The organism is Streptomyces tsukubensis, assembly GCF_003932715.1.
Lineage (GTDB): Bacteria > Actinomycetota > Actinomycetes > Streptomycetales > Streptomycetaceae > Streptomyces > Streptomyces tsukubensis.
Map to the genome: position 1 here is coordinate 864954 of NZ_CP020700.1, position 57671 is coordinate 922624.

Genomic DNA, 57671 nt, shown 5'->3' on the forward strand with positions numbered 1-57671 from the left:
CGGACGAGGACCCCGCGGTCAAACGGCGGCGCGGCCGGGAAGCGGGCCGCGACATGGCGGACTACCTGGGTGATCTCGCCGCGTCCCGGCGCGACCACCCGTCGGACGATCTGCTGTCAGCGCTGGTCGGCGATCCCGGTCCCGAGGGTGCGTTCAGTCACGAGGAGCTGAAGTCCACCGCCGTACTGCTGCTGATCGCCGGGCACGAGACGACCGTCAACCTCATCACCAACGGGGCGCTGACCCTGATGCGGTATCCCGAGGCGGCGGCCCGGCTGCGGAACGACCCCGGGCTGATGCCGTCGGCGGTGGAGGAACTGCTGCGGTACGAGCCGCCGGTGCAGCTCCTCCCCCAGCGCAGTCCGCTGACCGACATCGAGGTGGCGGGGGTGACCGTGCCCCGGGGAGCGCCGCTGATCCTGGTCCTGGCCGCGGCCAACCGCGATCCGCTGCGGTTTCCCGAGCCCGACCGGTTCGACCCGGTCCGCCGGGACAACCAGCATCTGGGCTTCGGCAGCGGTGTCCACAGCTGCTTCGGGGCGCCACTGGCCCGGGTCGAGGCCCGGATCGCGCTGACCGCGCTGCTGGCCCGGCTCGGGGAGGACGCCCACCCGGTCGAGGACCCCCCGCCGTACCGGCGGAGCCCGGTGCTGCGCGGTCCGAGGCATCTGCTGGTCCGGCGCTGACGGCGCAATGGCGACGGGCGGCGGCCCGCGGCTCAGCGGGCCAGCGCGTCGGCCGGGCCCATCACGATCACCGGCCGGGCGGCGCGGCGCAGGGCGCGCAGGAGTTCCTGCATCCGGTCGCGCGGCAGCCCGATGCAGCCCTCGGTGCCGCCGCCGTGGCCGATGTGGACCCAGATCCCGCCGCCCCTGCGGGTGCCGAGGGGGCGTCCCCAGTCCGAGGGGGTGCGGCCCGGGTAGCGGTTGTAGTCGACGGCGACGACGTAGTCGAAGGCGCCGGCCTTGGGTTCGCCCTCGAAGTTGCGGCCACCGAGGGTGTAGATCGGGTCGCGGTGGTACGGGAGTTCGGTGCCGGGGTCGGGCAGCCGGCCGCCCGCGTCGGTGAGCGTGAAGGTGCCGACGGGGCTGCGCAGATCGCCCTGCAGATGGTGGCCGCTCCAGCCGCGGTGGCCGTTGCGGGCGGGCCAGACGGCGGAGGCGGCGCGCCAGCCGAGGGCCGGGTGGCGTTCGTAGAGGACGGCGCGGCAGACGTTCGAATCGGCGGATTCGCCGGTGACCACGAGGGCCTGACGGGTACGGGCGCCGATGGTCGCCCGCGTGCGGGGGCCGAGGCCGGGTATGTCCGCCGGGCGCCGGGCCGCCGCGGCAGCGGGCGACGGCGGGGAGTCCGGTGCCGCGGCTCCGGGTCCGGGTCCGGGCGGATTCCGGTCGCCGGAGCGGCCCTTCTCCTCCGCCGAGCAGGCGGACAGGAGGGCCGCGGCGCCGAGGGCGAGGGCGGCGCGGCGGGTACGCGGGGAATCGGGTGTCGGGTTCATGGCGGCTCTTGCTGCTTTCCGGGGTGGGGACGGGACGGTCCGGGCGGTCGCATGCCCGGGTGGTCGTCGGATCTCGTACGGAAGGGCTGCTCCCGCAGAGGGGGAACCGGGTGGGGTCCGCTCCGGGTTGCCTCCCCGGAGCGGAGCCCGTACCCCGGAAGGAAGTGATGCGGTGTCAACACTCGTGTTGATCCTTGGAATTGCGGCAGTCGGCGGCCCCCCGCGGCGGGGCGTGGGGCGGCTCGGACGGGTTCCCGGCGGTTCGCGTTGTCATCCGTGCGGTCGAATCCGGTCGACCGCAGGTCGGAGGCGGCGCATGGTGGGAATGGGACCCGCGGGGTACGGGGTTCGGCCCCGGAGATGATGATCAAAAGGGGGTGACCGGCCTACCGTCCGGAGCATGATCTCGAACCGACGCGGTCCGGTGGCCGCACTGCTCGCCCTGGCCGTGACGCTCCCCCTCGTACAGACCGCCGTGGCGGCACCCGCGGCCGAATCCGCCCCGGTGGCCCGGGAGGCGGCCGCCCGGAAGGTGGAGCTGCCGCGGCCGACCGGGCCGCACACCGTCGGCGTTTCGACACTGCGGCTGACGCAGCCCGGGCGGCCCGACCCGTGGGTGCCGGAGGCAGGGGCGCGGCAGACCCTGGCAACCCTGCACTATCCGGCCGCCGCCGGTACGGGCGGCGGCGCCCGGCCGTATGTGACGCTCGACGAGGCCCGGGCGCTGGCCGAGCACCTGGGGCCGGAGGCGATTCCGCCCGGCAGCGAGGGGCCGCTGGCGGCCACCCGGTCCTGGGCGCGGCAGGAGGCCCGGCCGGTGCACGGGAAGTTCCCGCTGGTCGTGCTCTCGCCCGGTTTCGGCGCGCCCCGGTCGTCCCAGACGCATCTCGCGGAGGATCTGGCCTCCCGCGGCTATGTGGTGGCGTCCGTGGACCACGCCTACGAGTCCGCGGCCAGCGCGTTCCCCGGCCGGGGTGTGCTGCCGTGCGTGGCGTGCGTCAAGGCGGAGAACGGGGAGATCTCGTACGCGGATGTCACCAGGGAGCGGGCGAAGGACGTCTCGTACCTCCTCGACCGGCTGACCGGGCCGCGTTCCGTGTGGAAGCACTCCGGGACGATCGACGCCCGGAAGATCGGGATGGCGGGTCACTCCATCGGTGGCGCGTCGGCCGCGCACACGATGGCGACGGACGCCCGGGTGGACGCGGGCATCAATATGGACGGCAGCTTCTTCATCCCGATTCCGGCCGGCGGTCTGGACGGGCGGCCGTTCCTGCTGCTGGGCGCCGGAGACAGCGGGCCGGGCAGCGGTGACGCATCCTGGGACGAGGGCTGGCGGCAGCTGTCCGGCTGGAAGCGCTGGCTGTCCGTACGGGGCAGCGGTCACGGTGACTTCAGTGATCTGCCGGTCCTCACGGACGCGCTGGGGGCGCCGCGCGCGCCGGGCACGCTGCCGGGCGACCGGATGTCCCGGATCAACCGCACCTACGCGGCGGCCTTCTTCGACCGGCATCTCAAGGGGGCGCCCCGCCCGGTGCTGAACGGGCCGACCGCCGCCCACCCGGAGGTCGTGTTCCACGCTCCCTGATCCGTACGGCAGCCGACGGCTGTGTCTCCGGCCCGGCCGGGTGCGGCGCCCTCCGGCGCGGCGCCCGGCCGGGTGCCGTACCGGGGTTACAGTCGGCCGGAAAAGTGGAGCGGCGCTCGTGTCGATCCGGGGCGGCCCCCGTTCGACCTACGGATGAGAGGGTCCGGACCACGGATCCGACGACGCAGGGAGCGGGACCATGAAGTACATGCTGATCATGCGGGCCGACGACGAGGCCTTGGCGACGATGGTGAACGCCGACTTCGACGAGGTCATGGGGACCGTCGGCCGGTACAACGACGAGATGATCCGCGCCGGGGTGCTGGTCGCGGCCGAGGGACTCGACTCCGCCGCCGACGGGGTCGTGGTCGACTACTCCACCGAACCGCCCCTGGTCACCGACGGTCCCTACGGGGAGACGAAGGAGCTGTTCGGCGGGTTCTACATCCTCAACGTGGCCTCGAAGGAGGAGGCCGTCGAGTGGGCCAAGCGCTCGCCGATGACGGGTGCCGGGTTCAAGACCGAGATCCGCCGGATCACCTCCATCGACGAGTTCCCGCAGGACAACGAGTGGATCCGCAAGGAGCGGACGTGGCGCGAGGCCACCGGACAGCTCTGAGCACCCGCCGCTGAACGGAGCGCACCACCATGGCCGACCCCACCGGCCGGGACGCCGTCGCCGCGGTCTGGCGCATCGAGTCGGCGCGCATCACCGGCGCGCTCGCGCGCTGGACCGGTGATTTCGCGCTGGCCGAGGATCTCGCGCAGGAGGCACTGGCCGAAGCGCTGGTGACCTGGCCGCGGGACGGGGTGCCCCGGCATCCGGCGGGGTGGCTGCTGACCGTGGGGCGGCGGCGGGCGATCGACGCCTTCCGCCGCCGGCGGGCGCTCGACGAGCGGTACGCCGCCCTCGCCCACCAGCTCGGCGAGGGCGGCGCGGCGACGGGCGGTGACCCGGCCGGCGGGCACGCGACCGGCGGGGACGTGCTCTGGGATCCGGACCGGGTCGACGACGACGTCCTCGCGCTGATGTTCGTCTCCTGCCATCCCGTGCTGTCGCGGGAGGCGGGGGTCGCGCTCACGCTGCGGGTGGTGGGCGGGCTGACCAGCGACGAGATCGCCCGGGCCTTCCTGGTCCCGACGGCCACCGTGCAGGCGCGGATCACCCGGGCGAAGAAGACGCTGCAGGCGTCCGGTGTGCCGTTCGCGGTGCCGCCGGCCGAGGAGCGCCGGGAGCGGCTGGGGCCGGTGCTGAACGTGCTCTATCTGATCTTCACCGAGGGTTCGTCGGCCAGTGCGGGCGGTGCGGTGCTCCGGCTCGACCTGGCGAGTGAGGCGCAGCGGCTGGCGCGGGTGCTGAGCCGGCTGATCCCCGGCGAGCCGGAGGTGAACGGGCTGCTCGCACTGCTGGAGCTGACCGCGGCGCGCTTCCCGGCCCGGGTGGGGCCGGACGGCGATCCGGTGCTGCTGGAACGGCAGGACCGGCGGCGCTGGGACCGGTCCGCGATCCGCCGCGGCCGCGCGGCGCTCTCCCGGGCCGCCCGGTCGGGCCGGGGCCTGGGCTTCTACGGGCTCCAGGCCGCGATCGCCGAATGCCATGCGGTGGCGCCGTCGGTCGAGGCGACCGACTGGGACCGGATCGTGCTGCTGTACGAGGCCCTGGGCAGTCTGGCGCCCTCCCCGGTGGTCGACCTCAACCGCGCGGTCGCCCTCTCCATGGCACGGGGCCCCACCGAGGCGCTGGCCGTCGTGGACGGGCTGGTGGCGGAAGGTTCCCTGGCGCATTCACGACTGCTGCCCGCGGTCCGGGGCGAGTTGCTGACCCGGCTGGGGCGGCTCGCGGAGGCGCGGGGGGAGCTGGAGCGGGCGGCGGCACTCTGCGGGAACGAGCGCGAACGGGCCGTACTGGAGCGGAAGCTCGCGGACCTGGACGAGGGTGCGGGGTGACGGACGGACCGGGTCTGTGGCGGGCCCCGCGCCGCCGCCGACCAGGCACACCGGGGCCGTCTCCATCAGGTCCGGGCACGGCCGCGGACATCCGGCCGAACCCGCCGACCACGGGGCCGACTCGCCCCCGCCGGGACGGAACGGCCGCAAGCGGTTTGTTCATGGCCCGGTATCGGGCAGGCGGCAGGGGGGCCTCCCGGGCAAAGCCCCTGGCTACCGGAGTGGGTCACGGGGTACGCTCCGCCGTGATGAATACTTCCTCCCTCCGCAGATTGGGGGCCCCGTCCGCGCAAGGTGAGTGCTGATGCTCACCGAGACCGCGTACGAGGAAACCCGGCTCTCCCTCTGGCGGCGCGTACGTGAATTCGCCGTACCGCCCTCCATGATCGAAACTGCTACCGCCCGCCGCGCTGCCGGTGACTGGGCGGGCTCCTGTGCCGCTGCCGGTTTCGACGTCGACTTCCGCATGCCCGATGTGACCCGCGACTACGGCGGGGAACTGACGGCTCGTCTGCGTGCCGATCTCCGTCGGCTCGCGCCCGATCTGCTGCGCTGGCACATGCCGCGGATCGCTCCCGACGGGCTGCTGCGTCCGGGACTCACCATGGCGCTCGCCCGGTACGGCGCCGCGGCCCGCGACGGCACTTCACCGCTGTATCTGGTGGCCCGCACCCCGCCCGCCTGGGCGGACGCCGGGCAGCGGATCGGTCTGGCGCTCTGGGACCCGTCGTCCCGGACCGGTACCGGCCGTGATCCGCATCCCCGGCCCCATCCGCGGTTCCGTTTCGACCTGCACCGTCACCTCTGGGCGGCGGACCGGTCCGGCGAGCTGCGGAGCCGGGGCGGTTCCGGGCCCGGCGGCACACCCCGGGCAGCGCCCCGGGCGGCCGTTCCGCAGGGGCTCGTACCGGCGGAACTCCTCGGCGCCGCCCACCGGTGGGCCGAAGACGCGGCGCTGCTGCTGCACGCCGACGGTCTGCCGCCGGGGCCCGTTGTCGTACGGCTCGGCGCCCGGCGGCGGCTGGTGCTCCGGCCGGAAGCCGGTGCGCTTCCGGGGACACCGGCCGGAAGCCGGATCGCCGTGGCGGGGCGGCGGGCGACCGGGCTGCCGGTCCTGCCCGAAGCGGCCGTCCGGGTGCCTCCCGACGTGGAGTTGCTGCGGGCCGGGCTGGTCGAAGCCGAACAACTGCACCCGCTGGTCGCCGCAGCGCTCGTACCGGGGCACGCATCCACCCGTCGGGCGGTCATGGCCGATGCCGCGGAGCGGGCACGGCTCGTGGAGTGCCGGGGCGAACTGCACCGGATCGGTCTGGTCGACGGCGTACTGAAACCGCTGGACCACGACGCGGCCGAAATCCGCCGGGAGGAGCTGCTGGCCGCCCTGGAGGGCCCGCCACTGCCCTGTCTGCGGGCCGTCGACGAGGCGTATCGCAGCCCCCACTGCCTGGATGACGTCCGTGAACGGCTGAACCACGGCGACGTCGACGGGGCACTGGCCGTGGTACGGGATCTGCTGGGGCCCGAAGCGCTGCCGCGCCACGGTCCGCTGCGGGACACCCTGCTGACGGCCGCGGAACGGCGGATCGACCACGGCCTGTTCCGGGCGGGGCCGGCGGACCACGCGCCCAAGGGCGACCCCTCCCATGTCCACGGCCGCGGCCTCAGCCGCAGCAGATTCCGGCCCCGCGGACACAGCCGCCGCTGACCTCAGCGGCCGGGTCCTCACCCGATTCACCACCGCAGCGGGCTGCTCGAACACACCCGCAGCGCGCCCCTTTTGCACCCTTTTCCCCTTCCTTGCAGGCAGTCTCCCGATGCCCGGCCGATACCCGGTGCCCCCGGACTCCGCCTCCCCACACACTCCAAGGTGATCGAAGATGACCGTTCTCACCCCGCCCCTCCCGGCCGCACCGCCCGCCCGGGGCACCACTCCGGATCACGGTCCCGAGGACACCGGGCTCGCTGTCGCAGGCGAACTCCTTTCGCTGCTGCGCGACTCCACGACCGAGCCCCGTAGGGACGATCAGCTGGAGGCGCTGGCCCTGGCCGTCGCCGCGGATCTGCCCGTACTGCTCTGGGGTGAGCCGGGGATCGGCAAGACCGCCGCTCTCAACGGGCTCGCCGAGCATCTCGGACTGCCGCTGACCACGGTGATCGCCAGCGTCCACGAGCCTTCGGACTTCGCCGGATTGCCGGTCGTCGGGGACGATCCCGCCGTTCAGGGTGTGCCGATGGCCCCGCCGGACTGGGCCGTCAGGCTGGTCCGGGCGGGCCGGGGACTGCTCTTCCTCGACGAGCTCTCCACCGCGCCCCCGGCGGTGCAGGCGGCCCTGCTCCGGCTGGTGCTGGAGCGGCGGATCGGCGCCCTCCAACTGCCGCCGGGGGTGCGGATCGTGGCTGCGGCCAACCCCCGCTCGTCCGCCGCGGGCGGCTGGGAGCTGAGCCCGCCGCTCGCCAACCGGTTCGTCCATCTCCAGTGGGTGCACGACCACGAGGTGGTGATACGCGGAATGGGCGGGGTGTGGCCGCGGATCACGCTGCCCCCGCTGCGACGCGACGGTCTGCCGGAGGCCGTGGACCATGCGCGGCGCGCGGTCTGCGGGCTGCTGACCGCCCGGCCCGAGCTGGTCCACCGGATGCCCGGGGACGGGGTCCGGCAGAGCGGTGCCTGGCCCTCGCCCCGGAGCTGGGAGTCGGCGCTGCGGCTGATCGCCTTCGCCAAGGCGGCCGGATCCTCGCGGGATGTCCTGTCCCTGCTGGTCAGGGGCGCGGTGGGCGACGGGCCCGGACTGGAACTGCTGGCCGGGCTCGACCGGATGGACCTGCCGGACCCCGAGGACCTGCTGGCCGACCCGGCCGGAGCCGTACTGCCGGAGCGGGGCGATCTGCGGCGCGCGGTGCTCGACGGGGTGGTCGCGGCGGTCCGCAACCGGCCGGAACGGGAGCGCTGGAACGCGGCCTGGGCGGTGCTGGCCCGCGCGCTGGAGACCGGGGCCCCGGATCTCGTGGTGGTCCCCGCGACCACTCTGGCCGCCCAGCGCCGGGACGACTGGGACGTACCGGAGACCGTCGAACGGCTGGCGGAGGTGGTGTCGCTCTCCCGGCGGGCCGATCGCGCCGCGGGCACGGCAGCGGCGTCCACGGCCCGCCGATGAGGGCGACGCAGGCGGGACCGGACGCCCCGGCGGTCCTCGACCGGGAGAAGCTGTACGCCGCCCGGCTGCACGCGGCCCGGGTACGGCCCTATCTCGCGACCGCCCTGTTCGCGCTGCATGTGGTGGAGGAACGGCGGGTGTCGACGATGGCCGTCGACCGCTATTGGCGGTGCTATGTCTCCCCGGCGTACGTGGCCCGAAGTTCGCCGCTGGAACTGGCGGCGGTCTGGGTCCACGAGGTCTCCCACCTGCTCCGGGACCACCACGGCCGCGGCGAACGGCTTGCCCGGCAGAAGGGGCTGACCGGCCGGGGCGACCGGCTGCGGATGAACATCGCAGCGGACTTCGAGATCAACGACGACACCTTCGACGACGAACTCCCCTGCCCCGAGGACGCCGTGCAGCCCCGGATGCTGCGGCTGCCGGAAGGGCAGCTGATGGAGGAGTACGTACGGCAGTTCGGGCTCGGGGCGGTGGACGAACGGCTCGTCTGGCTGGACTGCGGCAGCGGCTCCGACGGCCTCGACCGTGAGTGGGAACTGGGGCCCGACGGCGCGGACGGCCTCGCCCCGCACGAGCGGGACGCGGTCCGGTTCCGGGTGGCGGAGGGCATCAATGGCCGGCCCGGCCCGGCCCCGCGCTCCTGGCGGCGCTGGGCCGAGGAGGCGTTCCATCCGCCGCAGCCGTGGCGGGAGCTGCTGGGCTCGGCCGTCCGCTCGGCGGCATCCGGCCCCGGGGTCGGGGAGGACTACACCTACGGCCGGCCCGCGCGCCGCTCGGCGGGCCTCCCCGGGGTGGTGCTGCCGAGCATCCGGCACCGGCCGCCCCGGGTCTCGGTGATCGTCGACACCTCGGGTTCGGTCAGCGACGCCGAACTGGGCAGCGCCCTGCTCGAAGTCTCGGCGATCGTCCGGACCCTGGGCGGCCGCCGAGACCTGGTGACGGTGGTGTCCTGCGACGCGGCGGCCCGGATCGCCCACCCCCTGTGCGAGGCGGAGGGCCTTCCGCTGGTCGGCGGCGGGGGCACGGATCTGCGGACCGGCTTCGCCGCGGCGCTGTCCGCGTATCCGCGACCGGATGTGGTCGTCGCCCTGACGGACGGCCAGACCCCATGGCCGTCGTCACCCCCGGGGTGCCGGACGGTGGTGGGGCTGTTCGCCCGGAGCGGCGGGGCCGAGGACGATCCGTACTACACGCCGGTCCACCCGCCCGACTGGGCACGGGTGGTGAGGATCGGCCCGGTATGAGTCCGTCGCAACGCCGCCCGCACGGCGCGAGGGCCCGGCGAACCGACACCGGCTGTCGGCGCGGACCGTCCCCTTCGAGCGGCTGCGGACGTCGATAGCGTCGGCGCGGTGAACACCGACACGATCACCACCGACTCTGCGGATGCCGAGCGCCTCCGGAACGCCCTGGTCGACCGGATCCGGGCGAACGGACACGCCCGCACCGCAGCCGTCGAGAACGCCCTGCGGGCCGTCCCGCGCCATGTGTTCGTGCCCGAGGCGTCACTCGAAGACGCCTACGCCAACGCGCCGGTGCACATCAAGTACGACACCGAAGGCACCTCCATCTCGTGCGCCTCCCAGCCGGGGGTCGTCGCCCTCATGCTGGACCAGGTCGACCTCCGGCCCGGCGACCGCGTCCTGGAACTCGGCGCCGGAAGCGGCTACAACGCCGCACTTCTCGCGCACCTGGTCGGTGAGGCCGGACACGTCACCACCCTTGATGTCGATGACGACCTCGTGGAGGGCGCCCGCGCCCACCTCGCCGCAGCCGGGATCACCAATGCCGAGGCCGTGACCAGGGACGGGGCCCTCGGATACGCGGAGGGAGCACCGTACGACCGGATCATCGCGTACGAACAGCGCGACGGCCGGTGAGTCTCCCTCGGCAGTGAGATGAACACCTTCATGCCGCTCCGGCGCGGCATCGCCGACGACGACCGCCGTGTCGTCCCGCTCAGCGCCGACTCCACCGTCCGGCTCCAGGCCCCCGCCGGCCAGTACATCGACACCGGCGCGGACGCCCTCGCCCGCGTTCTGGAGCAGCCGCGCACCGAGGAGTGGACCGGGGTGACGGTCCGCGCCATGGAGTCACCGGAATGGATGGAGCTGTTCCTCACCTGCTCTCTGCCCTCCGGACTGATCCGCATGCTCTTCCCCCAGAGCGCCAAGGGCGGCCTGCTGACCGAGGACCCCTACCCCTCGTCCACCGCGGCCGTCGAGAAGGGAGCCGTCACCTACCTGGCCCGGCGGCTGCTGGAGAAGAGGACCCCGGAGGGCGGCAAGCTCTGGGAGTTCGGCGTCATCGGCCACGGCCCCGGCAGCGACGAGCTGGCCGCGACGGTCGCCCGCACGGACTCACCGCCCAGCGCTGGTCGATCCGGCCGACACCGCCGTACGGAAGGCCGACCAGGGTCTGGCGTCGGCCGTCTACAACCAGGCCGCGCTCATCGCCTCCGACCCCGGCCTTCCCGACCTGGCGCACAAGCCGCACGGCGAACTCAGAGCAGCCCTGCGCTCCGGCGGCAAGGTGATCCGGGACAGCCTCGTACTCCAGTGATCGGCGTCGATGGCCCGGCTCCGATCCCGTACCGGATCTGCTGATCCGTTGAGGGAGGTCTCGGAGATCGACTACGCATCCGCTCACACCGGACCCCGCGGCGGGCACGGAAACGCGGTCGGGCCAGGGGGTACGCATTGGATAGGATGCAATCGGCCTGCAGGACCATACCGTCACGCTCCGTGTGCGACCGGTGTGCGGTGACGGGCCTCGCAATCGACTCCATTGCCCGTGCGGCCACCGGGCCCGCGGCGGTAGACACTGGGAGCATCCAACGATGACTCGGCACTTGATCACCAGCGCGCTTCCCTATATCAACGGGATCAAGCACCTGGGGAACATGGTCGGGTCCATGCTCCCGGCGGATGTATACGCCCGTTATCTGCGGCAGCGCGGTCACGAGGCCCTCTACATCTGCGCCACGGACGAGCACGGTACCCCGGCCGAGCTGGCCGCCAAGGATGCCGGGCTGCCGGTGGCCGAGTTCTGTGCGCAGCAGCACGACGCGCAGAAGGCGATCTACGACGGCTTCGGGCTCCGGTTCGACTACTTCGGCCGCAGCTCATCCGAGCAGAACCGAGAGATCACCCAGCACTTCGCCCGCAAGCTCCACGAGAACGGTTTCATCGAGGAGCGTGCGATCCGGCAGGTCTTCTCCATCGCCGACGACCGGTTCCTTCCGGACCGCTATATCGTCGGCACCTGCCCGTACTGCGGTTACGACAAGGCCCGCGGCGACCAGTGCGAGAACTGCACCCGGGTCCTCGACCCGACCGACCTCATCGAGCCGCGCTCCGCGATCAGCGGCAGCAGCGAGCTGGAGGTCCGGGAGACCAAGCACCTCTTCCTCCTCCAGTCGAAGCTGGACGGCGAGGTCGAGGCGTGGATCGACGAGTGCAGCGGCGACTGGCCGCATCTGGCTTCCTCCATCGCCCGCAAGTGGCTGACCGAGGGCCTGCACGACCGGTCGATCACCCGCGATCTGGACTGGGGTGTTCCGGTCCCGGCGGACACCTGGCCCGAGCTGGCCGCCGAGGGCAAGGTCTTCTACGTCTGGTTCGACGCCCCCATCGAGTACATCGGGGCGACGAAGGAGTGGGCGGACCTGGAGCCGGAGACCCGCGACTGGAAGTCGTGGTGGTACGAGGCGTCCGACGTCCAGTACACCCAGTTCATGGCCAAGGACAACGTCCCGTTCCACACGGTCATGTTCCCGGCCAGCCAGATCGGCACCCGCGAGCCGTGGAAGCGGGTCGACCACGTCAAGGCCTTCAACTGGCTGAACTACTACGGCGGCAAGTTCTCCACGTCGCAGCAGCGGGGCGTCTTCACCGACGCCGCGCTGGAGCTGCTGCCCGCCGACTACTGGCGCTACTTCCTGCTGGCGCACGCCCCCGAGTCGGACGACACCTCGTTCACCTGGGAGCTGTTCGCCTCGTCCGTCAACAAGGACCTGGCGGACACCCTCGGCAACTTCGTCAACCGGGTGCTGTCCTTCTCCCGCAAGCGGTTCGGCGACGCCGTTCCCGAGGGGAAGGCGGCGGGCGCGCCCGAGCAGGCGCTGGGCGAGGAGATCGCCCGGCTGCTCGCCGAGTACGAGGGGCAGCTGGAGGCGCGCCAGTTCCGCAAGGCGACGCAGGCGCTGCGGGCGCTGTGGAGCGCGGGCAACTCCTATCTGGAGGAGAAGGCCCCCTGGCTGGAGATCAAGGCCGATCCGGAGGCCGCGGCGCTGACCCTGCGGACCGCGATGAACCTGATCCACCTGTACGCGGTGGTGTCCGAGCCCTTCATCCCGTCGTCCGCGCGGGCCATGCGCGAAGCGTTCGAGCTGGCCGGGGACGATGCGACGTGGGTGAGCGCCGACGAGGCCCGGGCGCTGTCCGCGGTGCCCGCCGGGACCGCGTTCACCGTTCCCCCGGTGCTCTTCGCCAAGATCACCGATGAGGACCTGGAGGCCTGGCGCGAGCGCTTCGGCGCCCAGTAGGCAGACGGAGCGCGGGAGCCGCCGGTCCGGACGGGCCGGCGGCTCCCGTGTTTCCGCGCTCCGGGCCGGGGCCGTAACGGAGGGCGGACGGCGCCGGTCCTCAGCCCATCAGCTCCGCGCAGCCGTACTTCTTCGACCGGCCGTCGCCCGTCTGCACGGTGACCCGGACGGCGTCGGTACGGACCTTTCCGCCGCTGAGGACGGCGCGCGAGCGGGCGATGCTGCACACCAGCTGTCCCAGCAGATTCCGGTCCTCGACCGAGCTCAAGGAGAGGGTGATGTGGGGGACGCTCACGTACACCTGGCCGTTGCTGAGCTTGGCGCCGATGCGGAGGCTGTAGTCGTCGGCCCCCACCAGCGTGGTGAGCCCGGCCTCGGTTTCCGGCTTGTTCGGTCCCACCAGCAGGCCCTTGATGACACCGTTGGGGTCCTCGACGCTCTCGTTCCTGGTCGCGGGGCGGGGGACCGCCTCCAGCCGCCCCTGCTGGGAGACGAAGTAGAGGCGGTGGCCGGTGGTGAGCCCGCCGACGGACTCCCCGCCGTCGAGTACACCGGTGGGGCGGACCCCGCAGCCCGTGAGGAGGGCCGCGGTCAGGACCGTCGCCGTCAGCGCCACGGTCCGGCGCGGCGGTTTCATGGGGTCTCCTCGGGGGCGGGGCGACGGGGCAGCCGCAGGGTGAACACCGCTCCGCCCCCGGGCCGGTTGGCCGCTTCGACGGTGCCGCCGTGCAGCCGGGCGTTCTCCAGGGCGATGGCGGTGCCCAGTCCGCTGCCCTCGGAGCGGGTGCGTGCCGCGTCGGCCTTGTAGAAGCGGTCGAAGACGTGGTCGAGGGCTTCGGGCGGCAGGCCGGGGCCGCGGTCGGTGACCTCGACGGTGACCGTGTCGCCCGCGGGACCGGCGCTCAGGGTGACGGTCACGGGCGGGGCGCCGTGCCGGAGCGCGTTGCCGACGAGATTGGCGACGATCACATCGACGCGCCGCCGGTCGATCCGGGCCGTGATTCCGGGCGGGAGTACGGTCTCCACCCGGTCGGTCCAGTTCCGCAGGGCGAGCGTGGCACGGACGGCCTCCGCGAGATCGGTCCCGGCGAGGTTGAGCCGTGCCGCGCCGGAGTCGAAGCGGGACATCTCCATCAGATCGTCGACGAGCCGGGCGAGCCGGGCGGTCTCGGCGCTGACCGTACGGGCGGCGTGGGCGGTGTCCGGCGGCAGGGAGGACGCGTCCTCGTCGAGGACGGTGGCGACCATCGTCATCGCGGCGAGCGGGGTGCGCAGTTCGTGCGACACATCGGCGACGAACCGTTTCGCCCGTTCGTCCTGGGCGCGGAGTTCGTCGATGGACGCTTCCAGGGCGCTCGCCGCCTTGTTGAAGTCCCTCGCCAGATCGGCCAGCTCGTCCCGGCCGCGCACCCGGACCCGGGAGGTGTAGTCGCCGGCCGCATGCCGCCGGGTGGCCCGCCCCAGTTCGCGTACCGGACGGAGCACGGTTCCGGCGGCCAGCAGGCCGAGGACGGCGGCGAGCAGGACGACGGGCAGGATCCCGTCGCGTACCGCGTCGGCGACGCCCGTCGTGGCGTCCAGCTCCGCCTGCAGGGAGGTGACGGCGAAGACCTCCAGACCGGAAGGCGCCTCCGGGGTGCCGGGGTCGGTGGCATCGAGGGTGACGGGGGTGCCGACGGCGAGATAGGGGCTGCCGCGCCACTCCACGCGCTGGAGGCTCATTCCGTTGTGGTTCTGCACCCGCTGGAGCAGGTCGGGGGTGATCCGGGTCCGGTCGGCGGACCGGTCGGACGCGGCCGTCAGGGTCCGGTACCGGGCCACGACCAGGGTGTCGTCTCCGAGCCCCTCGGCAATGCGGCGCGCGAACCCACTGAGGGAGACCTCGTCGGCGGGGACGTCGAAGTCCGCGACGGCCTGCTCGACACGGTTCCTGAACTCCGTCTGGACCGCGTCCTGTTTCCGTTCCAGCACGGCGTTGCGGGATTCGCGGTACGCGAGCGCGGTGGCGGTGACCCCGCTGACCAGGGCGATCAGGACGAAGGCGACGACGAGCCGGGTACGGAGTCCGCCGAGGCGGCGCAGGGCCCGCAGGGTGGGACGGAGCACGGTCACACCGGCCCGAAACGGTAGCCGAAGCCCCGTACCGTCTGGATGTAGCGCGGCCGGGCGGGCAGGTCCTCGATTTTGGCGCGGAGTCTGCCGACCGCGGCGTCCACCAGCCGTGAGTCGCCGAGGAAGTCGTGGTCCCAGACGGATTCCAGCAGCTGTTCGCGGCTGAAGACCCGGCCCGGGGACGCGGAGAGTTCGAGGAGCAGCCGCAGCTCGGTGGGCGGCAGGGCGATGGCGGTCCCGCGTTTGACGACGGTCAGCCCGGCCCGGTCGATGCCGAGTCCGGCGTGGTCCTCGCCCTGGGCCGACCGGGACGGTTCGGCCCGGCGCAGCGCGGCACGGATCCTGGCCTCCAGGACGGCGGCGGTCACCGGTTTGACCACGTAGTCGTCGGCGCCCGCCTCCAGACCGTGCACGATGTCGCTGTCGTCGCCGCGCGCCGTCAGCATGATCACCGGCAGGGTGGAACCGCCTGCCCGTAGCCGACGGCATACCTCGAAGCCGTCCATTCCGGGCAGCATCAGGTCCAGTACGGCGAGTTCGGCGGCCGGGCCCGCCGGGTCGGCCAGCAGGGCGAGGGCGGCCTCCCCGGTGGCGGCCGTGGAGACGTCGTAGCCGTGGCGGCGGAGCACCAGCTCCATGCCGTCGCGCACGGAAACGTCGTCCTCGATCAGCAGTACATGGGGCATGGAGCCGATTATGCGCGACGGTTTTCCCTGTTCAGACCCGGCGGAGAAGGTCCGGCAGGGGTTCGCGCGCATTGTTACGTGTTCATCATGCGGCGATGGACCGGTCACCATACGGGCGGCCGACGGTGGTCCGAATGACGATCCGTACCACCTCCCGCGGCACCGCCCGGCGCCGGTTCGCCGCGCTCGCCGCCGCTCCCCTGCTCTCCCTCGCGGCCGCCTGCGGCGGCGGCGAAGGAGTCCGCGACCACGGTTCCGACGAGGTCGCCTCCGTACCCGAAGCGACCGCTCCGGACGCGGCGCCCGCCGGGAAGCCGAGCACCGCACCGACCGCAGCCGAGGGCAAGAGCGCCTTCTACGACGCGCAGATGGTGTACGTCCGCTGCATGCGGACCAAGGGCGGTTCCCAGGACTTCCCCGATCCGAAGCTGAGCGGCTATCTCGACTGGTCCAAGATCAACAAGGTGAGGGATCCGAAGGGGGACGGCTCCGACACCAAGGGCGGCCGCAACGGCGTCTGCGGGCCCGAGCTGCTGGCCGCCATGAATCTGGAGCCGAAGCGCGACAAGCAGAAGGACTACGAGTCGATGCTGGCGCACGCCGTCTGTATGCGCGACAACGGCGTCAGCAAGTTCACCAATCCGGTCATGTCCGGCGGCGGGGTGATGCCCGGCGGTGACCCGAACCCGGTGAACCCGCAGCTCGACGTCGAGTCGCCGGCCTACGAGCGGGCCCGTGAGGCGTGCAAGGGCAAGCTGCTCGAAGGCCTGGACGGGATGCAGTAGATGAGGCGTCGTACCGCAGTCCTCACCGCCGGTGCCGTGGCGGCCGCGGCGCTGGGAGCGGGTTTCCTGGCGTACGGCGGCGACTCCGGCGCCGACGGCGGCCGGGGGAAGCAGCCGCCCGCCACGACCACGATCACCCGGGCCGACCTCGTCCTGTCCACCACCGTCGACGGAAAGATCGACTTCGCCCAGCGCCGTCCGGTGAAGTCCGCGGTGCCGGGGACGGTGACGGTCGCGGCCCGGGAGGGCTCCCGGGTCACCCGCGGCGAAGCCCTGTACGAGCTGGACGACAAGCCGGTCAGCCTGCTGTACGGCCCGGTCCCGGCGTTTCGCGAGATGAAGCCGGGCGACCGGGGCAGCGACGTCCTCCAGCTGGAGCGGAATCTCGTCGCGCTCGGCCGGGGCGCCGGGATCTATGTCGACCCCCGGTACGACGAGGCGACGGCGGCCGCGGTCAAGGAGTGGCAGAAGTCGCTCAACCGGACACCGACCGGCCGGGTCGGCAAGGGGGACGTCGTGTTCCAGCCCGGCGAGGTGACCGTCGTCCGGGCCGATGCGGCCCTCGCCGACCAGGTGGGACCGGACACGCCCGTCCTCACGGTGGCTTCCACCAGGCCCGTGGTCCGGGCGCAGCTCGAACCGGCCGATGTGTCGCTGACCGCGCCCGGCACCAGGGTGGAGGTCACCCTGCCCGGCGGTGCCGTCCGGAAGGGCAAGGTGGCCGGGACGGTCCGTCCGGAGGAGACCGGTGAGGGCACGCCGGAGAACGGCATCACCGTGGAGATCACCCTGAACGGCGGCGCCTCCGGCGTCTCCCGCGAGGACACGACACGGAGCGCGAGTGTGAAGTTCGTCAGCGAGAGCCGGGAGAACGTCCTGACGGTCCCCGTGGAGGCGATCGTCGCCCTGCGCGGTACGGACGGCGGCTACGGCCTCCAGCTGGTGGAAGGCGGAACGACCCGGATGGTGCGGGTGGAGACCGGGATGACGGCGGACGGCCGGATCGAGGTCAGCGGGCCGCTCGTCAAGGAAGGACTGAAGGTCGGGGTGGCCGCGGAATGAGCGCCGTCTCGTCGGGTCCGGCGCCCGTGGTGGAACTGCGCGGCGTCGTCAAGGAGTACGCGGGCGGGGTGCAGGCCCTGCGCGGCGTGGACCTCACCGTGCATCAGGGCGAACTCGTCGCGATCGTCGGCCCTTCGGGCTCCGGCAAATCGACGGTGCTGAACGTCATCGGCACCCTCGACGCGCCCACCGCGGGCACGGTCAGGGTCGCCGGATACGACGTGGGCGCCCTGTCCGACGCCCAGTTGTCCGCCCTGCGCGCCCGCCGTATCGGCTTCGTGTTCCAGCACTTCCATCTGGCGGCGGGCCGTGATGCCGTCGACAACGTCGCGGACGGCCTGCTGTACGCGGGCGTCCCGCGGGCCCGGCGGCGCGACCGGGCCCGGGAAACCCTGGAACAGGTCGGCCTCGGCCACCGACTGGGGCACCGGCCCGCGGAGCTGTCCGGCGGTGAGAAACAGCGCGTCGCCATCGCCCGGGCGCTGGTCGGCGGCCCGGAGCTGCTGCTCGCGGACGAGCCGACCGGCGCCCTGGACTCCGCCTCCGGGCAGGTCGTGATGGAGCTGCTGCACGAGCTGAACGCGGCGGGCACCACGATCTGCGTGATCACGCACGACCAGGAGATCGCGGACTCGCTGCCGCGCCGGGTCCGGTTCCGGGACGGTGCCGTCGTGTCCGACGTCCGTACCGGGGAGAACGCCCGTAGCGGGGAAGACATCCGCACCGGGGAGGACGTCCGTAGCGGAGAGGTGGTCCCCCGATGAGCGCTCCGGACCGCGGGCGGCCCCGGCTCCGGCCCTCCCGGCTGCCGCTCCGCGACATCCTCGGCCTGGGCGCCGTCGGGCTGCGGGCCCGCCGCGCCCGGGTGGTCCTGTCGGCCCTCGGGATCGCGATCGGGATCGCCACCATGGTCGCGGTGGTCGGCCTCTCCCACTCCAGCAAGGCGGATCTGATGGCCCGGCTGGACCGGCTGGGCACCAATCTGCTGACCGTGGAGGCGGGCGAGAACGTGCAGGGCAAACCCGCGCAGCTCCCTAAGTCGGCAGTGGCGATGGTCGAACGGATCGGCCCCGTCCAGCACGCCACGGCGACGGGCGATCTCGACGTCAGGGTCCGGCGCAGCGACGTCGTACCGGAGGAGCGGACGCCCGGGGTCACCGCCCAGGCGGCCCGGACGGATCTGCTGACCGCCCTCAACGCCCGGATCGGCGAGGGCGTCTGGCTGAACCGGGCCAACGAGCGGCTGCCCGTGACCGTGCTCGGTTCGGTCGCCGCCCGCCGGCTGGGGGTGACCGCGCCCGGCGAGCGGATCGTGATGGACGACGTGGACGTCGTCGTGGTCGGCATCCTGCGGCCGGTGGAGCTGGTGCCGACCCTGGACCGGGTGGCACTGGTGGGTTTCCCGGCCGCCGAGAAGTACCTCCGCTTCGACGGGCGGCCGACCACGGTCTTCGAACGCTCCCCCGACGAGACGGTCGACGAGGTGCGGGCAGTGCTGGCCCGTACGGTCAGCCCCGGCGAACCGGGGGCCGTCAAGGTCTCCCGTCCCTCGGACGCCCTGGCGGCGAAGGCGGCCACCGACCGGGGTCTGACCACGCTGATGCTCGGTCTGGGGGCGGTGGCGCTGCTGGTCGGCGGGGTCGGCGTGGCCAACACCATGGTCGTCTCGGTCCTGGAGCGGCGCCGGGAGATCGGGCTGCGCCGGGCGCTCGGCGCCACCAGGAACGCGATCCGGCTGCAGTTCCTCACCGAGTCCCTGCTGCTGTCGGCGCTCGGCGGTGCGGCGGGCGCGGCCCTCGGCACGGCGGCCACGTTCGGTTTCGCCTTCGTCCAGGGCTGGACCGCCGTGGTGCCGGTGTGGTCCGTGGCGGGCGGGTTCGCGGCGACGCTGTTCATCGGTGTGCTGGCGGGTCTCTATCCGGCGGTACGGGCGTCGAGGCTGCACCCCACGGTCGCCCTCAACGCCTCCTGAGAACACGTCCCGGGACGGACGTCCCCGGGGCCGCGGCGGCAGGTCAGCGCGCGGCGGCCCCGGGGGCGGCGTACCGGCGTCGGCTGCGGAGCATGCCCTCGTCGGAGAGGGTGAACACATCGACGAAGTCGACCTGCTGGGGGCTGACCCGGCCGATCGCGACCACGCAGTCGCCGGAGGCCACGATGCGGTCGATGTCGTGGCGGCAGCCCAGCGCCGGTGCCTCGGGGCGGGCGTCCTCGTCGAGCAGGGAGAGATAGCCGTCCACGTCACCGCTGTCGAGATAGTGGTAGGCCAGCCGCACATGGTCGACCCCGGAGTCGGTGATCAGGCGGCTCGGCAGCAGCTTCCTCGGGTGGCGACTGTTCATGGCACGTCCTTTCCTACGACCGCCCCGCGGACGGGCGGAAGCTGCTACCACCGTGCCCCGGCGGCGTAACCCCCGCCTATCGCGCCCCTATCGCCACCATGGAATCTGCACACCGTTTACAACAGTGGAGATGATCGGGAAAACTGTCCGCACACGTCTTGCGCGTCGGTTCGGCACGGATCTGTTGGTCGGACGTGTTCCTTGCTGGGAGAGACTGTGGACTTATCGCCCGGCGAGGCTCGTCGGACCCCTGACAGCGTGGTCTTCCGCATCCTCGGACCGCTCCATGTGCAGGGTCCGGACGGTCAGGTGCGGATTCCGCCCGGGCGTCAGGAGGTGATCCTCGCCGCGCTGCTGCTGGAGGCGAACCGTGTCGTCAGCACCGACTATCTGGTGGATCTGATCTGGGAGGACGAACCCCCGGACACCGCCAGGACCCAGGTGCAGATCTGTGTGTCACGGCTGCGGAAGCTGTTCGCCGGGCGGTCGGTCGCCGCGGCCATCACGACCCGGCCGCCCGGCTACGTCCTCACGACGGAGGACGGCTCGGTCGATGCGGCGCTGTTCGCCCGGTGGATCGGTGATGCCCGGCTGGTCGGAAAGCGGACCGGGGGCGCGGCCGACGCGGTGGAGCTGCTGCGGTCGGCGGGCGGGCTGTGGCAGGGGAACTGTCTCAGCGGCCTGGCCAGCGAGAAGCTGCGCAGCAAGGCCCGCCAGTTGGACGAGGAGCGGCTGACGGCGGCCGAGCACCGGATCGACCTGGAGCTGGAGCTGGGCCGGCACCACCAGCTGGTGGGAGAGATCCAGCTGCTGGTGCACGAGCATCCGCTGCGGGAGCAGCTGCGCGGGAAGCTGATGCTGGCGCTGTACCGGTCGGGGCGGCAGGCCGAGGCCCTGGACGTCTACCGGCTCGGCCGGGAACTGCTGGTGGAGGAGCTGGGTCTGGAGCCCGGCGGTGAGCTGCGGAGCCTGAATTCGGCGATCCTCGCCGGGGAGGTGCCGCCGCCGCGGCTGGCCGGACCGCAGCCGGACGGACGGGCCCGGCAGCCCGGGACCGCGGGTCCGGGGGCGGCGGAAGCGGGCGACGGCGCGGAATCGCCGCAGGTGTTACCGGGTTCGGCGGACCTTCCGGCCGTCCGGGAGCCGGCCGAGGCGGAGGCGGCCGGCGGACCGCGGACGGCGGAAGCCGGGCCCCGCCCTGCCGCGGCCGATCCCGCCGGGGCCCCCGGGCCCGCGGCCGAGGTACCGCGCCAGCTTCCCTCCGACACCGCGGACTTCACCGGTCACGGCGCCCGGATCGCGGATATCGAGCGGACCCTGCTGGGCCCGCGCGAGCGGCGGGCCGTGGGCCTCGTCGTGATCGTCGGCAAACCGGGTACGGGAAAGTCGACACTGGCCACCCATATCGCGCACCGGGTGGGCGAAACGCACTTCGCCGACGGTCAGCTCTACTGCGATCTGCGCGGTACGAGCGGCGCCCCGGCGACCGCCGGGGAGGTCCTGGGCCGGTTTCTGCGCGCCCTCGGCATCCCCGGGCCCGTCATTCCCGAATCCCCCGACGAGCGCGCCGAGATGTACCGGACCCTGCTCGGGTCCCGGCGGGTCCTGGTGGTGCTGGACGACGCCGCGTCCGAAAGCCAGGTCCGGGCGCTGCTGCCGGGCGCCGGGAGCTGTGCGGTGCTGGTGACCAGCCGGGTGCGGATGACGGGGCTGCCGGGGGCGCACCGGGTGGAGCTGGATGTGCTGGAGACCGAGGAGGCGCTGGAGCTGCTGGTCCGGGTGATCGGCGAGGAGCGGGTGGCGGGTGAGGAGGTCGCGGCGCAGGCGCTGATCCGGACCGTCGGCGGGCTGCCGCTGGCACTGCGGATCGTGGCCGCCCGGCTGGCGGCCCGCCCGCACTGGACGCTGGCGTCGATGGTGCACCGGCTGGCGAACGAGCGGCACAAGCTGGACGAACTCACGCACGGCGAGATGACGATGCGGGCGAGCCTGTCGCTGACGCACGACGGGCTGGGGCCCGGGGACCGGCAACTGCTGCGGCTGCTGAGCCTGGCGCAGGGGCCGAGCCTGCCCGGCTGGCTCGCCGGGGCGCTGCTCGACGACCGCCGTCCCTTCCCTTCCGATCTGCTGGAACCGCTGGTCGACGTGCAGATGCTGGATGTGGTCGGGATGGAGTCGACGGGCGGCTTCCGCTACCGCTTCCACGAGATCATCCGGGTGTTCGCCCGGGAGCAGCTGGCCGCGCACGACGATCAGGCGACCCGGTCGGCGGCGCTGGACCGGATGCTCGGCTGCTGGATGGCGCTGGCCGAGGAGGCCCACCGCCGGGTCTACGGCGGTGACTTCACCGTGCTGCACGGATCGGCGCCCCGCTGGCTGCCGCCCGCCGCCCATGTGGACGAGCTGCTCGCCGATCCGATGGAGTGGCTGGACAGCGAGCACGCCAATCTGGTGCAGGCGGTGGAGCACGCGGCGGCCGAGCAGCTCGACGAGGTGTGCTGGGATCTGACGACGACGCTGGTCACGCTCTTCGAGACCCGCGGCTATCTGGACCACTGGGAGCGTACGCACCAGCTGGCGCTGCGGACGGCGCGGTCGGCGGGCAACCAGCGGGGCAGTGCGGCCGTACTGGCGTCGCTCGGTTCGCTCTATCTCAGCCGCAGCCAGTACGAGGAGTCGCGGACCGCGCTGACGACGGCACTCGGGTTGTTCACCGAGATGGAGGACCGGCAGGGGCTCGGTCTCTGCCATCGCGATCTGGCCCTGGTGGAACGGTTCCTCGGGCATGAGTACGAGGCCCTGGAGCTGTACGACCGGGCGCTGCGCGATTTCGACGCGTCGGGCGATGTGGTGGGGCGGGCCATCGTGCTGACACAGAGCGCGCAGATCTGGATGCTGCGGGGGCAGAGCGCGACCGCGCAGAGCAGGCTGGACGAGGCGCTGGGCATCTACCGGCTGGTCGGCTACACCGGGGGCCAGGCACGGGCGCTGCGGCGGGCCGGTCAGCTACGGCAGCAGCAGGGTGAACTGGGGGCTGCGGTGGCGACGTTCACCGAGGTCCTGGAGCTGTGCCGGGACAGTGGGGACGTGATCGGGGAGGGCCATCTGCTGCGGGATCTGGGGCTGGCGCACGCCAGGATGGGTCAGCACGCGGCGGCGCGGGACTGTCTGGACCTGGCGCTGGGCATCCGGGAGCGGATCATGGATCACGGCGGGGCGGCGCTCGTACGGCTGGACCTGGCGAAGCTGCTCGCTTCGGACGGCGGGCCAGGTGACCGGGACCGCTCGCGGGATTTGCTGCGGAGCGCGGTGCGGGCCTTCAGGGACCGCCGGATGGAGCCGGAACTCGCGGAGGCGCAGAAGCTGCTGGCGGGTGGCTGAGCGGAGCCGGTTCGGGATTCAGTCCCAGGGGTCGTTCACGGCGATCCTTCCCGAGGTCGTGGGCGTGCGGGGCGGTGGTGTCCGCGGCGGGCGTTCAGTCCCAGGGATCGTTCACGGCGATCAGTCCCAGGGGTTGTTGATGTGGGAGGGCGTGGGGGTCGGCGTGGGCGCCGGGACCGGTCCGGCCTCCTGCACCGAGGCGGAGACGGCGCCCGCCGGGGCCCCTTCACCGGCCAGGGCCGCCTGGGTGCCGAGGAAGGCGGCGCCGGCGAGGGCGGCGGTGACGGCCGCGGTGCGCAGGGCGTGGGCGAGAGCCATGACCTGTTCCCTTCTGTCGGGGTGTTCCCGCTGGTGGCGGGGCGTTTCCTGCTGATGGACACCACGTTAGGAAGAGGGGGAATCGCCGGACCGGCCGTGCTCCTATCGCCCGGCTATCACGGGCGAGGGGGGCTATCACCGCCCGGGTCCCGGGCGGGAATCGCCTCGGTCCCGTGGGCACCGGCCGGCCCGTGCGCCCCACCGTCACCAGGAGTACGGGCCGTTGGCCGGGCCGGGGTACGGCTCGGGCCGGGTGGCCCCGCCGGGGTGATAGCGGGCCGGGGCCCCTGCGGCCGCGGTCCCTGGCGGGCTGGGCGGCGACGGGATGGTGGCGCGATAGCGGGGTGCCGACGATGGGACGTGTCCCTCCCCACCCCGTACAGGGAGCGCCCATGAACCCCGCACCGTTCGCAGAGACCGTCACGGATTCACAGGTCGGAGCCCTGATCCGGGCCCATCGGCTGCGTATCGGACTGACCCAGCGCGAGCTGGCCGACCTGTCCACGATCAGCGTGCGGGCGATCCGCGATCTGGAGCACGGCCGGGCCACCCGCCCCCGTACCGACACGGTGCGGCTGATGGCGGACGCCCTGCGGCTGGGGCCCCGGGCCAGAGCCGCGCTGGAGGAGGCCGCGCGGCCGGGCCGCGCGGGCAGAGCCCCGGCGGGGCCCCCGGCCCCGCCGGACGCCCCGAAGCCGCTGGTGGGAAGGGAAACGGAGACCGACACCCTGGTACGGGAGCTGGCCCCGGACGGCGGGGAGCGCCTGGTGCATGTGGTGGGCCTGCCCGGGGTCGGCAAGACCCGGGTGGCGCTGGCCGCGGCGGCGGCACTGCACGGCTCCGGGATGCCGGTGCTGTGGCATGCCTTCGAGGGCGCGGCCCACGACTACGTACCGACGGCCGGGGGGCCGTGGCGGGAGCTGACGGAGCGTCTGGTGTCGGGGCTGTACGCGTCCGGGTTACCGCACCGGGAGCCCGCGGGCGGGGAGTCGGCGAGCGCACTGCTGGGCGAGGGTCCGGTGCTGCTGGTGCTCGACGGCGCCCCGGCGCGGGCCCCGGGCGCGGACCGGCTGACCCGGCTGCTGCACGAGGTGCCGGGGCTGCGGCTGCTGGTGACCTCCGACGAACCGTGGCAGGCCCCCGGTGAACGGCTCTTCCTGCTCTGCCCGCTGCCCGTGCCGTCCGGTGGGGGTGCGCGGGGTGCGGCGGACGGACCGCAGCAGGCGGGCGACGAACGCGAGCCCGCGGTGCGGATGTTCCTCGACCAGGTGCGGCGGGTGCTGGCGGCTCCGGCGGTCACGGCCGCGGACCGGGAGCGGGCGGTACGGATCTGCCGGCTTCTCGACGGCCATCCGGGGGCGCTGTCGGCCGCCGCGTCCTGGCTGGTGGTCTCCGATCTGGCGGCGCTCTGCGACACGCTGGCGGTGGATCCGGCGGCGTTCCTCGACCATCTCGGCGGCCGGGACGACCGGCTCCGGGACTCCCTGTACGGGCGGATCGGCCGACTGCCCGCGGGGCCGCGCGCCGTACTCGACGCACTGTGCGCCGCGCCCGGGCCGGACTCCGCCGCCGAGGGCTTCGGTCTGCCCGCGCTCACCGAGCTGACCGGCGGCAGTCTGCCCGCATGCGGGCGGCTGCTGCGGGAGCTGCTGCTGTCGGGGCTGGTCCGGGCGGCCCATGAGGAGGGCCCGGCCCGCTTCCGGGTGCCCGCGCTGGTACGGGCCCTGGTGAGCGGGGCTCCGGTGGGCGCGCCGCAGGCAACTGCCGCCGTCTGAACTGCTCCCGGAGTGCCGGGAGAACTGCCGCCCGGGGCCGGACGGCGCGGATTGGATGGGCCCAGCGGGTTCCCGGCGGCAGGGGCAGGAGCTACCGATCAGGACCTCGCAGTCGCACCGTATCCGCACGCCGAACCGCCGGACCGCTCCGCCCTACGCGGAGCCGGTCCGCATCCGCCGAGCCGAGCCCGTCGCGCCGTATCCGTCGCGCCGGCCCGTCCCCGAGGAGCGACCGTATGTCCCCCAAGGCATCCGTCAGGCTGCCGCTGTCGGCGGCACAGCGCGAGATCTGGCTGGCCCACACGCTGGATCCGTCCGGCCGCAGCTACAACTTCGGCGAGTACCGGGAGCTGCGCGGCCGGGTCGATCCGGAGCTGGTCCGGGCCGCGTTCCGGCAGCTCGCCGTGGAGACCGACGCGATGCGGATCCGGGGTGTCGGCGCGGACGGCGACGGCCCCTGGCAGACCCTGCACGCCGACCCGGGCGACCAGGAGCCGGCACTGGTGGACCTCAGCGGCGCCGAGGACCCGGCCGCCGCGGCCCGCGACTGGATGGCAGCCGAGCTCGCCCGCCCGTTCGATCTGGCGGCGGACTGGCTGACCCGGCACGCCCTGGTGAAGGCCGGTGAGGAGCTGTGGTTCTCCTTCCTCGGTGTCCACCATCTGGTCAACGACGGCGCCGGGCAGTCCCTGCTGGGCGCCCGGCTGGTGGAGCTGTACGAGGACGCGGCGGCCGGGGAGCCGTGGCGTCCGTCGCCGTTCGGTTCGCTGGCGGAGCTGCTCGCCGAGGAGACCGGGTACCTGGAGTCGCCGCAGGCGGCGGAGGACCGGGCGTACTGGGTCGCGAAGACGGCGGACCCGCCGCCGGCCGCGCGGATCGCCGGGGGGCGCTCGGCGCCCGTACCGCCCGGTTCGCTGCCGTTCGTACGGCGTACGGTGACCCTCCCCGCGACGTACACCCGGCAGTTGCGGGAGGTGGCCCGCGCGCACGGGGCACCGTGGACGAGGGCGGTGATCGCCCTGGTCGCCGCCTATGTCCACCAGGCCTCCGGAACGGACGCCGAGGAGCTGACGCTGGCGCTGCCGGTACGGGCGCGGATCGGGGAGAGGGCCCGCAGCACCCCGGCGATGATGTCGAACATCATTCCGCTGCGGCTGCCGGTGCCCGCGGGCGGCACCCTGGCGGGGCTGCTGGGGGCGGTGGTGACGGAGGTCCGGCAGGGGTTGCGGCGGCAGCGGACCCGGTTCGAGGAGTTCGGCCCGGAGGGCGCGCCCGGGCGGCCGCCGGTCTCGCTGCAGCTGAACATCATGGCGTTCGCACCGGGCATGAGGTTCTTCGGTGTGCCGGCCACCCAGCACAACCTCAGTAACGGGCCGGTGGACGGGCTGGCGGTCGCGGTCTACGACCTGGGGCCGGAGGACGGGCTGCGGATCGACTTCGACGCGGCGCCGGAGTCCTGCGATACGGCCGCCGTCGCCGCGCACCAGGACCGTTTCGTACGGTTCGTGGGCACCGCCCTCGCCGCGCCCGAGGAGCCGCTGTCCGCGCTGGAGCTGATGGACGAGGGCGAGCGGCGGCTCGTGCTGCACGAGTGGACGGGGGTGACGGCTCCGGTCGACGAGCGGCCGCTGACGGAGCGGTTCGAGGAGCAGGCCCGGATCCGCCCCGACGCGATCGCCGTGGTCTTCGGCGAGGACCATCTCACCTACGGCCGTCTGGACACCGAGGCGAACCGGCTGGCCCACCATCTGCGGGACACCACCGGACTGGGCCGCGGCGACCTCGCGGGCATCCTCGTCGACCGCTCACTGCCCCTGGCCACCGCCATCCTCGCCGTACTCAAAACCGGCGCCGCCTACACCCTCCTCGACCCCGACTACCCCGATCTGCGACTCACCGGGATCGCAGCCGACGCCGGGATCGCCGCGCTGGTGACGACGGAGGGGTACGCCCACCGGGTGCCGGGGCCCTGGCCGGTGGTACGGGTCGACTCCGAGGCCCCGGCAATCGCGGAGCGGCCGGGCACTCGCCCGGAATCGGTGCTGACGGGGGACGACTCCGCCTGTGTGATGTTCACTTCGGGGTCGACGGGACGCCCCAAGGGGATCCTCTCCTCCCACCGGAACCTCACCTCCACCGTCACCGGGCAGACCTACTGCACCTTCGGCCCCGGCGAGACCTTCCTCCAATGCTCACCCGTCTCCTGGGACGCCTTCAGCCTCGAATTCTGGGGCGCCCTCCTCCACGGCGGCACCACCGTCCTCCAACCAGGACAACGACCCGAACCCGCCCTCATCGCCCACCTCACCCCCCACCACCACATCACCATGCTCCAACTCTCCTCCAGCCTCTTCAACTACCTCACCGACGAACACCCCACCACCTTCACCACCACCCACACCGTCTACACCGGCGGCGAACCCGCCTCCCCCACCCACATCCACACCCTCCAACAACACCACCCCCACCTCACCATCACCAACGGCTACGGACCCGCCGAATCCCTCGGCTTCACCACCACCCACACCATCCCCCAACCCACCACCAACAACCCCACCACCCAACCCACACCCATCGGCACCCCCCTCACCAACAAACACGCCTACATCCTCGACCACCACCTCCAACCCGTCCCCCCAGGCACCACCGGCGAGCTCTACCTCACCGGCCACGGCATCGCCCACGGCTACCTCACCCAACCCACCACCACCGCCACCCGCTTCACCCCCAACCCCTACGGACCCCCCGGCACCCGCCTCTACCGCACCGGCGACCAAGCCCACTGGGACACCCACGGCAACCTCCACTACACCGGCCGCACCGACACCCAAATCAAAATCCGCGGCTTCCGCATCGAACCCACCGAAATCGAAAACACCCTCACCACCCACCCCCACATCACCCAAGCCACCACCACCCACACCAACAACCAACTCACCGCCCACATCACCACCACCCCCAACACCACCACCACACCCCACGACATCCGCACCTACCTCCGCCAACACCTCCCCGACCACCTCATCCCCACCCACATCACCACCCACCACCAACTCCCCCTCACCCCCAACGGCAAAATCGACAAACGCGCACTGTCCCGGTTCGCCGCTCCCCCGGCCGAGGAGGGCGGACGGACGGCCGGCACTCCGCTGGAGGAGATCGTCTGCGCCCTCTTCGCGGAGGTGCTGGACCTCGCGGAACCGCCGTCCGCGGAAGCCGACTTCTTCACCCTCGGCGGCCACTCCCTGCTCGCCGCCAAGCTCGCCAACCGGCTCTCGTCGGCGCTGGACGCCCCGCTGGGCCTGCCCGACGTCTTCCGCCGGCCCACCCCGGCCCGGCTCGCCGAACAGCTTGCGGAGCTGACCGGACGGGGCGCCGCACCGGCGCCGCCCGCGGTCGCAGGACCGCGGCCCGAGCGGCTTCCGCTGTCCTTCGCCCAGCAACGGCTATGGCTGGTGAACGGGCTCGAAGCCGGGGGGACGGCCTACAACGTCCCCCTGTCGGTCCGGCTGGAAGGGCCGCTGGACCCGGCCGCGCTACGGGCCGCCGTCCGCGATGTGATGGAGCGTCATGAACCGTTGCGGACCCGGATCACCGTCCTGGACGGCGAACCCTGCCAGCTGGTGGACCCGGTGGGAGCGGCACCCTTCGAGGTCCGCGATATCGCCCCGGATGCGGTGGAGCCGGAGCTGACGGCCGCCGCCGGACATGTCTTCGACCTCGCGGCGGAGGCCCCGCTGCGGGTGACGCTGCTGCGCACCGGCCCGGAGTCGGCCGTGCTGCTGGTGCTGCTGCACCACATCGCCACGGACGGGCAGTCGCTGGGCCCGCTGTTCGCGGACCTCTCAGCGGCGTACGCGGCCCGGCTCGCCGGACGGAGCCCCGACCCGGCGCCGATTCCCCTCGCCTACGCCGATCATGCGCTGTGGCAGCGGTCCGCACTGACCGGTCCGGTGCTGGACGGGCAGCTCGCGTACTGGCGGCGGGCCCTCGCGGAGCTGCCGCAGGAACTGGGCCTGGTGCACGACCGGCCCCGGCCGCCGGCCGCCGGGGGGCGCGGCGGTGCCGTGGCGGTGGACTTCGGCGCGGACCTCGGCCGCCGGATCTCCGGGCTGGCCCGCGCCGAACGGTGCACGCCCTTCATGGTGGTGCAGGCGGCGCTGGCCGCCACCCTGACCCGGCTGGGCGCGGGCACCGATATTCCGCTGGGCTCCCCCGTGGCGGGCCGTGCGCACACCGGCCTTGCGGGGCTGGTGGGGTTCTTCGTCAATACGCTGGTGCTGCGGACGGACACCTCCGGCGATCCGGAGTTCCGGGCGCTGCTGCGCCGGGTCCGCGATACGGACCTGGACGCCTTCGCGCATCAGGACGCCCCGTTCGACCTCGTCCTGGAGGCCGTCAATCCGCAGCGGTCACTGGCCCGGCATCCGCTGTTCCAGGTCTGTCTGGCGGTGGAGAACGGTCCGGCGCCGACGCCCGACTTCCCCGGGGTACGGAGCGGACCGGTCGTGCCGGTGGCGACCGGGGCGGTCAAGTTCGACCTGGAGTTCCTGCTGCACACCGGCGGTGCCGACGGCGGGCCGGACGGTCTTGCGGGCACCGTGCTGTACAGCCACGACGTCTTCGAGCGGGCATCCGTCGAGCGGATCACCGGAATGCTGCGGCGGACGCTGGAGCAGGCCGTCGAAGCGCCGGAGCTGCGGCTGTCCCGGCTGGACCCGATGTCCGCGCGGGACCGGCACCGGGTGCTGCACGAGTGGACGGGGGTGACGGCTCCGGTCGACGAGCGGCCGCTGACCGAACGGTTCGAGGAGCAGGCCCGGATCCGCCCCGACGCGATCGCCGTGGTCTTCGGCGAGGACCATCTCACCTACGGCCGTCTGGACACCGAGGCGAACCGGCTGGCCCACCATCTGCGGGACACCACCGGACTGGGCCGCGGCGACCTCGCGGGCATCCTCGTCGACCGCTCACTCCCCCTCGCCACCGCCATCCTCGCCGTACTCAAAACCGGCGCCGCCTACACCCTCCTCGACCCCGACTACCCCGATCTACGACTCACCCGGACCGGGACCGACGCAGGCATCACGGCCCTTCTGACCGCCGGGGAACAGTGCGGCAGACTCACCGGGCCGTGGCCCGAGGTCCCCTTCGACCGCCTCCAGCTGCCGGAACTGCCCGACAACGCGCCGGGCATCGCCATCGGCCCCGAGGATCCCGCCTGTGTGATGTTCACTTCGGGGTCGACGGGACGCCCCAAGGGGATCCTCTCCTCCCACCGGAACCTCACCTCCACCGTCACCGGGCAGACCTACTGCACCTTCGGCCCCGGCGAGACCTTCCTCCAATGCTCACCCGTCTCCTGGGACGCCTTCAGCCTCGAATTCTGGGGCGCCCTCCTCCACGGCGGCACCACCGTCCTCCAACCAGGACAACGACCCGAACCCGCCCTCATCGCCCACCTCACCCCCCACCACCACATCACCATGCTCCAACTCTCCTCCAGCCTCTTCAACTACCTCACCGACGAACACCCCACCACCTTCACCACCACCCACACCGTCTACACCGGCGGCGAACCCGCCTCCCCCACCCACATCCACACCCTCCAACAACACCACCCCCACCTCACCATCACCAACGGCTACGGACCCGCCGAATCCCTCGGCTTCACCACCACCCACACCATCCCCCAACCCACCACCAACAACCCCACCACCCAACCCACACCCATCGGCACCCCCCTCACCAACAAACACGCCTACATCCTCGACCACCACCTCCAACCCGTCCCCCCAGGCACCACCGGCGAGCTCTACCTCACCGGCCACGGCATCGCCCACGGCTACCTCACCCAACCCACCACCACCGCCACCCGCTTCACCCCCAACCCCTACGGACCCCCCGGCACCCGCCTCTACCGCACCGGCGACCAAGCCCACTGGGACACCCACGGCAACCTCCACTACACCGGCCGCACCGACACCCAAATCAAAATCCGCGGCTTCCGCATCGAACCCACCGAAATCGAAAACACCCTCACCACCCACCCCCACATCACCCAAGCCACCACCACCCACACCAACAACCAACTCACCGCCCACATCACCACCACCCCCAACACCACCACCACACCCCACGACATCCGCACCTACCTCCGCCAACACCTCCCCGACCACCTCATCCCCACCCACATCACCACCCACCACCAACTCCCCCTCACCCCCAACGGCAAAATCGACAAACGCGCACTGTCCCGGTTCGCCGCTCCCCCGGCCGAGGAGGGCGGACGGACGGCCGGCACTCCGCTGGAGGAGATCGTCTGCGCCCTCTTCGCGGAGGTGCTGGACCTCGCGGAACCGCCGTCCGCGGAAGCCGACTTCTTCACCCTCGGCGGCCACTCCCTGCTCGCCGCCAAGCTCGCCAACCGCCTCGGCCGCGCCCTGGAGCTGAAACTCACCCTCCGGGACGTGTTCCGGCACCCCACGCCCGCCCGGCTGGCCACGCATATCGAAACCCGCCCGGCCGACACCACGACCGCCCCCGAACCGCGCCGCGCCAGGCCCGTCCTGCGCCGCCGCACCGACCAGGAACGGATCACCTCATGACCGACGGGACCTTCCCCCTCCCCAACGCCGACGACATCGTCTGGGACCTCCCCGGCGACGGACCGCAGCGCACCGCACTGCTGGTCCTGCCGCACGCGGGCGGCAACGCCCACGCCTACTCCGCATGGCGGGACCGGCTCCCGGCGGACGTACGGCTGCTGATCGGCCAGTACCCGGGCCGGGGTGCCCGCTACGCCGAGGAACTCCCCACGACCATCGCGGATCTGGCCGGGCCGGTGGCGGCGGCGCTCCCCGATGATCTCCCGGACGATCTGGTGGTCCTCGGCCACAGCATGGGCTCGCTGGTCGCCTTCGAGGTGGTACGGCGGCTCGCCGCGGCCGGGCGGCCGGCCCGGGCCCTGGTGGCCTCGGCCTGCCGGGCCCCGTTCCTGCCGAACCCCAGCGCGGTGTATCCGGAGCGCCTCGACGACGACCAGCTCGTCGCCGCCATCAAGGAGCGGGGCGGTACCGACGACGGGATCCTCGACGAACCCGAGCTGCGCGAGATCGTCATCCCGTCGATCCGCGCCGACTTCGCCATCGACGACGTGTACCGGTGCACCGCCGACGAGGCCTCGGTCGACTGCCCGGTCACCGTCATCGGCGGCGATCAGGACCCCGTGGTGCCGGTCACGGCACTGGGCCGCTGGGCCGAGATCACCGCGGCCGGGTTCGCGGAGCACGTGCTGCCCGGCGGCCACTTCTACTTCCAGCAGCAGCTGCCCGCCTTCTTCGCCCTGCTGGACACCGTGCTCGCGCCCGCGCCCGGCGCGCTCGCCGCCTCCGCCGCCTGACCACCCCCGGCGCCGTACCCCTCAACCCCGCCCCACCTACCGATGCAGAGGACTGTTCCGATGACGACCTTCGCCGACGCCCCCGTCCTGGGCGGACTGAACGTGATCCGCGAGCCGGGCAGGCCCGCCGTCGTGATCACCCCCGGCCACGGCTCCGCCGAGGCCGCCGCCGCCTGGCTGACCGAGCACCGGGCCGCCGTCCAGGCCGAGCTGCACCGCTCCGGCGCGGTGCTGCTGCGCGGGCTGCCCATCCATGACGCGGCCTCCTTCGCCACCGCCCGCGACGCACTCGTCGAACAGCGCGCCGGATACAAGGAGAAGGCGACCCCGCGCACCGACTTCGGCGAGGGGGTGTTCTCCTCCACCGATCTCCCGGCCGCCCAGCCGATCAGACTGCACAACGAGAACAGCTACACCCTGGACTTCCCGGGGGTGCTGCTCTTCGGCTGCATCACCGCCCCCGAGGAGGGCGGGGCCACCACCGTCGGAGATATGCGGGAGGCGCTGAGACTGCTCCCGGACGGGCTGCGGGCCAGGTTCGAGGAGGCCGGCTGGCTGCTCGTGCGGAACTACTCCGAACTGGCCGGCCTGCCCTGGTACACGACCTTCGCGACGGAGGACCGGGCGGTCGCGGAGGCCTACTGCGACGAGAACACCATCGGGTACGAGTGGCTCGACGACGACTCCCTGATCACCCGGCAGCGCCGCTCGGCGGTGATCACGCACCCGGTGACCGGGGAGCGGGTCTGGTTCAACCACTTCGCGTTCTGGAACAGCCGCACCCTCGACCCGGACGTCCGCGAGGTGCTGGAGGAGACGTACGGCCCGGACGGACTCCCCTTCAACACCTATCTGGGCGACGGAACCCGGCTCACGGACGCCGAGGTCGACGCCGTCAACGAGGTCTACGACCGGGTCACGGTCCGCGAGAGCTGGCAGCGGGGCGATCTGATGCTGGTGGACAACATCCTCTGCGCCCACGGGCGGGAGGCCTTCACCGGCGACCGGAAGATCCTCGTCGCCATGGGCGAACCGGTCGCGCTCGCCGACTGCTCCCCCGCCACCCAGCCGTCCACCACCGTCCACGGGGAGTGAGCACCGCCATGACCGCAGTCCTGCCCGAGCGCACCCGCCCCCTCGCCGCCCCTGCACCGCACGATCTGCTGGAGCGGCTCGCCGCCGCCCCCGGCGGCCGTACCGCCGTGATCGCCGCCGACCACGAGCTGACCTTCGACGAACTCCGCACCGGCGCCATGCGGATCGCGGCCGGGCTCGCCGCCCACGGCGTGGGCCCCGAATCCGTCGTCGCGCTCTGCCTGCCGCGCGGCGCGGCGCTGGTCACCGCACTGATCGGCACCCTCACCGCGGGCGCCGCCTATCTCCCCGTGGACCCGAAGCTGCCCGCCGAACGGCGCCGCTATCTGGTGACGGACTCCGGCGCCGACGCCGTGATCACCCTCGACGGCGGACCGGACGGCGCGCTCCCGGCCGGGGTGCCCCGGCTCGGCCTCGCGGAACTGCTCTCCGGAGACGCCCCCGGCCCCGGCTACCGGCCGGTCCCGGTGACCGCGGACACCCTCGCGTACGTCATCTACACCTCGGGCTCGACGGGCCGCCCCAAGGGCGTCGAAATCGCCCGGGGCGCGGCGGCCCGGCTGCTCACCGAGCTGGAGGACACGGGGATCGCGACGGGCGACGGCGCCCGGGTGGGCTGGAACGCCTCCCCGTCCTTCGACGCCTCCGTACAGCAGTGGGTCCGGGTCTGCCGCGGCGACACCCTCGTCATGGTCGACGACGAGACCCGCGCCGACCCCGCACTGCTCGCCGCGTTCACCGACGAGCAGTCCCTCACCGATCTCGACCTCACTCCCTCGCACGCCGAACCGCTGCTGGACCTGCTCTCCGCCGACGGCGGGCCGCGTCCGCTGACCCTGCTGATCGGCGGCGAGGCGATCGGCCCCGCCCTCTGGTCCCGGATCGCGGAGCTGACCGCGGCGGGCACGGTCCGTGCCGTCAATCTGTACGGCCCCACCGAGTGCACCGTGGACGCCACCGCCGGGTGGATCGAACCCGCCGGGCGGACCCCGCACATCGGCGGTGTGCTGCCCGGGCTGCGGATGCGGGTGCTGGACGAGAAGCTGGCGCCCGTCGGCACCGAAGGGACCGGCGAACTGTATCTGGCCGGGCCCCGGGTGGGCCGCGGCTACCGCAACCGGCCCGGTCTCACCGCCGAACGGTTCACCGCCGACACCGGTCCCGACGCCGAACCCGGCGGGCGGATGTACCGCACCGGAGATCTGGTACGACTCCTCCCCGACGGCCGGCTCGACTGTCTCGGCCGGGCCGACGGCCAGGTGAAGCTGCGGGGCTTCCGGATCGAACTCCCCGAGATCGAAGCCGCCATGACCGCCCACGGCTCCGTCACCGAGGCCGTCGCCGTCCTCCGGGACGACGTCCACGGCGCTCCCGGCATCGTCGGCTACTACCGGGCCGCGGCACCGGTCACCGAGACGGCACTCACGGAGCTGCTGGCGGCTTCGCTGCCCGCGTACATGGTGCCCTCCGTGCTGGTCGCCGTGGACCGCTTCCCGACCACCGTCAACGGCAAGCTGGACCGGGCCGCGCTGCCCGCACCACCGTCAGGCGCCCCGGCCCCGGCCGTCGCGGACAGCGGTCTCTCGGCCTCGGAGCGGCTGATCGGGGACGTGTGGACGACCGTCCTGCGGGCGTCGTCCGTCGGCCCCGACGACAACTTCTTCAAGCTGGGCGGCCATTCGCTGCTGGCCATCAAGCTGGTGTCGCGGGTCCGGTCCGAGCTGGGCGTGGCCCTGCCGGTGAAGGCCGTCTACGCCCATCCGCGGCTGCGGGACCTCGCCGCGCACATCGACGGGCTCGTCGCAGCCCAGGACGGATGAGGACACTTCCGTGAACCCATTGTCGTTCGCCCAGCGCCGTCTCTGGTTCCTGGGGCGGCTGGCGGGCCCCTCGGCCGCCTACAACGCCCCGGTAGTGCTCCGGCTGGACGGGGTGCCCGACCCGGCGGTGCTCGGCGCGGCCCTCGTCGACGTCGTCGAACGGCACGAGGTGCTGCGCACCGTACTGCCCGCGGGGCCGGACGCCGAGCCCGGGACGGAGGTACGGGACGCCTCGGCGCTGCCGCCGCCGGAGGTGGTCCACTGCCCGGCGTCCGAGGTGGAGGACCGGGTGGCCGCGTTCGTACGGGAGCCGCTCGACGTCACCGCCGGGCTCCCGCTGCGGGTCGCGCTGTTCGTCCCGCAGGACGCGGCGGCCGGGCCCGGAAGCGGAACCGACGGGGGCGATGCTGCTGACGGGCCCCGGTCCGTGCTGGTGCTGCTCGTGCATCACATCGCCACCGACGGCTGGTCCGTCCGCCCGCTGCTGCGCGATCTGGACACCGCCTGCACGGCCCGGCTCGCGGGCCGGGCGCCCGCCTGGGAGCCGCTGCCGGTCCAGTACGCCGACTACGCGCTCTGGCAGCGGGACCTGCTCGGTGACCCGGGCGATCCGGGGAGCCTCGCGGCGGAGCAGCTCGCGCACTGGCGGCGGGTACTCGACGGGGCGCCCGGGGTGACGCCCCTGCCCATGGACCGGCCGCGGCCCGCCGAACCGTCCGGGCGCGGGGCGACCCTGACCGCGCACATCCCGGCCGCCGACCACGGCGCTCTGCTGGCCGTGGCCCGGGAGCACGGGGCCAGTGCGCCGATGGTGGTACGGGCCGCCCTGGCGGCCGCGCTCTCCGCGGCCGGCTGCGGCTCCGACCTGGTGATCGGCACCCCGGTCGCGGGCCGCCCCGAGGAGGAGCTGAACGACCTCGTCGGGTTCTTCGTCAACACCCTGGCCCTGCGGACGGACGTATCGGGCGAGCCGACCCCGGCGGCGCTCGTCGAACGGGTCCGCGACGCCGATCTCATCGCGTACGAACACCAGGACCTGCCCTTCGAACTGCTGGTGGAGGAGCTGGCGCCCGAACGGTCCCTCGGCCACCATCCGCTGTTCCAGGTGATGCTGACCGTCGACGGTGCCGAGGGCCCGGAGGGCGCCAGGTCCGCCGGGCCGGTACCGCTGGGGCCGGGGCTGACCGGTGTCCAGGGCACCGCGGATCTCGCGGCCGCCAAATTCGACCTCACCTTCTTCTGCGCCCGGCTGGCGGCCCCCGACGGCTCCCCCGCCGGACTCGACCTGGCACTGGGCTACGCCGTCGACCTGTTCGACGAGGCCACGGCGGAACTGCTCCTGGACCTCTTCGTCCGGGCCCTGAAGGCCTTCGCCCACGCCCCCGGGCTGCCGCTCGGCCCGACGTCCCTGACCACTGCGGAGGAGCGGGTCGCACTGACGGCCCGTCATACGGCGGCGGTGCGGACCACCGTGACACCGCCCACCGTCCGGGCCGGTCGGCGCGATCTCGGCGCCCCCCGGGAGGAGATCCTCCGCGGGCTCTTCGCCGAAGTCCTGGGCCGCCCCCGGATCGGGCCGGACGACAGCTTCTTCCGCACCGGCGGGCATTCGCTCCTCGCGGGCAGGCTGGTCAACCGGATCCGGGCCGTCCTGGGCCTGGAGGCAGGCATCCGGGATCTGTTCCTGGCCCCCACCCCGGCGGCCCTGCACCGCAGGCTCACCGAGGCCGCCCGGACGGGAGCGGGCGCCGTGCCCCGACCCGTACCGCGGCGGATACCGGAGTCCGCACGGCCGGAGCGGCTGCCGCTGTCGGCGTCGCAGCGGGCGCTCTGGCTGCTCGCCCGGATCGACGGACCGTCCGCCGCGTACAACGCGCCGGTCGTGCTCCGGCTCGACGGTACGCCCGACCCGGCCGCACTCGGCGCGGCCCTCGCCGACGTCGTCGTACGGCACGAGGTGCTGCGCACCGCCTATCCGCAGCTCGGCGGGGAACCGTACCAGCTGATCACGGCCGATTTCGCTCCCGTCCTCGCCACCGTCCCGTGCACCGGCCCGGATGAACTCGAACGGCGGGTGGTCGAGTTCGGCCGGACACCGCTCGACCCCACCGACGGGGTCCCGCTGCGGGCGGCGCTGTTCACCACCGGCGGCGGGGGCTGCGCCCTGGTCCTGCTGGTCCACCACATCGCCGTCGACGGCTGGTCCCTCGCGCCGCTGCTGCACGATCTGGACACCGCCTACACGGCCCGGCTCGCGGGCCGGGCGCCCGCCTGGGAGCCGCTGCCGCTCGGCTATGCCGACTACGCGCTCTGGCAGCAGGAGCTGCTCGCCGAGCCGGACACCCTCCTGGACCACTGGCGGAAGGCGCTGGACGGACTGCCGGAGCGGACGGACCTGCCGTACGACCGGCCCCGGCCGGCCGAACCCACCGGCCGCGGCGGCACCGTCACCGCCCGGCTCGGCCCCGAGGCGCACAGCGGGCTGGCCGCGCTCGCCCGGGAGCGGAACGCCAGCCTGTTCATGGTGGTACGGGCGGCCCTCGCCGCCGGGCTGTCGGCGGCCGGGGCGGGCACCGACCTCGCCGTCGGCACCCCGGTGTCGGGGCGCTCCGACGCGGCGCTCCACGATCTCGTCGGCTGCTTCGTCAACTCCCTGGTGCTGCGGGCCGACACCTCCGGCGATCCCACGGCCGCGGAGCTGGTGGACCGGGTCCGGGAGGTGGACCTCGCCGCCTTCGACCATCAGGACCTGCCCTTCGAACTGCTGGTGGAGGAGTTGGGCGAGGCGTCCGGACGGGTCCTCGGCGAGCACCCCTTCTTCCGGGTGATGCTGACCGTACGGACCGCGGGTGCGGCGGTCGGCTCCGGCCCGGTCCGGCTCGGCCCGCTGACCGCCGACGCCGGGTCCGTCGATCTCGGGGCGGCGAAGTTCGATCTGAGCTTCCACTGCGAGGAGGAGGCCGACGGCGGACTGCGGCTGCTCCTCGGCTATGCGCGGGACGTGTTCGACGAGCCGACGGCCGCACTGCTGCTCGATGTGTACGGCAGGGCGCTCGCGGCGTTCGCCGCGGACGCGGGACGGCCGCTGTCCGCGCTCGGGCTGGTCACCGCGGCGGAGTCGGCGGGGCTTGCGGCCCGCAGGGAGCGGCTCGCCACGGCGGAGACGGAGGCAGCGGCGGAGGAGGCGTTCTCGCGGGCGGAGACCGGGCATCCCCGGGTGGAGCTGCTCTGCGGTCTGTTCGCGGAGGTACTCGACCGGCCGCGGGTCGGCCCCGGTGACAACTTCTTCCGCATCGGCGGGCATTCGCGGCTCGCGAGCCGGCTGGTCAACCGGATCCGGGCGGTCCTGGGCGTGGAGACGGGGATCCGTGATCTCTTCCTCGCGCCGACGCCCCTGGCGCTGCACGGGCGGCTCCCTGCGGGCCCGCTCGCCGGGGCGCGGCCGCCGCTGCGCCGTGCGGAGCGGCCCGAGCGGATCCCGCTCTCCCCTGCCCAGCGGCGGCTGTGGTTCACCGACCAGCTGGACGGGCCGTCGGCGGCGTACAACATCGCGCTGGTACGGCGGCTCGACCGGCCGCTGGACCCGGCCGTGCTCGCCGCCGCGCTCGCCGATGTCGCCGAACGGCACGAGGTGCTGCGGACCGTCTACCGGGTCGAGGGCGGGGAACCGTACCAGCTCGTCCTGGACGGGGCCCGGCCGCAGCTGGAGCTGGGCTTCCCCGTCGATCCGGCGGCCGCCGTGGACGAGGCGGCGGGCCAGGTCTTCGACCTGTCGCGCGATCTGCCGTTCCGGGCGCGGCTGTTCCTGCCCTCCGACGGCGGCGGGCAGCAGACCCTGGTACTGCTGCTGCACCACATCGCGGCCGACGGCTGGTCCGTCGACTGCCTGCTCACCGATCTGGCCGCCGCCTACACCGCCCGGGCCGCGGGCTCGGCGCCCTGCTGGGCGCCCCTGCCCGTGCAGTACGCGGACTACGCGCTCTGGCAGCGGGAGCTCCTCGGCAGCGGGCAGGAGGACCGGCTCGGTTTCTGGGAACGGACCCTCGACGGGCTGCCGCCGCTGACGGATCTGCCCGCCGCCCGGCACCGGCCACCGGTGCCCTCCGGGCGGGGCGCGGTCACCGGATTCACCGTGCCGGGGCCGGTGCGGGCCGGTCTCGAACGGATCGCCCGGTCCACCGGCAGCACCCTGTTCATGGTGGTCCACGCGGCCCTCGCGGCCGTTCTCGCGCGCTGCGGCGCCGGGCCCGACCTCGCGGTCGGCACGGTGGTCGCGGGCCGGGACGACCAGGCACTCGGCGGTCTCGTCGGCTTCTTCGTCAATACGCTGGTGCTGCGCACCGACACCTCGGGCGACCCGTCCTTCGACGGGCTGGTGCGGCGGGTGCGGGAGGCCGATCTGGCGGCCTACGCCCACCAGGACGTGCCGTTCGACCTGGTCGTCGAAGAGGTCAACCCGCACCGTTCGTCGGCCCATCATCCGCTGGTGCAGGTGATGCTGCGGGTGGACCCGGAGCCGGACGGCGGCACGGGCGGCGGGACGGACGGGCCGCTGGCGGGTGAGGCACTGCCCTTCGGATCGTCGACCGCGAAGGCGGACCTGACGTTCGCGCTGGCGGGAGGCGCCGGGCACAGCGGTCTGGACGGTGTCCTGGAGTATGCGACGGATCTGTACGAGGAAGCCGGGGCGGAGCGGCTGGCCGCCCTGCTCGTCGGCGCGCTGGCCCGGTTCGCGGCGGATCCCGGGACCCGGATCGGGGCGCTCCCGGACGGACCGGGGCGGCCGGGCCCGGGGCCTTGGGCGACCGTCGCGGGCTATCCGGTCGACCTCGGGCACGTCCGGGACGTCCTCGCCGCACGGCCCGGGGTCACCGGCGCGGAGGTCGCGGTCGACGACGGGCGGCTCACGGCCCGGCTGACGGGCGAGGTCACGGAGGCGGAGGCCCAGTCGTGGGCGGCGGAACGGCTGCCGGAGTACGCGGTGCCGGGGCTGGTCACGGTGACGCGGCCCGGTGGCGGCCGCCCTGCGGGCCCCGGGGAGCCGCCACCCGGCGACGATCGGCTGCCGCTGGTGCTGGCGCTGTTCCGGGAGGTGCTCGACGGCAAGGAGGTGACGGAGGACGCGAACTTCTTCCGCTCGGGCGGGCATTCGCTGCTGGCGGTGCGCCTGCTGAATCGCGTCCGCGCGGAGCTGGGGCGTGAGCTGACGCTGCGGGACGTGTTCCGGCATCCGACACCGGTGGCGCTGGCGGGGCTGCTGGACGCGGCGCCGGTACCGCCCGCGGTGCCCGCGTTGAGGAGGAGGGTGAGGCGGGCGCGTTGAGCCGCGGGCTCCGGTGCGGGGACTACTCAAGTGCCATGAGCTGTTGACCGTCGGCCGCGGCCCGAGTGTGGCTGTTCGCGCAGTTCCTCGCGCCCCCAAGATGCCTCCCTCCAGGCCCTCGCAGAGTCCGCCGTACCGGGGACTCGGGATTCCCAGGGCGTCAGGGGGAAGTGCCCAGGGGCGCTGGGGGTCCCCCCACGCCGCCAGGCGTAGGGGGCGGAACTGCGCGAGCAACCCATGACGGTGGTCAGTCGACCGACAACAGCTCATGGCACATGCATGGTCGCCCACCAACAGCCACCGGCAGCTTGCCCCGGCAGAGCGCGGCGCCGGAGCTGCCCCGGCAACTGCCCGGCCCGGCCCCCGCCGGCTCGTACGTTTGCTGCGCGGGCCCTTCGATCCGGCCCGTCCACCCCGCTCCCCTTCTTCCGGAGGCCACGCGATGCCCTCGACCGCTCCCACCGCCTCCACCACAACCGACGCCGGAACCGACGCCGCACCGGACGCCACGGATCCGGAGCGGGTGCCACTGTCGTACGCCCAGCGGAGGCTCTGGTTCCTTAACCGGCTTGAGGGGCCGTCCCCGACGTACAACCTGCCGCTGGTGGTCCGGCTGGACTCGGTGCCCGAGCGCGGAGCGCTGGAGGCGGCGCTGGCCGATGTGCTGGAGCGGCACGAGGTGCTGCGGACGGTGTATCCGGCGGACGAGCACGGCGAGCCGTACCAGCGGATCCTGGACGGGGCGCGCCCCGAACTCGCCGTACGGTCCTGCACGCCCGGCGAGGTGGCCGCCGAGGTGGCCCGGTTCACCGCGGGGACCTTCGATCCGGAGACCGGGCTGCCGCTGCGGGCGGCGCTGTTCCTGCCGGGCGGCGGGTCCGCCGTACTGGTGCTGCTGACCCATCACATCGCGACCGACGGCTGGTCGGTGGGCCCGCTGCTGCGGGATCTCGGCACCGCCTACGACGCCAGGACCGCCGGTGCCGGGCCGCGGTGGGAGCCGCTGCCGGTGCAGTACGCGGACTACACGCTGTGGCAGCGGGAGCTGCTCGCGGACGATACGGCGCTCGCCGCCTACTGGCGGGAGGCGCTCACCGGACTGCCGCCGCTGCTCGACCTGCCCGCCGACCGGCCGCGGCCCGTCGCGCCGAGCGGCCGGGCCCGTACCCTCACCGCCGTACTGGACCCCGCGGCGCACGCCGGGCTCTCGGCGCTGGCCACCGGGGCCGGTGCCAGTCTGCTGATGGTGGCGCGGGCCGCGCTCGGCACGGCGCTCGACGTCTGCGGCGCCGGTCCCGATACGGCCGTCGGCACACCGGTCGCGGGCCGCTCCGACGAGGCCCTGGACGAGCTGGTCGGCTTCTTCGTGAACTCCCTGGTCCTGCGGGCCGATGTCGCGGGCCCCGCGGGTCCGGAGGAGCTGGTGGCCAGGGCCCGGGACGCCGCGCTGGGGGCGTACGCCCATCAGGAGCTGCCGTTCGACCGGCTGGTGGAGCTGCTCAATCCGCGCCGGGCGCCGGGCGCGAACCCGCTGTTCCAGGTGACCCTGGCGGTGCAGGAGGCGGCGGATCCGGCGGCGGACGAGGTACGGATCGGTTCCGTGCTGCGCGGCCGGTTCGAGGAGACCGGTCTCGACGCGGCGAAGTTCGATCTCGCGGTGACCTGTGTCGCCCGCCCGGGGCACGGCGGTCTGGAGCTGTGGTGGACCTATGCCGAGGACCTCTTCGACGAGTCGACGGCGCGACTGCTTCTCGATGTGTACGTACGCGCCCTCGGCCGGTTCGCCGAGGGCGGGGACTCCCCGGTGCGGCCGGAGGAGCTGCTGCCGGAGGCGGAGCGGGCCCTGCTGGCCGCCAGGCCCGCGCGGACCGGCACGGTCCCGGACACCGATCCGGAGACGGCGGCCGATCCGAAAACCGCGGCCGATCCGGAGACGGTGGCCGTGCTCCGCCGCCTCTTCGTCGAGATCACCCGCCGCGCTTCGGTGGGCCCGGACGACAACTTCTTCGCCGTCGGCGGGCATTCCATGGCGGGCGTCCGGCTGGTGAACCGGATCCGGTCGCTCCTGGGGGTGGAGCTGCGGCTGCGGGACCTGTTCCTGGCGCCCACCCCGGCCCGCCTCGCCGCCCGGCTCGCCGCCGGGGGCACCGGGGCCCGGCCGGGGGGCGGCCGGTCCGGGCCGGCCGCCGTACCGCGGGCCGAGCGGCCCGGGCGGCTTCCGCTGTCGTACGCCCAGCGCAGACTCTGGTTCACCGGCCGGCTGGAGGGGGCGACCCGCTCGTACAACCTTCCCTTCGTGGTGCGGCTCGACCGACCGCTGGACCCGGCGGTCCTCACCGACGCTCTCGCAGACGTCGCGGAACGGCACGAGGTGCTGCGCACCGTCTACCGGGCCGACGACGGGCAGCCTTACCAAGAGGTACGGGAGCGGGTCCGGCCGGTGCTCCAGGTCGTGCGGGCCCGGCCGGAGGAGGAGGCGTCCGCCGTCGACGCGGCGGCCGGTCATGTCTTCGACCTGGCGGCCGAGATCCCGTTCCGGGCCTGTCTCGTCGAGACCGGCCCCGACGGCGGCGGGCAGATCCTCGTACTGCTGGTGCACCACATCGCGGCCGACGGCTGGTCCGCGGGGCCGCTGCTGGCCGATCTCGCCGCCGCCTGCACGGCCCGGCTGGGCGGGGCGGCCCCCCGCTGGGATCCGCTGCCCGTGCAGTACGCCGACTACACCCTGTGGGAACGGCAGCTGCTGTCCGGGCCCGGAGCGGCGGCGCAGCGGGCCTACTGGCGCGACCGGCTGGCGGGGGCACCGCCCGTACTGGAACTCACCCCGGCGCGGACCCGTCCCGCGGAGGCCACGCACCGGGGCGCGGCCGCCGTCGTCCCTCCTCTGGACGCGGCCGTCCACACCGCTCTCGACCGGCTGGCCCTGGCGCACGGCGCGACCCTGCTGATGGTGGTGCAGGCGGCGTTGGCCGCGGTGCTGACCCGGCACGGCGCGGGCACCGACCTGCCGCTGGGGACGGTGGTCGCGGGCCGGGACGACCAGGCCCTGGAGCAGTTGGTGGGCTTCTTCGTCAACACGCTCGTGCTGCGGACCGACACCTCGGGCAACCCGTCCTTCACGGAGCTGCTGGAGCGGGTCAGGGAGACCGATCTCGCGGCCTTCGCACATCAGCAGCTCCCCTTCGACCTGGTGGTGGAGGAGCTCAATCCGGTACGGTCCACGGCCCACCACCCGCTGGTGCAGGTGATGGTGCAGGTCCATCCGGCGGAGCGGGCGCCCGTGCCGGGTTCGCCGCTGTCCGGCACTCCGGTGCCCGCCGCCTCCGGCTTCACCAAGTTCGACCTCACGCTGGCGCTGCGCGAAACCCGGGACGCCTCGGGTGCCCCGGCCGGTCTGGAGGGCGTACTCGAATACGCGCTGGACCTCTACGACACGGACACCGCGGCCCAGTTGGCGGCGCATGTGGCGCGGCTGCTGCGGGTGGTGGCCGGTGCTCCGGACATCCGGATCGGTGACGTACCGCTGCTCTCCGGGGAGGAGGCCGGGCGGCTGCTGGTGGAGTACAACGCCACCGAGGTGCCGCGGGTGCTGCCGGGGCTGGTGCACGAGCGGTTCGAGGAGCAGGCCCGCCGTACGCCGCTCGCGGTCGCGGTCCGCTACGGGGACGAGACGCTGACCTTCGCCGAGCTGAACCGGCGGGCGAATGCGTTGGCGCACCGGCTGATCGGCGCGGGGACGGCGCCGCACGGCGCGGTGGGGCTGCTCCTGGACCGTACTCCGCTGCTGCTGGTGGCGGCGCTGGCGGCGCTGAAGTGCGGGGCGGCGTACGTACCGCTGGACCCGCGGCTGCCGGACACCCGGATCGCGATGATCATGGAGGATACGGGTGCTCGGGTCCTCGTCACCGAGGAGGCGTACGCCTCGGCGGAGCCGGTGGCCCGGCAGCTGGCGGCCGGGGTGCGGGTGCTGTCGGCGGACACCCCCGTGCCCGGCGGCCGGAGCACCGGGCCGCGGGTGGCGGTGGGCGAGGACGCCCTGATGTACGTGATGTTCACCTCGGGCTCCACGGGCCGCCCGAAGGGTGTCGGGGTCACCCACCGCAATGTGGTGGAGCTGGTCACCGACCGCTGCTTCGACCACCGCAACCACCGGCGGATGCTGGTGCATTCGGCGATCGGGTTCGACGCCTCCGTGTACGAGCTGTGGGTGCCGCTGCTGAACGGCGGGGAGCTGGTGTTCGCGCCCGGTTCCGGTACGGACCTCGCGGAGCTGGACCATGCGATCCGCTCCCACGGGGTGACCGCCGCCTACTTCACCATGGGCCTGTTCCACATCATGGCCGACGAGGGGCTGGACACGCTGAAGCTCCTGGACGAGGTGTGGACCGGCGGGGACGTGGCCTCCCCGGCCGCCCTCCAGCGGGTGCTGGACCACTGCCCGGACACGGTCCTGGTGCACAGCTACGGCCCGACGGAGACCACGTTCGCCTCGCACCACCAGCGGCTGGACACGGACTGCCGGGTGCTGCCGGGTGTGTTCCTCGGCGCCGCGCTGGACAACACCCGGGTGTACGTCCTGGACGGGGCGCTGCGGCCGGTTCCGGTGGGCGTCGCCGGGGAGATGTATCTCGCGGGCAGTCAGGTGGCCCGCGGCTATCTGGGCCGGCCGGGGCTGACCGCGGAGCGGTTCGTCGCCGATCCGTTCGCCGCCGACGGCGGCCGGATGTACCGCACGGGCGATCTGGTGCACTGGACGGCCGGTGGTGAACTGCGGTTCCTGGGGCGGGCGGACGGCCAGGTCAAACTCCGGGGCTTCCGCATCGAGCCCGGTGAGATCGAAGAGACCCTGGCCCGGCATCCGGATGTGGGACGGGCCGCGGTGGCCGTCGTCGACGACGGTCCCGGCGGTAAGCGGCTGGTGGCCTACGCGGTGCCGCGCGCCGGGCGGACCCCGACGGAGCAGGGGCTGCTGCGCTGGGCGGCCGCCGAACTCCCGGAGCACATGGTGCCGTCGGCGCTGATGCTGCTGGACGACATCCCGCTGACCGTGAACGGCAAACCGGACCGCGGGGCGCTGCCCGCGCCCGCTCCGGCCGCCGCCCCGTCGGGGCGGGCGCCGCGGACTCCGCGCGAGGAGGTGCTGTGCGGGCTGTTCGAGGAGATCCTCGGGGTGACGGGTGTCGGCATCGACGACAGTTTCTTCGCCCTGGGCGGGCATTCGCTGCTGGGAGTCCGGCTGGTGAGCCGGACGCGGACGGCGCTCGGGCTGGAGCTGGGCGTCCGGGACCTGTTCCGCACGCCGACGGTCGCGGGGCTGCTCGCGGACGAACCGTCGGGCTTCGACCCGATGGGCGTCCTGCTGCCGCTCCAGCCCGGCGGCACCCGGCGGCCGCTGTTCGCACTGCACCCCGGCACCGGCGTCGGCTGGACGTACGTGGGGCTGGCCCGGCATCTGGGCCCGGACCAGCCGCTGTACGCGATCCAGGCCAGGGCGCTGTCGGAGCTGGGGCACAGTCCGGAATCGGTCGAGGAGATGGCCCGCGAGTATCTGGAGCACATCCGGCGGATCCAGCCGCAGGGCCCGTACCGCTTCCTCGGCTGGTCGTTCGGCGGCACCCTGGCCCATGCGCTGGCGGTGATGCTGGCGGAGCAGGGCGAACGGACCGAGCTGCTGGCGATGATGGACGTCCATCTGCAGCCGACCGAGCCCGAACGGCACCGGATGACCCCGGCGGAGAAGCGGGAGATGCTGGTCGGCGACGCGACCGACGAGCCCGAGGACGCGCCCTTCGACGTGGCGGGGCTGATCGGGCTGGTCCGGGAGACCGATCCGGTGCTGGGCGGTTTCTCCGACGACGAGATCCGTTCGGTGATCGGCGCCTCCATCGACCATGCGGAAATCGTGAAACTCTATGCGCCCCGTCCGGTGAAGACACAGATGCTGTTCTTCGCGGCCCGGGGAGAGGGCGCCCCTGAGAGCACTCTTTCACAATCCTGGATTCCCTATGTCGACGGCACCGTCGAACAGCACACCATCGGGGTCATCCACACCAGGATGGGCGAGCCCGAACCCCTGGAAAAAATCGGCCTTATCCTTTCCGACGCTTTGAGGAGCCTGTCATGACGAACTCCACCAACCCTTTCGACGACCCCGACGGCATCTTCCACGTGGTGGTCAACGACGAGGGGCAGCACGCCCTGTGGCCGGTCTTCGCGGACATCCCCGCAGGCTGGGAGGGGGTTTGGGGGCCGGGCCCGAGGGCCGGTGCGCTGGAGTACGTGGAGGCCAACTGGACCGACATCCGGCCGAAGAGCCTGCTCGCCCAGTACGCCTGACCGGGCTCCGCCCTCCCTTTCCCGAAGACCGCCGGCCGCGGTCCGGACACACTCCGGACCGCGGCCCTTCCGTATGACCCGGGGAAGGCAACCCGATATTCCGGGCGACCTCTCCGCTCTCTCCGCGACCTCGCCGACCCGATTCGGCGCCCTCTTTCTGTTTCCACTTTCTGCGCCGATTCTGCCGCCTGCAACTTCCCCTTCCCGAACCGTATCGTCCCTATATTTTCGGCATGCGACGACGGAGTTTGACGATACTGCTGACCGGTACCGCATCGGATTCCCACACCTGGAATCTGGTCTACCTCCGGCTCTTCCTGGAGGAGCGCGGCCACCGGGTGAGGTGCCTGGGGCCCTGTGTCCCCGACGAACTGCTGGTGGCGGCGTGCACGGAGTCGGCGCCCGAGCTGGTCGTCATCAGCAGCGTCAACGGTCACGGCTACCGCGACGGGCTCTCCGCCGTCCGGTCCCTGCGCTCCGCCGGGCTGGGCCTGCCGGTCGTCGTCGGCGGCAAGCTCGGTGTCGCGGGACGGACCGATCCGGCCCAGCGGGCCCTGCTGCTGGAGGCGGGCTGCGACGCGGTCTTCGACGACGGGGACGTCGAGGCGCTGCGGGTGTTCGCGGCGGATCTGGCCTCGGCCGTCCGGCCGCCCGTACCGGCGCTTCCCCGGATCGTGGTTCCCCGGGCCGTGGCATGAGACCCGGCGGCACGGTCCTCATCGCCCCGGACGACCTCCGGGACGGCGGCACGGACCCTCGGGGCCCGGATTCGTTCGGCGGGTTCGTCGCCCGGGCCGCCCGGGCCGGCCGGCTCGTGGTCCAGCCCCGGATGGGGTTCTCCGACCCCGCCCGGATGCGGACGGGGCTGGCCGCGACCCGGTCCGCCGCCGCGGTCACCGTCGGCACGCTCACCATCGACAGCTACACCCGGGTCGGCGATCACGCCGCGGCCCGTACCGCCGTCGCCGAAGGCGCCCGGCTCAACGGCTATCCCATCACCGCCCACTCCGCCGAGCGGACCCGGGCCGTACTCGACGGAATCGCGGGTCCGGCATTCCCGGTGCAGGTGCGGCACGGTTCGTCCCGGCCCGCGGCCATCGTCCGGGCGCTGGCCGCGGCCGGTCTGCACGCGACGGAGGGCGGCCCCGTCTCGTACTGCCTGCCCTACGGGCGCACCCCGCTCGCGGAATCGGTGGAGAACTGGGCACGGGCCTGTGAACTCCTCGCCGAACTGGTGCCCGCCCCGGCGCTGCCGCATCTGGAGAGCTTCGGCGGCTGCATGCTCGGCCAGCTCTGCCCGCCCGGTCTGCTGGTGGCGCTCAGTCTGCTGGAGGCCCTGTTCTTCACCCGGCACGGCATCCGCAGCGTGTCCCTCAGCTTCGCCCAGCAGACGGACCCCGCGCAGGACGCCGAAGCCGTCCGGGCGCTGCACCGGCTGGCCGCGGAGTTCCTGCCGCCGGACACCGACCGGCACGTGGTCCTCTACACCTATATGGGGGTGTATCCGCGGACCGAACGCGGCGCGACCCTGCTGCTGGAGGCGTCCGCACGGCTCGCGGTGGAGGCGGGTGCCCAGCGGCTGATCGTGAAGACGGCCGCGGAGGCGCACCGGATTCCGACGGTACGGGAGAACCTGCGGGCGCTGGAGACCGCGGCCGTCGCCGCGGACCTCGCCGCACGCGCCCGGCCCCGGGCGCCGATCGTCCCGGACCCCGCCGAGGACGGGGGCGGCGACAACGCCGTCTACCACGAGGCACGGGCCTTCGTGGAGGCCGTCCTCGACCTCGGCGACGACCTCGGGCGGGCGCTGCGGACCGCCTTCGCCCGGGGCGTGCTGGATGTGCCGTTCTGCCTGCACCCCGACAACGCGGGCCGCAGCCGCAGTTTCCTGGACTCCGCCGGGCGGCTGCGCTGGGCGGAGACCGGCGGTATGCCGATACCGCCCGACACGGCGCCGGACGGCGCCCCTACCCCGCTGACCTCCGACGGGCTGCTGGCCGCGCTGTACTCCGTCGCGACCCGTTACGACACCCCGGCACCGGGCGGCCGGATCCTCTCCGCCGCCCCCTCGCCTTCCTGAACCCCCACCCGATCGTCTGGAGTCGACCGTCATGGAACCCGCCCGCGTATCCGTCCCCGTCCTTCCGCTCCTCGGTGACCATCTGGCGTCGCCGCGGCTGCGGTCCGCGATGCTCGTCCAGCAGGAGGCGCTGTACGCGGCGCGGGAGTTCCTGCGCGGCGAGGGCTTCACCGAACTGCTGCCCCCGCTGATCGGCCCGGTCACCGACCCCGGCGGCCGGGGCGCCAAGGCCCTCGACGTCGACTACTACGGGCAGACGTACAAGCTGATGACCAGCGCGATCCTCTACAAGCAGGCGTCGCTGCAGGGCTTCCCGCGGCTGTTCTACATCGCCCCGAACATCCGGGTGGAGCCGCCGGAGACCGCCGGAACGGGCCGCCATCTGGTGGAGTTCCACCAGATCGACGTGGAGATCGCGGGCGCGAGCCGCGAGGACGCGCAGGCGGTCGCCGCCGGTCTGCTGACCCGGGTGGTGGAGCACGTCTGGACGACCGTTCCCGACATTCTGCGGGAACTCGGCCGCGACGAGGCCGACTTCGCCGAACTGCGGGCCGGGAAGTTCGACCGCTGCACCCACGAGGAGGCGGTGTCCCGGCTGGCGGCCCTCGGCCATGTGCAGAGCCCGGACGCCGAGATCGACTGGGAGGCGGAGCGGATCCTGTCGCTGGACGCCGGACAGCCGTTCTTCGTCGACGACTATCCGAAGGGCTCCCGCGGCTTCTACGACCGGGAGGACCCCGAACGCCCCGGTGTGCTGCGGAACTTCGACCTCATCGCGCACGGCGGCTACGGCGAACTGGTCAGCGGCAGCGAGCGCGAGGCCGACTACGCGACGATCGTCACCCGGATGCGGGAGAGCGGCGAGAACCCGGCGAAGTACGCCTGGTACCTGGACGTGGCGCGCCGCGGCCTCTCCCCCAGCGCGGGCTTCGGGATGGGACTCCAGCGGCTGGTCCGCTTCCTGACCGGGCTGGACGCCCTGTGGCAGGTCAGCGCCTATCCGAAGCTGCCGGGGGTGATCACGCCGTGAGTACGGGCACGGTGACGGCGGCCGGCTTTCCCGAGGAGGCGGTACGGGCCCGGGCCCGGCACGGCGCCGCGGAGGTCTTCCCGCCGTCCGGGGAGTACGGGACGGGCCTGTTCGGCGCCGGGGCCGCGGGCGGACCGGGTGCTCCGGCCCCGGAATCCGGCGGGACCCCGGCGGCGGTCGCGCCCTGGGGCGGCGGGCCGCCGGATGCGCTGGACGCCCTGCGTCCCGCGCCGCCGGTGTTCATGCCGCGGCGGCTGGAGAAGCTCATCGCACTGGGCCGGGAGCCCGGCCACGACGACGTCGAACTGCACTCCGGGATCGGCGGTTTCGACGCCGCGCTGCCGGTGTACCTCTCGGCATTCGGGTCGACCCGCGCGGGCAGCGGCGATCTCGCGGTGGCGGCGGCCCGCCAGGCGGGACGGCTCGGGATCCCCATGGTCGTCGGGGAGAACACCGTGCCCGTCCACGGCTACCGCTCGGTGCTCCTCGCCCGGATCGAAGCCTATGCGGAAGCGGTGGGCGACGGCCCCGGCGGCGTGGTGGTGCAGCAGTCCACCGAGGACGCCGACTCGGAGGTGTGGAACCTCCTCTACAGCGACCCGGCGGTACGGGAGCTGAGGGACTCGGGCCGCCTCGGCTTCGAGCTCAAGACCGGTCAGGGCGCCAAACCCGGTCTCGGCGGGATGACCGTGGTCGGCGCGGCGGAAGCCGAACGGCTCTCCGCTGCGGGGCTGTTCACGCTCGGCGCGGAGCTGGGCCCGGACGGTTCCCGGCTGCGCTGTGCCACCCCCGGAACGTTCACCGAGGAGATCCTCCGCCAGCAGCTCCGCTTCATGCGGAACAACTTCCCGCTCGCCCGGGTCTGGGTGAAGTTCCACCCGGGCCGCGATATCGGCACGGCGGCGGCGACGGCCTGGGCCGCCGGGGCGGACGCGGTCACCGTCGACGGCGCCGAGGGCGGTACGGGCTGGGCGCCCCGGGTCTTCCTGGACGGCGTGGGGCTGCCGCTGGCCGACTGCCTCGGCCTGGTCGACCGCCCCGAGGGGGCGAGCCTGCTGGCCTCCGGCCGGATGTGGGAAGGCGGCCGGGCGGTCCGGGCCCTGGCGCTCGGCGCCACGGCCGTCGGTCTGGGCCGGGCCGCGCTGCTGGCCGTGGACGAGGACCGGGAGCACGGTCTGGAACGGCTGGTGGAGGCCCTCGCCCTGGAGTTGAGGCTGCTCCTCCACGCCTTGGGCCAGTACCGGCCCGGGGACCTGACCCGGGCGGACCTGTGGCCGCCACCGCCGGGGGCGGGCCGGCCCGTGCCCGCCGGGGCGGCGGGGGGTGGGCGGCCGTGATCCCGCCGGGGCACGATCCGGGCGCCGGGTCCGGGGGCACGGGACCGTCACGGACTCCGTCGCCGGTGGACGGCTCCGCCCGGGGCGGCGGACCGGCCGGTCCTGGGCGGAGATCCGCGGAGGACATCACGGTACGGCGACCTCCGCCCGGCCGCACCCGCGGGCCCGCGCGGAGGGACGGTTCGGCTTCCGGCAGCCGCGGGACGCGGCCCCGATCGGCCGGGCAGCGCCGGACCGTGCGGGCCCGGTTCCTGCCCGATGCCTCGCTGCCCGTGCTGACCGTGGTGCCGAAGACCCCGGCCGCCACGGCCCGGGCCGCCGGACGGGCCGCCGCGCGGCGGCTCGCCCGCACCGGACGGGCCCATGTCGGCGGCCTTCTGGAGCTGCGGGTGCTCGGCGCGCCCGCCGGTCCCGCGGCGCCCGCCGGGGCCGCCGAGCGGGCCGCCGTCCGGGCCGTCACCGCCGCCTTTCCCCCCTCAGCCACGAACCGGAGGACCGCCCCATGACCGTGACCGAGACGGACCCGCCCGCGGAGTCCGCCGCAGTGCCCTGGGGCCGGGTCGGCGCGCTCGTCGGCGGCCAGGCCGCGGTGCAGCTCGGCAGCTTCGCCCTGCTGATCGCGATGAACTGGACGGCCGTACAGCTCGGCGGCGCCGGGGCGGTCACCCTGCTGATGCTGGCCGCGACCGTGCCGCGGGCCCTGATGCTCGTCTTCGGCGGGGCGCTGGCCGATGCGCTGGGGCCCCGGTTCGTGCTGCTGCGGACGACCACCGCGCGGGCGGCGCTGCTCGCGTTCGGCGCGGTGGTCACCGCCACCACCCAGCAGTTGTGGCCGCTGGTGGCGATCGCCCTGCTGGAAGGCGTCCTGCTGGGAATGGCGGGACCGGCGTCCGGGACACTGCTGCCCCGGTTCGCCCGCGGCGACCAGCTGGCCCGCGCCAATTCGGCGTATGCGACGGTGCTCCGGGTCGCCCCGGTGCTCGGCGCGCCCGCCGGGGCCTGGCTGATCACCATCGGCGACCTGTGGGTGGCCATGCTGGTGGCCGCCGCGACCGGACTGGTCTGGCTGGGCTGTCTGCTGTTCATCACCCGGGGCTTCACCCGGCCCGCCCGGCAGGCGGGCGGCCGGTCGCTGCTGCGGCGCTCCGGCGACGGCTTCCGGCTGTTGGCCCGGTACCCCCGGCTGCGCTGGATGTTCGTCGCATCCCTCGGTCTGGACATGGCGTTCAGCTGGCCGGTCGAGGTGGCCCTGCCGCTGCTCGTCCATGAACGGGGGTGGGGCGTCGGGGCGGTGGCCATGGTGCTCGCGGCGTTCAGCCTCGGCGCGCTGGCCTCCAGCGCGCTGGGGGCGGCCTTCGCGCACCGCATTCCGGTGTTCTTCCGGCTGGTGGTGACCGGTGCGGGCCTCGCGGCCGGCATCACGTTGATGGCGCTGATGGGCTCGCCCGGGTCGCTGACTGCGGTGGCCGCGGGTGTCGGCCTGATGTCGGGTTTCAACGGCCCGGCGATTGTGACGCTGTATCAGGAGGCGGCACCGGAGGGCCGGATGGGGGCGGCGATGTCGACCCTCGCCCTCGCCGGCATCGGTGCCGCGCCGCTGTCGATCGCCCTGTTCAGCTCGTTGTCGCTGGTGCTCGGGGTGGAGCGGACCTGGCTGCTGTGCGGGGCGGTCGCGGCCGTGTCCCCGGTCGCCGCGATCCTCGCCCTGCGGGCCCGTACCCCGGCGGAGCCGGATGCGGCACCGGCGGACGGGCACGGCGCCGGGACCCCCGAGCCTTCACCTTCCACGAAGACCTCCACGAAGACCTTCACCACGGCCTCCGCTCCCGACCGACGCGCTACGCCCACGGGCGCCGCCGTCCCTGCTCTGCGCACGGAACCCCTCGTCGCCCCCGGCGCGACCGCCGCGGACGGAAACGGCGCCGGGGCTCCTCCGGTAAGGACCCCGGCGGGTACGGCCGCGGCAGCGCCCGGCGCCGGAAGCGGTACGGGATCCGCCGGCCAACGGCCCTCGGCGAGCGGCTCCGCCGGGGCCGAGCCGGGGCCCGCGCCCGGACACCTCACCGTCACCGCCCTGCCCGGGGACCCGTGCGGAACCGGCGATCCGGCGGACGGGAGCGGCCCCGGGGCGAGCCCGTCGCACGCGTCCGGCGAGCCCGTTCCGCTCCGTACCTGACCGTCCCTCCCGCTCCGCGCCCCGCGGGGCGGGAGGCCCCATGCGAACAGGAGGCACCCCATGGCAGCGCTGACCACCGGAAGGCTGCTGGTCCCCCGCCGGCTCTCCGCCGCCGGACCCGGCACCCCGGCCGCACCCGCCGCGACCGGGCCGGGGCTGTGGCTGGTGGACACCACCGAGTACCGGGCGTACGCCGCCGGGCAGGCCCCCGGCACCCTCGACGCCCTAGAGCTGGCCCGCGCCGCGGAGTTCGTGCGCGCGGCCGACCGGGACGGCTATGTCTGCGCCCATGTGGCGCTGCGCCGGCTGCTGGGCGCCTATCTGGGCATCCGCGCCCGTGACGTGGTCGTGGAGCGTGCTCCGTGCGCGCACTGCGACGAACCGCACGGCAGGCCCGTCGTACCCGGCGGGACCCTGCACTTCTCCCTGTCGCACTGCGACGGGCTGAGTCTGCTCGCCTTCGCGGTGACGCCCGTGGGGGTGGACGTGGAGCCGGTGCCCGACGCCGCGGCGGTCGCCGAGAGCGTCGACGTACTGCATCCGCGGGAGGCCGTGGAGCTGGCCGCGCTGCCCGCCGGGGAACGCCCCGCGGCGTTCACCCGGGTGTGGACCCGCAAGGAGGCCTATCTCAAGGGGACGGGCGTGGGGCTGGCCGCCGACCCGTCCATGGACTATGTGGGCGCCGGTCCGGTGCCCGCCTCGCCGCCGGGGTGGACCCTGGACGACGTCCTCGCCCCGGAGGGCCACCACGCCGCCCTCGCCCTGGCGGATCCACCGGACGACCGCTGACCCCGGAGCGACCGGTTCCGGCCGGTGCCGGTCGCAGTTCTGTGCTGCTGTGACCGGTTCCCGGCGGCTCCCGCTGCTGTTCCTCGATGTCGACGGGCCCCTGATCCCCTTCGGGGAAGGGGCGCGGTATCCGCCGGCCGCGACGCGTCCCGATCCGGGTGGGGGCTCCGCGAATCCGCTTCTGAGCAGGGTCGATCCCCGGCACGGCGCGGCCCTGGCCGCGCTTCCGTGCGAGCTGGTTTGGGCGACGACGTGGATGGAGGACGCCAACGAGTGCATCGCTCCGCTGCTCGGTCTCCCCCAACTGCCCTTGGTGGTCCGGCCGGAGCCCTCCGAGGCCGAGGAGCGGGACGAGCGCGATGGACTGCACTGGAAGACCCGTATGCTCGTCGAACGGGCGGCGGGGAGGCCGTTCGCCCGGGTCGACGACGAAATGACCGGCCGGGACCGGGCCTGGGTCGCCGCCCGCCATCCGGGACCGGCCCTGCTCCACCGGGTGGATGCCCGGGTGGGCCTCTCCGACGGCGATTTCGAGGCTCTCGGCTCGTGGCTGCGGCAGCCGTTCGGAGACGGGGAGTGATCAGCCGTACGCAAACGGCCGGTGTGCCCGGGGAGAGTTCCCCGGGCACACCGGCCGTTCTCGGACATCCGGTCGCCGACGGGGCCCGAGCCCGCCGCCCGGCGGCTCAGGCCGCGGTGTTCAGCCCGCGCCGCCCGAGCCCGCGCCGCCCGGCGACGGTCCGTCCGGGGACTGCGCGATCCACTCGTCGAGCTGTTCGAGCGTGGTCGCCGGATCCGCGACCAGCGTGGTGAGGGTGTCCTCCTGGAGGACCGCCGTGGCCACGGCCGGGCAGCGGTGGCAGGCGGACACCCCGGTCTGCTGCCACCACTGGCACCGGCTGCGGAGATGACACCGTGGGACCGACCGGGCCTCACCGGCCGCCGGGAGCACCCCGACCCGCTCCACCAGCGTGCAGTCGTTGCCCCGCCGGTGGACGCATGCGGACACGCAGTGCGAGGCGAACCTCAGCACCCGGGTCGGTTCGATGCCCTCCGGTACGGCTCCGAGCACCTCGGCGGCCGGCATCGGCCGCTCCAGGTAGACGACCTTGCCGTCCTCGCCGGAGCGGACGCCCAGCACCTGCGATTCGGGCCGGTCGGGGCGTCCGCTCGGACACCAGGTGACCGGGGTCTCCACGGGGCCCGCCGCCGGGCCGGACTGCTCGGCTGCGGTCCGCGCCGCTCCCACGGTGTCCATGGTCAGGCCCCGGTCACTTCGGGGGCGTACTGGCCGGCCGGGCAGCAGGTGATCTCGCCGGACTGGGCGCTCTCCAGCTCGACGGCCTTCGCCAGGTGGAAGTGGAACTGCTCGGCGGAGGCAATCCGTTCACCGGCGGGGGCGGCGGTCGCCGGGGCGGTGGCTCCGATGGCCATCCCCGCGGCGAACACCACCGCCGCGCCGCCTGCTGCCAATCGGTTCTTCTTCATGGGCACTCCCGGAACGTAGGGCGCAGCCACGGCCGTTCCGGAGCTGTCCGCCCGGCACGACGGTAGGGCCGCGCCGGGCGTTCGAGCGGCAGTCCCGGCGGCAGTTGGCCACGGCCCGGCGCGCAGCGCTCACGCCTCCGTGGACGGTTCCCTGAACCGGGCCGCCAGTTCGCTGCGGGACCGGATGCCGAACTTGGCGTAGACGTTCGTGAGGTGGTACTGGACGGTCTTGACCGAGATGAACAGCTCCAGCGCCGTCTGCTGGTTGGTGGCCCCGGCGGCGACGAGCCCGGCCACGGCCCGTTCCTGCGGGGTGAGCCGGGCCATGCCCGGGGTGAGACGGGCGGTGTGGACGCCGCCCGCCTGGAGTTCCCGCTCGCAGCGCTCCACATAGGCGCGGGCGCCGAGGGCGGCGTAGGCGTCCCGGGCGTTCTTCAGTACGGTGTCGGCCTCGCGGCGCTTCCCGGCCCGGCGCAGGGTCTGGCCGTAGGCGAAGCCGATCCGGGCGCGGTCGTACGGCAGCGGGAGCCGGTTGAGGTGCGCGAGGGAGCGGTCGAACTCCTCACGGGCGCCGTCGATATCGCCCCGGGCGGCGGTCAGCCGACCGCGGGCGAGCCCGAGCCGGGCCAGGGCCGAGCGGCGGCCGCGCCGGGCGGCCCGCTGTTCGTGGGGGGCGAGGAAGGCGTCGGCATCGTCCAGGCGGCCGGTGAGGACGAGGGCGTTGGCGTAGACGTCGGCCCAGGGCCAGAAGCCGGGTTCGTCGACGCTGTCCCGGGCGGGGAGGCGGACCACCGGTGTCAGTGCCTCGACGACGCGTTCGTAGTCGCCGCGGGCCTCCGCCGCATGGGCGCGGGCCAGACAGGCGGGGACCAGCATGACTTCATAGTGGTGGCCGTCGGCGGCGGCTTCGGCCGCATGCCGGTCGGCGGCCTCCCGGTCGCCGCGCAGGGCGTGGATCTGGGCGGCGGTCCAGTGGACCAGCGGGCGGACCGGTTCGATACCGGAGTCCGCGAGCCGGACGGCGGCCCGCTGGGCGGTCTCCAGCGCCTCCGGCCAGGCGCCGAGGGCGAACTGGGTACGGGCCAGCCAGCCCTGGGCCCACAGGGATATTCGGGTGGAGCCCATGCGGTAGCCGGTGGGTACGGCCGCCTCCAGCCGGCGGCGGGCGTCCTCGGGTGCGTCGAGGGCGAGGTCCACCCAGCCCCGGCCGAGGTGGAAGCGCTGGGGCTGGGCGCCGCCGGGCGGCAGTGCGGCGGCGGCCGCGTCGTAGGCGGCGAGCGCCTCGTCGGGACGTCCGGCGGCGGCGAGTCCGAGGCCGAGTACGGCCTGCGATTCGACGGCGGACGGATCGTCGGGGTCGGCGAGTTCGATCGCGCGACGGGCCCAGGTCACCAGTTCGGGGCCGTCCCAGCGGCCGAGGGCGTGCAGCACCCGGCGCTGGCAGATCCGGGCCATCAGATCGCGGTGGCGCTCGGGGTCGCAGCGCCGCCAGGCCTGGGTGAGGAAGGCGTCCGCTTCGGCCGGGCGTCCGCGCATGATGGCGAGGTAGCCGAGGACGGCGCCGCGCCGGGTGTCGGCGGGGAAGCTCTCCAGTTCG

At 73.7% G+C, this 57671-nt stretch carries 37 protein-coding genes and 2 pseudogenes (2 of these 39 cut by a window edge); 30 read left to right on the forward strand and 9 right to left on the reverse strand.

Annotation, left to right across the window (positions count from 1 at the left end; all coding sequences use genetic code 11):
- Window positions 1–686 carry the 3' portion of a cytochrome P450 gene (locus tag B7R87_RS02540; protein WP_006350659.1) on the forward strand. 532 nt of this gene lie to the left of the window's left edge, so the window shows 686 of its 1218 coding nt (coding positions 533–1218); its start codon lies beyond the left edge, outside the window; its stop codon occupies window positions 684–686.
- 32 nt (window positions 687–718) lie between these two features.
- Here the strand turns inward: B7R87_RS02540 and B7R87_RS02545 are convergent, their stop codons facing one another.
- Window positions 719–1498 (reverse strand): L,D-transpeptidase family protein, encoded by a 780-nt coding sequence (locus B7R87_RS02545; protein ID WP_130585257.1) that lies wholly within the window; start codon window positions 1496–1498, stop codon window positions 719–721.
- Between the two features lie 400 nt (window positions 1499–1898).
- On the opposite strand from B7R87_RS02545, the gene B7R87_RS02550 reads away from it, so the two are divergent.
- From B7R87_RS02550 to metG, 8 genes and pseudogenes are all read left to right on the forward strand, one after another.
- Window positions 1899–3086 carry an alpha/beta hydrolase family protein gene (locus B7R87_RS02550; RefSeq protein ID WP_006350657.1) on the forward strand — a complete coding sequence of 396 codons (1188 nt, stop codon included), beginning with the start codon at window positions 1899–1901 and terminating at the stop codon, window positions 3084–3086.
- Window positions 3087–3285: 199 nt separating this feature from the next.
- Window positions 3286–3705, forward strand: coding sequence for a YciI family protein (locus B7R87_RS02555; RefSeq protein WP_006350656.1), 420 nt, complete (start codon window positions 3286–3288; stop codon window positions 3703–3705).
- A 29-nt stretch (window positions 3706–3734) separates the two neighbouring features.
- Window positions 3735–5033 carry an RNA polymerase sigma factor gene (locus B7R87_RS02560; RefSeq protein WP_130585258.1) on the forward strand — a complete coding sequence of 433 codons (1299 nt, stop codon included), beginning with the start codon at window positions 3735–3737 and terminating at the stop codon, window positions 5031–5033.
- 304 nt (window positions 5034–5337) lie between these two features.
- Window positions 5338–6738 carry a hypothetical protein gene (locus B7R87_RS02565; RefSeq protein ID WP_006350653.1) on the forward strand — a complete coding sequence of 467 codons (1401 nt, stop codon included), beginning with the start codon at window positions 5338–5340 and terminating at the stop codon, window positions 6736–6738.
- 172 nt (window positions 6739–6910) lie between these two features.
- On the forward strand, window positions 6911–8188 hold the full coding sequence (locus B7R87_RS02570) for an AAA family ATPase (protein ID WP_006350652.1): 1278 nt from the start codon (window positions 6911–6913) through the stop codon (window positions 8186–8188).
- The gene (locus B7R87_RS02575; RefSeq protein ID WP_006350651.1) at window positions 8185–9435 is read left to right on the forward strand and encodes a vWA domain-containing protein; all 1251 of its coding nucleotides are present in this window, start codon (window positions 8185–8187) and stop codon (window positions 9433–9435) included. Before B7R87_RS02570 ends, B7R87_RS02575 begins: the two co-directional genes overlap by 4 nt.
- A gap of 84 nt (window positions 9436–9519) precedes the next feature.
- A pseudogene (locus tag B7R87_RS02580) lies at window positions 9520–10542 on the forward strand (methyltransferase domain-containing protein); the annotation flags it as partial.
- Between the two features lie 488 nt (window positions 10543–11030).
- Window positions 11031–12737, forward strand: coding sequence for a methionine--tRNA ligase (metG, locus tag B7R87_RS02585; RefSeq protein WP_040916937.1), 1707 nt, complete (start codon window positions 11031–11033; stop codon window positions 12735–12737).
- Between the two features lie 100 nt (window positions 12738–12837).
- Here metG and B7R87_RS02590 read toward each other — a convergent pair whose 3' ends face one another.
- From B7R87_RS02590 to B7R87_RS02600, 3 genes are read right to left on the reverse strand one after another with little or no spacing between them, the layout of a single operon-like run.
- Window positions 12838–13374: a hypothetical protein gene (locus tag B7R87_RS02590; protein ID WP_006350649.1), complete on the reverse strand. Its 537-nt coding sequence runs from the start codon at window positions 13372–13374 to the stop codon at window positions 12838–12840.
- Window positions 13371–14849, reverse strand: a complete 1479-nt coding sequence (locus B7R87_RS02595; protein WP_006350648.1) for a sensor histidine kinase — start codon at window positions 14847–14849, stop codon at window positions 13371–13373. Before B7R87_RS02595 ends, B7R87_RS02590 begins: the two co-directional genes overlap by 4 nt.
- On the reverse strand, window positions 14846–15535 hold the full coding sequence (locus B7R87_RS02600) for a response regulator transcription factor (protein ID WP_006350647.1): 690 nt from the start codon (window positions 15533–15535) through the stop codon (window positions 14846–14848). The genes B7R87_RS02595 and B7R87_RS02600 overlap by 4 nt, the downstream gene beginning before the upstream one ends.
- A 134-nt stretch (window positions 15536–15669) precedes the next feature.
- Here B7R87_RS02600 and B7R87_RS02605 point away from each other — a divergent pair, with 134 nt between their 5' ends.
- From B7R87_RS02605 to B7R87_RS02620, 4 genes are read left to right on the forward strand one after another with little or no spacing between them, the layout of a single operon-like run.
- The gene (locus B7R87_RS02605; protein ID WP_006350646.1) at window positions 15670–16320 is read left to right on the forward strand and encodes a hypothetical protein; all 651 of its coding nucleotides are present in this window, start codon (window positions 15670–15672) and stop codon (window positions 16318–16320) included.
- Window positions 16321–17382 carry a peptidoglycan-binding protein gene (locus B7R87_RS02610; protein WP_006350645.1) on the forward strand — a complete coding sequence of 354 codons (1062 nt, stop codon included), beginning with the start codon at window positions 16321–16323 and terminating at the stop codon, window positions 17380–17382.
- Complete coding sequence (locus B7R87_RS02615; protein ID WP_006350644.1) at window positions 17379–18146, forward strand: ABC transporter ATP-binding protein; 768 nt, start codon at window positions 17379–17381, stop codon at window positions 18144–18146. Before B7R87_RS02610 ends, B7R87_RS02615 begins: the two co-directional genes overlap by 4 nt.
- The gene (locus B7R87_RS02620) at window positions 18143–19354 is read left to right on the forward strand and encodes an ABC transporter permease (protein ID WP_006350643.1); all 1212 of its coding nucleotides are present in this window, start codon (window positions 18143–18145) and stop codon (window positions 19352–19354) included. Before B7R87_RS02615 ends, B7R87_RS02620 begins: the two co-directional genes overlap by 4 nt.
- Before the next feature lie 43 nt (window positions 19355–19397).
- Here B7R87_RS02620 and B7R87_RS02625 read toward each other — a convergent pair whose 3' ends face one another.
- Window positions 19398–19724 (reverse strand): nuclear transport factor 2 family protein, encoded by a 327-nt coding sequence (locus B7R87_RS02625; RefSeq protein WP_006350642.1) that lies wholly within the window; start codon window positions 19722–19724, stop codon window positions 19398–19400.
- Between the two features lie 258 nt (window positions 19725–19982).
- On the opposite strand from B7R87_RS02625, the gene B7R87_RS02630 reads away from it, so the two are divergent.
- Window positions 19983–23105, forward strand: coding sequence for an AfsR/SARP family transcriptional regulator (locus B7R87_RS02630; RefSeq protein ID WP_233168750.1), 3123 nt, complete (start codon window positions 19983–19985; stop codon window positions 23103–23105).
- Window positions 23106–23225: 120 nt separating this feature from the next.
- Here B7R87_RS02630 and B7R87_RS02635 read toward each other — a convergent pair whose 3' ends face one another.
- The gene (locus tag B7R87_RS02635; protein ID WP_006350639.1) at window positions 23226–23423 is read right to left on the reverse strand and encodes a hypothetical protein; all 198 of its coding nucleotides are present in this window, start codon (window positions 23421–23423) and stop codon (window positions 23226–23228) included.
- Between the two features lie 392 nt (window positions 23424–23815).
- Between B7R87_RS02635 and B7R87_RS02640 the strand changes: the two genes are divergently transcribed.
- The 16 genes and pseudogenes from B7R87_RS02640 (at window position 23816) to B7R87_RS02720 (ending at window position 55166) form a co-directional block, all read left to right on the forward strand.
- Window positions 23816–25198, forward strand: a complete 1383-nt coding sequence (locus tag B7R87_RS02640; protein WP_130585259.1) for a helix-turn-helix domain-containing protein — start codon at window positions 23816–23818, stop codon at window positions 25196–25198.
- Between the two features lie 236 nt (window positions 25199–25434).
- Window positions 25435–31806, forward strand: coding sequence for a non-ribosomal peptide synthetase (locus tag B7R87_RS02645; protein WP_157997762.1), 6372 nt, complete (start codon window positions 25435–25437; stop codon window positions 31804–31806).
- Window positions 31803–32600 carry a thioesterase II family protein gene (locus B7R87_RS02650; RefSeq protein ID WP_006350635.1) on the forward strand — a complete coding sequence of 266 codons (798 nt, stop codon included), beginning with the start codon at window positions 31803–31805 and terminating at the stop codon, window positions 32598–32600. Before B7R87_RS02645 ends, B7R87_RS02650 begins: the two co-directional genes overlap by 4 nt.
- Window positions 32601–32660: 60 nt before the next feature.
- Window positions 32661–33695 carry a TauD/TfdA family dioxygenase gene (locus B7R87_RS02655; RefSeq protein WP_006350634.1) on the forward strand — a complete coding sequence of 345 codons (1035 nt, stop codon included), beginning with the start codon at window positions 32661–32663 and terminating at the stop codon, window positions 33693–33695.
- Window positions 33696–33703: 8 nt separating this feature from the next.
- On the forward strand, window positions 33704–35515 hold the full coding sequence (locus B7R87_RS02660) for a non-ribosomal peptide synthetase (RefSeq protein ID WP_006350633.1): 1812 nt from the start codon (window positions 33704–33706) through the stop codon (window positions 35513–35515).
- A gap of 10 nt (window positions 35516–35525) precedes the next feature.
- Window positions 35526–40838 (forward strand): annotated as a pseudogene (locus tag B7R87_RS02670) (condensation domain-containing protein); the annotation flags it as partial.
- A gap of 442 nt (window positions 40839–41280) precedes the next feature.
- Window positions 41281–46962, forward strand: coding sequence for a non-ribosomal peptide synthetase (locus tag B7R87_RS02675; RefSeq protein ID WP_157997763.1), 5682 nt, complete (start codon window positions 41281–41283; stop codon window positions 46960–46962).
- Window positions 46959–47174, forward strand: a complete 216-nt coding sequence (locus B7R87_RS02680; protein ID WP_006350627.1) for an MbtH family protein — start codon at window positions 46959–46961, stop codon at window positions 47172–47174. The genes B7R87_RS02675 and B7R87_RS02680 overlap by 4 nt, the downstream gene beginning before the upstream one ends.
- Before the next feature lie 248 nt (window positions 47175–47422).
- On the forward strand, window positions 47423–47872 hold the full coding sequence (locus tag B7R87_RS02685) for a cobalamin B12-binding domain-containing protein (RefSeq protein WP_006350626.1): 450 nt from the start codon (window positions 47423–47425) through the stop codon (window positions 47870–47872).
- Window positions 47869–49254 (forward strand): methylaspartate mutase, encoded by a 1386-nt coding sequence (locus tag B7R87_RS02690; protein ID WP_006350625.1) that lies wholly within the window; start codon window positions 47869–47871, stop codon window positions 49252–49254. Before B7R87_RS02685 ends, B7R87_RS02690 begins: the two co-directional genes overlap by 4 nt.
- Before the next feature lie 31 nt (window positions 49255–49285).
- Window positions 49286–50284, forward strand: coding sequence for an asparagine synthetase A (locus B7R87_RS02695; RefSeq protein ID WP_006350624.1), 999 nt, complete (start codon window positions 49286–49288; stop codon window positions 50282–50284).
- Window positions 50281–51621: a glutamate synthase-related protein gene (locus tag B7R87_RS02700; RefSeq protein ID WP_130585322.1), complete on the forward strand. Its 1341-nt coding sequence runs from the start codon at window positions 50281–50283 to the stop codon at window positions 51619–51621. The genes B7R87_RS02695 and B7R87_RS02700 overlap by 4 nt, the downstream gene beginning before the upstream one ends.
- 236 nt (window positions 51622–51857) lie before the next feature.
- The gene (locus tag B7R87_RS02705) at window positions 51858–52127 is read left to right on the forward strand and encodes a hypothetical protein (RefSeq protein ID WP_130585323.1); all 270 of its coding nucleotides are present in this window, start codon (window positions 51858–51860) and stop codon (window positions 52125–52127) included.
- A complete protein-coding gene (locus B7R87_RS02710) occupies window positions 52124–53797 on the forward strand; it encodes an MFS transporter (protein WP_157997764.1) in 1674 nt (557 codons plus the stop codon). The genes B7R87_RS02705 and B7R87_RS02710 overlap by 4 nt, the downstream gene beginning before the upstream one ends.
- Window positions 53798–53857: 60 nt before the next feature.
- The gene (locus tag B7R87_RS02715; RefSeq protein WP_006350622.1) at window positions 53858–54586 is read left to right on the forward strand and encodes a 4'-phosphopantetheinyl transferase family protein; all 729 of its coding nucleotides are present in this window, start codon (window positions 53858–53860) and stop codon (window positions 54584–54586) included.
- Window positions 54587–54635: 49 nt separating this feature from the next.
- Entirely contained in the window at window positions 54636–55166 is a 531-nt protein-coding gene (locus B7R87_RS02720; RefSeq protein ID WP_006350621.1) for an HAD domain-containing protein, read from the forward strand.
- Window positions 55167–55286: 120 nt separating this feature from the next.
- Here B7R87_RS02720 and B7R87_RS02725 read toward each other — a convergent pair whose 3' ends face one another.
- The 3 genes from B7R87_RS02725 to B7R87_RS02735 all read right to left on the reverse strand — a co-directional run.
- On the reverse strand, window positions 55287–55844 hold the full coding sequence (locus tag B7R87_RS02725; protein ID WP_006350620.1) for a hypothetical protein: 558 nt from the start codon (window positions 55842–55844) through the stop codon (window positions 55287–55289).
- Between the two features lie 2 nt (window positions 55845–55846).
- On the reverse strand, window positions 55847–56074 hold the full coding sequence (locus B7R87_RS02730) for a hypothetical protein (RefSeq protein ID WP_130585324.1): 228 nt from the start codon (window positions 56072–56074) through the stop codon (window positions 55847–55849).
- A gap of 129 nt (window positions 56075–56203) precedes the next feature.
- Window positions 56204–57671: the 3' portion of a helix-turn-helix transcriptional regulator gene (locus B7R87_RS02735; RefSeq protein WP_130585325.1), read on the reverse strand. The gene runs 1355 nt beyond the window's last position; only the last 1468 of its 2823 coding nucleotides appear in the window; its start codon lies beyond the right edge, outside the window — the gene reads right to left on this strand; it ends in the stop codon at window positions 56204–56206.

Bases quoted from the DNA above. Each gene is read 5' to 3' on its own strand.
- B7R87_RS02560 (WP_130585258.1), top strand. From the start codon at position 3,735: ATGGCCGACCCCACCGGCCGGGACGCCGTCGCCGCGGTCTGGCGCATC.
- B7R87_RS02715 (WP_006350622.1), top strand. From the start codon at position 53,858: ATGGCAGCGCTGACCACCGGAAGGCTGCTGGTCCCCCGCCGGCTCTCC.
- B7R87_RS02575 (WP_006350651.1), top strand. From the start codon at position 8,185: ATGAGGGCGACGCAGGCGGGACCGGACGCCCCGGCGGTCCTCGACCGG.
- B7R87_RS02725 (WP_006350620.1), bottom strand. From the start codon at position 55,844: ATGGACACCGTGGGAGCGGCGCGGACCGCAGCCGAGCAGTCCGGCCCG.
- B7R87_RS02645 (WP_157997762.1), top strand. From the start codon at position 25,435: ATGTCCCCCAAGGCATCCGTCAGGCTGCCGCTGTCGGCGGCACAGCGC.
- B7R87_RS02680 (WP_006350627.1), top strand. From the start codon at position 46,959: ATGACGAACTCCACCAACCCTTTCGACGACCCCGACGGCATCTTCCAC.
- B7R87_RS02660 (WP_006350633.1), top strand. From the start codon at position 33,704: ATGACCGCAGTCCTGCCCGAGCGCACCCGCCCCCTCGCCGCCCCTGCA.
- B7R87_RS02605 (WP_006350646.1), top strand. From the start codon at position 15,670: ATGACGATCCGTACCACCTCCCGCGGCACCGCCCGGCGCCGGTTCGCC.
- B7R87_RS02730 (WP_130585324.1), bottom strand. From the start codon at position 56,074: ATGAAGAAGAACCGATTGGCAGCAGGCGGCGCGGCGGTGGTGTTCGCC.
- B7R87_RS02625 (WP_006350642.1), bottom strand. From the start codon at position 19,724: ATGAACAGTCGCCACCCGAGGAAGCTGCTGCCGAGCCGCCTGATCACC.
- B7R87_RS02695 (WP_006350624.1), top strand. From the start codon at position 49,286: ATGGAACCCGCCCGCGTATCCGTCCCCGTCCTTCCGCTCCTCGGTGAC.
- B7R87_RS02640 (WP_130585259.1), top strand. From the start codon at position 23,816: ATGAACCCCGCACCGTTCGCAGAGACCGTCACGGATTCACAGGTCGGA.
- B7R87_RS02565 (WP_006350653.1), top strand. From the start codon at position 5,338: ATGCTCACCGAGACCGCGTACGAGGAAACCCGGCTCTCCCTCTGGCGG.
- B7R87_RS02615 (WP_006350644.1), top strand. From the start codon at position 17,379: ATGAGCGCCGTCTCGTCGGGTCCGGCGCCCGTGGTGGAACTGCGCGGC.
- B7R87_RS02610 (WP_006350645.1), top strand. From the start codon at position 16,321: ATGAGGCGTCGTACCGCAGTCCTCACCGCCGGTGCCGTGGCGGCCGCG.
- B7R87_RS02635 (WP_006350639.1), bottom strand. From the start codon at position 23,423: ATGGCTCTCGCCCACGCCCTGCGCACCGCGGCCGTCACCGCCGCCCTC.
- B7R87_RS02655 (WP_006350634.1), top strand. From the start codon at position 32,661: ATGACGACCTTCGCCGACGCCCCCGTCCTGGGCGGACTGAACGTGATC.
- B7R87_RS02675 (WP_157997763.1), top strand. From the start codon at position 41,281: ATGCCCTCGACCGCTCCCACCGCCTCCACCACAACCGACGCCGGAACC.
- B7R87_RS02555 (WP_006350656.1), top strand. From the start codon at position 3,286: ATGAAGTACATGCTGATCATGCGGGCCGACGACGAGGCCTTGGCGACG.
- metG (WP_040916937.1), top strand. From the start codon at position 11,031: ATGACTCGGCACTTGATCACCAGCGCGCTTCCCTATATCAACGGGATC.
- B7R87_RS02550 (WP_006350657.1), top strand. From the start codon at position 1,899: ATGATCTCGAACCGACGCGGTCCGGTGGCCGCACTGCTCGCCCTGGCC.
- B7R87_RS02650 (WP_006350635.1), top strand. From the start codon at position 31,803: ATGACCGACGGGACCTTCCCCCTCCCCAACGCCGACGACATCGTCTGG.
- B7R87_RS02570 (WP_006350652.1), top strand. From the start codon at position 6,911: ATGACCGTTCTCACCCCGCCCCTCCCGGCCGCACCGCCCGCCCGGGGC.
- B7R87_RS02620 (WP_006350643.1), top strand. From the start codon at position 18,143: ATGAGCGCTCCGGACCGCGGGCGGCCCCGGCTCCGGCCCTCCCGGCTG.
- B7R87_RS02545 (WP_130585257.1), bottom strand. From the start codon at position 1,498: ATGAACCCGACACCCGATTCCCCGCGTACCCGCCGCGCCGCCCTCGCC.
- B7R87_RS02690 (WP_006350625.1), top strand. From the start codon at position 47,869: ATGAGACCCGGCGGCACGGTCCTCATCGCCCCGGACGACCTCCGGGAC.
- B7R87_RS02600 (WP_006350647.1), bottom strand. From the start codon at position 15,535: ATGCCCCATGTACTGCTGATCGAGGACGACGTTTCCGTGCGCGACGGC.
- B7R87_RS02710 (WP_157997764.1), top strand. From the start codon at position 52,124: ATGACCGTGACCGAGACGGACCCGCCCGCGGAGTCCGCCGCAGTGCCC.
- B7R87_RS02590 (WP_006350649.1), bottom strand. From the start codon at position 13,374: ATGAAACCGCCGCGCCGGACCGTGGCGCTGACGGCGACGGTCCTGACC.